At 67.0% G+C, this 56,294-nt stretch carries 50 protein-coding genes (2 of these 50 running past the window's edge); 14 read left to right on the top strand and 36 right to left on the bottom strand.

Annotated elements, in window-relative coordinates:
* Positions 1–1,108, top strand: the 3' portion of a protein-coding gene (locus I7X43_RS04630; RefSeq protein ID WP_198099704.1) for a GGDEF domain-containing protein. The gene continues 434 nt to the left of window position 1, outside the view; the window shows 1,108 of its 1,542 coding nt (coding positions 435–1,542); its start codon lies beyond the left edge, outside the window; it ends in the stop codon at positions 1,106–1,108.
* 16 nt (positions 1,109–1,124) lie between these two features.
* Here the strand turns inward: I7X43_RS04630 and I7X43_RS04625 are convergent, their stop codons facing one another.
* Positions 1,125–1,388 (bottom strand): hypothetical protein, encoded by a 264-nt coding sequence (locus I7X43_RS04625; RefSeq protein WP_198099703.1) that lies wholly within the window; start codon positions 1,386–1,388, stop codon positions 1,125–1,127.
* Between the two features lie 10 nt (positions 1,389–1,398).
* Here I7X43_RS04625 and I7X43_RS04620 point away from each other — a divergent pair, with 10 nt between their 5' ends.
* From I7X43_RS04620 to I7X43_RS04610, 3 genes are all read left to right on the top strand, one after another.
* A complete protein-coding gene (locus tag I7X43_RS04620; protein WP_198099702.1) occupies positions 1,399–2,118 on the top strand; it encodes a GGDEF domain-containing protein in 720 nt (239 codons plus the stop codon).
* A 331-nt stretch (positions 2,119–2,449) separates the two neighbouring features.
* The gene (locus tag I7X43_RS04615; protein ID WP_198099701.1) at positions 2,450–4,465 is read left to right on the top strand and encodes a S8 family peptidase; all 2,016 of its coding nucleotides are present in this window, start codon (positions 2,450–2,452) and stop codon (positions 4,463–4,465) included.
* A 54-nt stretch (positions 4,466–4,519) separates the two neighbouring features.
* Positions 4,520–4,924 carry a hypothetical protein gene (locus I7X43_RS04610; RefSeq protein WP_198099700.1) on the top strand — a complete coding sequence of 135 codons (405 nt, stop codon included), beginning with the start codon at positions 4,520–4,522 and terminating at the stop codon, positions 4,922–4,924.
* Positions 4,925–4,962: 38 nt separating this feature from the next.
* Here I7X43_RS04610 and I7X43_RS04605 read toward each other — a convergent pair whose 3' ends face one another.
* Complete coding sequence (locus I7X43_RS04605) at positions 4,963–6,873, bottom strand: acetyl-CoA hydrolase/transferase C-terminal domain-containing protein (protein WP_198099699.1); 1,911 nt, start codon at positions 6,871–6,873, stop codon at positions 4,963–4,965.
* Between the two features lie 58 nt (positions 6,874–6,931).
* Positions 6,932–7,858 carry a DMT family transporter gene (locus I7X43_RS04600; RefSeq protein ID WP_198099698.1) on the bottom strand — a complete coding sequence of 309 codons (927 nt, stop codon included), beginning with the start codon at positions 7,856–7,858 and terminating at the stop codon, positions 6,932–6,934.
* 89 nt (positions 7,859–7,947) lie between these two features.
* Here I7X43_RS04600 and I7X43_RS04595 point away from each other — a divergent pair, with 89 nt between their 5' ends.
* Complete coding sequence (locus tag I7X43_RS04595; protein WP_198099697.1) at positions 7,948–8,235, top strand: YkgJ family cysteine cluster protein; 288 nt, start codon at positions 7,948–7,950, stop codon at positions 8,233–8,235.
* 63 nt (positions 8,236–8,298) lie between these two features.
* Entirely contained in the window at positions 8,299–8,571 is a 273-nt protein-coding gene (locus I7X43_RS04590; RefSeq protein ID WP_198099696.1) for a hypothetical protein, read from the top strand.
* A 43-nt stretch (positions 8,572–8,614) separates the two neighbouring features.
* Here I7X43_RS04590 and I7X43_RS04585 read toward each other — a convergent pair whose 3' ends face one another.
* The 9 genes from I7X43_RS04585 to I7X43_RS04545 form a co-directional block, all read right to left on the bottom strand.
* The gene (locus I7X43_RS04585) at positions 8,615–13,123 is read right to left on the bottom strand and encodes an Ig-like domain-containing protein (RefSeq protein WP_198099695.1); all 4,509 of its coding nucleotides are present in this window, start codon (positions 13,121–13,123) and stop codon (positions 8,615–8,617) included.
* A gap of 155 nt (positions 13,124–13,278) precedes the next feature.
* Complete coding sequence (locus I7X43_RS04580; RefSeq protein WP_198099694.1) at positions 13,279–14,499, bottom strand: ABC transporter permease; 1,221 nt, start codon at positions 14,497–14,499, stop codon at positions 13,279–13,281.
* The gene (locus tag I7X43_RS04575) at positions 14,496–15,311 is read right to left on the bottom strand and encodes an ABC transporter ATP-binding protein (RefSeq protein WP_198099693.1); all 816 of its coding nucleotides are present in this window, start codon (positions 15,309–15,311) and stop codon (positions 14,496–14,498) included. The genes I7X43_RS04580 and I7X43_RS04575 overlap by 4 nt, the downstream gene beginning before the upstream one ends.
* Positions 15,308–16,786: an alpha/beta fold hydrolase gene (locus I7X43_RS04570; RefSeq protein ID WP_198099692.1), complete on the bottom strand. Its 1,479-nt coding sequence runs from the start codon at positions 16,784–16,786 to the stop codon at positions 15,308–15,310. Before I7X43_RS04570 ends, I7X43_RS04575 begins: the two co-directional genes overlap by 4 nt.
* Positions 16,787–16,925: 139 nt before the next feature.
* Positions 16,926–17,840, bottom strand: coding sequence for a hypothetical protein (locus I7X43_RS04565; protein WP_198099691.1), 915 nt, complete (start codon positions 17,838–17,840; stop codon positions 16,926–16,928).
* 21 nt (positions 17,841–17,861) lie between these two features.
* Positions 17,862–18,797, bottom strand: coding sequence for an NYN domain-containing protein (locus tag I7X43_RS04560; RefSeq protein ID WP_198099690.1), 936 nt, complete (start codon positions 18,795–18,797; stop codon positions 17,862–17,864).
* Between the two features lie 123 nt (positions 18,798–18,920).
* Positions 18,921–19,421: a hemerythrin domain-containing protein gene (locus I7X43_RS04555; protein WP_198099689.1), complete on the bottom strand. Its 501-nt coding sequence runs from the start codon at positions 19,419–19,421 to the stop codon at positions 18,921–18,923.
* The gene (locus I7X43_RS04550; RefSeq protein WP_310737519.1) at positions 19,418–19,801 is read right to left on the bottom strand and encodes a SirB2 family protein; all 384 of its coding nucleotides are present in this window, start codon (positions 19,799–19,801) and stop codon (positions 19,418–19,420) included. Before I7X43_RS04550 ends, I7X43_RS04555 begins: the two co-directional genes overlap by 4 nt.
* Positions 19,798–21,717 (bottom strand): TonB-dependent receptor plug domain-containing protein, encoded by a 1,920-nt coding sequence (locus I7X43_RS04545; RefSeq protein WP_198099688.1) that lies wholly within the window; start codon positions 21,715–21,717, stop codon positions 19,798–19,800. Before I7X43_RS04545 ends, I7X43_RS04550 begins: the two co-directional genes overlap by 4 nt.
* A gap of 182 nt (positions 21,718–21,899) precedes the next feature.
* Here I7X43_RS04545 and I7X43_RS04540 point away from each other — a divergent pair, with 182 nt between their 5' ends.
* A complete protein-coding gene (locus tag I7X43_RS04540) occupies positions 21,900–22,838 on the top strand; it encodes a hypothetical protein (RefSeq protein WP_216860045.1) in 939 nt (312 codons plus the stop codon).
* On the opposite strand, the gene I7X43_RS04535 is transcribed toward I7X43_RS04540, so the two are convergent.
* The 6 genes from I7X43_RS04535 to I7X43_RS04510 all read right to left on the bottom strand — a co-directional run bounded on the left by I7X43_RS04535 (position 22,820) and on the right by I7X43_RS04510 (position 28,134).
* Positions 22,820–23,515, bottom strand: coding sequence for a Crp/Fnr family transcriptional regulator (locus I7X43_RS04535; protein WP_198099686.1), 696 nt, complete (start codon positions 23,513–23,515; stop codon positions 22,820–22,822). The two genes, I7X43_RS04540 and I7X43_RS04535, sit on opposite strands and share 19 nt — an antisense overlap.
* Positions 23,516–23,560: 45 nt before the next feature.
* A complete protein-coding gene (locus tag I7X43_RS04530; protein ID WP_198099685.1) occupies positions 23,561–23,881 on the bottom strand; it encodes an antibiotic biosynthesis monooxygenase family protein in 321 nt (106 codons plus the stop codon).
* A gap of 114 nt (positions 23,882–23,995) precedes the next feature.
* Positions 23,996–24,493 carry a P-loop nucleotide/nucleoside kinase family protein gene (locus I7X43_RS04525; RefSeq protein WP_198099684.1) on the bottom strand — a complete coding sequence of 166 codons (498 nt, stop codon included), beginning with the start codon at positions 24,491–24,493 and terminating at the stop codon, positions 23,996–23,998.
* Positions 24,494–24,550: 57 nt separating this feature from the next.
* Positions 24,551–26,380, bottom strand: coding sequence for a nitric oxide reductase activation protein NorD (locus tag I7X43_RS04520; protein ID WP_198099683.1), 1,830 nt, complete (start codon positions 26,378–26,380; stop codon positions 24,551–24,553).
* A gap of 1 nt (position 26,381) precedes the next feature.
* Complete coding sequence (locus I7X43_RS04515) at positions 26,382–27,344, bottom strand: 4Fe-4S binding protein (protein WP_310737518.1); 963 nt, start codon at positions 27,342–27,344, stop codon at positions 26,382–26,384.
* Positions 27,325–28,134 carry a CbbQ/NirQ/NorQ/GpvN family protein gene (locus I7X43_RS04510; protein WP_198099682.1) on the bottom strand — a complete coding sequence of 270 codons (810 nt, stop codon included), beginning with the start codon at positions 28,132–28,134 and terminating at the stop codon, positions 27,325–27,327. Before I7X43_RS04510 ends, I7X43_RS04515 begins: the two co-directional genes overlap by 20 nt.
* A gap of 170 nt (positions 28,135–28,304) precedes the next feature.
* Here I7X43_RS04510 and I7X43_RS04505 point away from each other — a divergent pair, with 170 nt between their 5' ends.
* From I7X43_RS04505 to I7X43_RS04495, 3 genes are read left to right on the top strand one after another with little or no spacing between them, the layout of a single operon-like run.
* Positions 28,305–30,239 carry a TonB-dependent receptor plug domain-containing protein gene (locus I7X43_RS04505; RefSeq protein ID WP_198099681.1) on the top strand — a complete coding sequence of 645 codons (1,935 nt, stop codon included), beginning with the start codon at positions 28,305–28,307 and terminating at the stop codon, positions 30,237–30,239.
* Positions 30,240–30,242: 3 nt separating this feature from the next.
* The gene (locus I7X43_RS04500) at positions 30,243–30,752 is read left to right on the top strand and encodes a YfiR family protein (protein ID WP_198099680.1); all 510 of its coding nucleotides are present in this window, start codon (positions 30,243–30,245) and stop codon (positions 30,750–30,752) included.
* Entirely contained in the window at positions 30,749–32,593 is a 1,845-nt protein-coding gene (locus tag I7X43_RS04495) for a putative bifunctional diguanylate cyclase/phosphodiesterase (RefSeq protein ID WP_198099679.1), read from the top strand. Before I7X43_RS04500 ends, I7X43_RS04495 begins: the two co-directional genes overlap by 4 nt.
* 235 nt (positions 32,594–32,828) lie before the next feature.
* Here I7X43_RS04495 and I7X43_RS04490 read toward each other — a convergent pair whose 3' ends face one another.
* The 6 genes from I7X43_RS04490 to I7X43_RS04465 all read right to left on the bottom strand — a co-directional run bounded on the left by I7X43_RS04490 (position 32,829) and on the right by I7X43_RS04465 (position 38,392).
* Positions 32,829–34,241 carry a cbb3-type cytochrome c oxidase subunit I gene (locus I7X43_RS04490; protein WP_198099678.1) on the bottom strand — a complete coding sequence of 471 codons (1,413 nt, stop codon included), beginning with the start codon at positions 34,239–34,241 and terminating at the stop codon, positions 32,829–32,831.
* Positions 34,242–34,247: 6 nt separating this feature from the next.
* Complete coding sequence (locus I7X43_RS04485; RefSeq protein WP_198099677.1) at positions 34,248–34,673, bottom strand: c-type cytochrome; 426 nt, start codon at positions 34,671–34,673, stop codon at positions 34,248–34,250.
* A gap of 105 nt (positions 34,674–34,778) precedes the next feature.
* Positions 34,779–35,141, bottom strand: coding sequence for a cupredoxin domain-containing protein (locus tag I7X43_RS16350; RefSeq protein ID WP_198099676.1), 363 nt, complete (start codon positions 35,139–35,141; stop codon positions 34,779–34,781).
* Entirely contained in the window at positions 35,142–36,008 is an 867-nt protein-coding gene (locus tag I7X43_RS04475; RefSeq protein WP_198099675.1) for an ethylbenzene dehydrogenase-related protein, read from the bottom strand.
* A gap of 12 nt (positions 36,009–36,020) precedes the next feature.
* The gene (locus I7X43_RS04470) at positions 36,021–36,620 is read right to left on the bottom strand and encodes a NapC/NirT family cytochrome c (protein WP_310737517.1); all 600 of its coding nucleotides are present in this window, start codon (positions 36,618–36,620) and stop codon (positions 36,021–36,023) included.
* A 119-nt stretch (positions 36,621–36,739) separates the two neighbouring features.
* Positions 36,740–38,392 carry a cytochrome D1 domain-containing protein gene (locus I7X43_RS04465; RefSeq protein WP_246480189.1) on the bottom strand — a complete coding sequence of 551 codons (1,653 nt, stop codon included), beginning with the start codon at positions 38,390–38,392 and terminating at the stop codon, positions 36,740–36,742.
* A gap of 268 nt (positions 38,393–38,660) precedes the next feature.
* On the opposite strand from I7X43_RS04465, the gene I7X43_RS04460 reads away from it, so the two are divergent.
* Both I7X43_RS04460 and I7X43_RS04455 read left to right on the top strand, forming a co-directional pair.
* A complete protein-coding gene (locus I7X43_RS04460) occupies positions 38,661–41,072 on the top strand; it encodes a GspE/PulE family protein (protein ID WP_246480121.1) in 2,412 nt (803 codons plus the stop codon).
* 110 nt (positions 41,073–41,182) lie between these two features.
* The gene (locus I7X43_RS04455) at positions 41,183–42,019 is read left to right on the top strand and encodes a substrate-binding periplasmic protein (RefSeq protein ID WP_198099673.1); all 837 of its coding nucleotides are present in this window, start codon (positions 41,183–41,185) and stop codon (positions 42,017–42,019) included.
* Positions 42,020–42,040: 21 nt separating this feature from the next.
* On the opposite strand, the gene I7X43_RS16545 is transcribed toward I7X43_RS04455, so the two are convergent.
* The 3 genes from I7X43_RS16545 to I7X43_RS04440 form a co-directional block, all read right to left on the bottom strand.
* Positions 42,041–43,612 (bottom strand): methyl-accepting chemotaxis protein, encoded by a 1,572-nt coding sequence (locus tag I7X43_RS16545; RefSeq protein WP_198099672.1) that lies wholly within the window; start codon positions 43,610–43,612, stop codon positions 42,041–42,043.
* Positions 43,613–43,762: 150 nt separating this feature from the next.
* On the bottom strand, positions 43,763–44,626 hold the full coding sequence (locus I7X43_RS04445) for an alpha/beta hydrolase (protein WP_198099671.1): 864 nt from the start codon (positions 44,624–44,626) through the stop codon (positions 43,763–43,765).
* An 85-nt stretch (positions 44,627–44,711) separates the two neighbouring features.
* Positions 44,712–47,594, bottom strand: a complete 2,883-nt coding sequence (locus tag I7X43_RS04440; RefSeq protein ID WP_198099670.1) for an adenosylcobalamin-dependent ribonucleoside-diphosphate reductase — start codon at positions 47,592–47,594, stop codon at positions 44,712–44,714.
* Between the two features lie 182 nt (positions 47,595–47,776).
* On the opposite strand from I7X43_RS04440, the gene I7X43_RS04435 reads away from it, so the two are divergent.
* Positions 47,777–48,757: a diguanylate cyclase domain-containing protein gene (locus I7X43_RS04435; protein WP_198099669.1), complete on the top strand. Its 981-nt coding sequence runs from the start codon at positions 47,777–47,779 to the stop codon at positions 48,755–48,757.
* Positions 48,758–48,772: 15 nt separating this feature from the next.
* Here the strand turns inward: I7X43_RS04435 and ipdC are convergent, their stop codons facing one another.
* The 8 genes from ipdC to I7X43_RS04395 all read right to left on the bottom strand — a co-directional run bounded on the left by ipdC (position 48,773) and on the right by I7X43_RS04395 (position 54,932).
* Positions 48,773–50,428, bottom strand: a complete 1,656-nt coding sequence (ipdC, locus tag I7X43_RS04430; protein WP_198099668.1) for an indolepyruvate/phenylpyruvate decarboxylase — start codon at positions 50,426–50,428, stop codon at positions 48,773–48,775.
* Positions 50,421–51,548, bottom strand: coding sequence for a DUF8744 domain-containing protein (locus I7X43_RS04425; protein WP_198099667.1), 1,128 nt, complete (start codon positions 51,546–51,548; stop codon positions 50,421–50,423). Before I7X43_RS04425 ends, ipdC begins: the two co-directional genes overlap by 8 nt.
* Positions 51,545–51,892, bottom strand: coding sequence for a metal-sulfur cluster assembly factor (locus I7X43_RS04420; RefSeq protein ID WP_246480120.1), 348 nt, complete (start codon positions 51,890–51,892; stop codon positions 51,545–51,547). Before I7X43_RS04420 ends, I7X43_RS04425 begins: the two co-directional genes overlap by 4 nt.
* A complete protein-coding gene (locus I7X43_RS04415; RefSeq protein WP_198099666.1) occupies positions 51,879–52,169 on the bottom strand; it encodes a DUF2249 domain-containing protein in 291 nt (96 codons plus the stop codon). The genes I7X43_RS04420 and I7X43_RS04415 overlap by 14 nt, the downstream gene beginning before the upstream one ends.
* Positions 52,170–52,239: 70 nt before the next feature.
* Entirely contained in the window at positions 52,240–52,692 is a 453-nt protein-coding gene (gene ubiT, locus I7X43_RS04410; protein WP_198099665.1) for a ubiquinone anaerobic biosynthesis accessory factor UbiT, read from the bottom strand.
* Positions 52,689–53,621 carry a U32 family peptidase gene (locus tag I7X43_RS04405; protein WP_246480119.1) on the bottom strand — a complete coding sequence of 311 codons (933 nt, stop codon included), beginning with the start codon at positions 53,619–53,621 and terminating at the stop codon, positions 52,689–52,691. The genes ubiT and I7X43_RS04405 overlap by 4 nt, the downstream gene beginning before the upstream one ends.
* 2 nt (positions 53,622–53,623) lie before the next feature.
* Positions 53,624–54,655, bottom strand: coding sequence for a ubiquinone anaerobic biosynthesis protein UbiU (gene ubiU / locus I7X43_RS04400; protein WP_310737516.1), 1,032 nt, complete (start codon positions 54,653–54,655; stop codon positions 53,624–53,626).
* A complete protein-coding gene (locus I7X43_RS04395) occupies positions 54,648–54,932 on the bottom strand; it encodes a DUF2249 domain-containing protein (RefSeq protein WP_198099663.1) in 285 nt (94 codons plus the stop codon). Before I7X43_RS04395 ends, ubiU begins: the two co-directional genes overlap by 8 nt.
* 122 nt (positions 54,933–55,054) lie before the next feature.
* On the opposite strand from I7X43_RS04395, the gene I7X43_RS04390 reads away from it, so the two are divergent.
* Entirely contained in the window at positions 55,055–56,083 is a 1,029-nt protein-coding gene (locus I7X43_RS04390) for a tellurite resistance/C4-dicarboxylate transporter family protein (RefSeq protein ID WP_198099662.1), read from the top strand.
* Positions 56,084–56,105: 22 nt separating this feature from the next.
* Here I7X43_RS04390 and I7X43_RS04385 read toward each other — a convergent pair whose 3' ends face one another.
* Positions 56,106–56,294, bottom strand: the end of a protein-coding gene (locus I7X43_RS04385) for an NnrS family protein (RefSeq protein WP_198099661.1). 1,104 nt of this gene lie beyond the right edge of the window; only the last 189 of its 1,293 coding nucleotides appear in the window; the start codon falls outside the window, past its right edge — the gene reads right to left on this strand; it ends in the stop codon at positions 56,106–56,108.

The following is a 56,294-nucleotide window of genomic DNA, read 5'->3' as shown; positions in this document are numbered from 1 at the left end:
CTGGTTTTTGGGCCCCGTCACCGGCCAGCCCACTGTGGCCATGGGCGTTCCGGTGCGGGCTGCGGGGGAGGTTCGCTACGCCCTGAACGTGGGCCTGCCCGCCGCACGGTTGAGTGATTTTTTGACGCGCCAGCCCCTGCCGGACGGCTGGCTCATCGCTTTGATTGATCGATCCGGCCGCATCGTGACCCGCTCCCGCGAGGGGCAACGCTACGCCGGGCAGCCGGTGACCACGGACCTGGCCGCCGCGCTGGCCCAGGGCGCCGAAGGCAAGGTGCTGGCCACCACCAAGGAAGGCATTCCCGTCTACACGGCGTTCACCACCTCAGAGCGCTGGGGATGGCGCGTCGCCGTGGGGGCGCCCGTGCACCTGCTGCAGGCCGAACAACAGCGGGTGCTGCGCGGTCTGGTGCTGGCGGGCGGCTTGGCCCTGGTGGCAGGCATCCTGATGGCGGCTTGGTTGGCCCAACGGGTACTGACCACCGTGCGCGCGCTCAACCAGGCCGCGGCCAACCTACACCGCGGCGGCGCGCTGGAGCTTCCCCCACTGCAGTTGAAGGAAGCCGAGGAGGTCGGCCGGGCGCTGGAGCGGGCGGCGCAGTCCATGGAGCAAGTTCAGTACCTGGCCAATCACGACCCGCTCACGGGCTTGGCCAATCGCGGGCTGTTCTTCGAAGTGGGGCGCCAGCGTCTGGAGCTGGCGCGCCGGCAGCAGCGCCCGTTGGCCCTGCTGGCCCTGGACTTGGACGGGTTCAAACCGGTCAATGATCACCACGGGCACGCCGTGGGCGATGCCTTGCTCAAGGAAGTGGCCGACCGCCTGCTGGAAACCAGCCGATCGGCGGATGTGGTGGCCCGGCTGGGCGGCGACGAGTTTGTGCTGCTGCTCAGCGACACGGACGCAGACCAGGCCCGCCAGACCGGCGAGCGCCTGCTGGCGGCCTTGGCCCCGCCTTGGTCAGCCGCCCCGCAGCCCGTGACGGTCAGCATTGGTCTGGCGCTTTACCCAGCGGACGGCGAGCGACTGGAAGACCTGCTGCTACAGGCCGACCGTGCGCTCTATGCCGCCAAAGCCGCAGGGAAGCAGCGGCTTTCAGCCCGCCCGTGAATCCAGGGCGGGCGCGTCAGAGGTTCCCCGCAAACAACTTGCGAATGAACAGCGCCTTGAAGCCCTTGGCCTCGTCCAGCCCCAAGCGCTCCAGGTAGGCCGGGGGCGCCTCGCGGCCTTCCCAGAAGCTGCGCAGGGCCAGCTTGACCAGGTCCACCGGGTGCTGGGTCGCCTTCTTCAAGCGCCGCAGCGCGCCGACGATCTTGAGCTCGTCCGCGGTGAGGTCCGTGCCAAACGGGAAGCCCGGCAGCAGGCCAGCCTCGGTCCAGGGGTGGAGCAAGCAGTCCAACGTGCTGCGCGGTTTGCTGGGCGCCGGGGTGCTGGCCCTGCTGGCCGGCCTGGGCATGGCCATGTGGGTGGCGCTGCGGGTGCTGGCCACGGTGCATGCCTTGAACACGGCTGCGCTCAACCTGCACCAGGGCGGCGCGTTCCAACTGCCGCCGCTGCAATTGCGCGAGGCCCAAGAAGTAGGGCAAGCCCTGCACCGCGCCGCCCACGCCATCGAACAGGTGCAATACATGGCCAATCACGACTTGCTCACCGGCTTGGCCAACCGGGGCCTGTTCTTTGAAGTAGCCCGCCAGCGACTCGAACTGGCCCGGCGCCAGCAGCGCCCCGTGGCCTTGCTGGCCTTGGATTTGGACGGCTTCAAGGCGGTCAACGACACGGAGGGCCATGCCGCGGGCGACAGCCTCCTCAAGGAGGTGGCGGAACGCTTGCAGGCCAGTTGTCGGCAGGCAGACCTGGTGGCGCGCCTGGGTGGCGACGAGTTTGTGGTGCTGCTCAGCGACAGCGATGCGCACCAGGCCCGCCAAACCGGAGATCGCCTGTTGGCCGCGTTGGCCCCGCCGTGGACTGCTTCGACCCAGGCCGTCACCGCCAGCGTGGGCCTGGCCCTGTTCCCCGACCATGCCCAGGCGCTGGACGACTTGATGCTCGAAGCCGACCGGGCCTTGTACGCGGCCAAGGGCAATGGCAAGAGCCGCCTCGCGGTGGCCGGTTCGGCCTAAACAGCGCCTGAATCAGCCCCGGGATCGAGGGGCGTAATTCCCCCAAACGATGGGCGGCTGCCGCTGCTTATAGTGCCGGCTCAGGGAGGCACGCAAAGACATCTCACCTTCTACAAAGGGATGCGGCGCGCCCGGTTTGGCCCCAGGTCATGCCGACCACGCTGCATCGTCACCGAGGCAACGCCCTGCGACCATACTTTGTTGAGAATGGATTGAGGAGGTCTATGTCTTTGCATGCCAAAACAAGCCCGCTGCACGCGGCCCTGCTGGCCCTTGTGGCCGCACTTACCCCCCCCCCCCCGCTCTAGCCGCAACGGCCAGTGCGCCTGACTTGCAGGCGCTCCAAGCCACGGCCCGCGAGCACGGTGCAGCGCCCGTCATGGTGCACCTCTTGCCCACCTCGTTGGAGGAGCTGAGGCGCGATCGGGCCAAGGTCAAAGCCGATGCCGCTCAGCGCGAGGCGGCACTGCTGGCCGAGCTGGGTGCCGAAGCCTGGCGCAGCGGGCGTTGGCGCAACGAGGCCGGTCAGGTTGAGCTTTACCTGACCGAAGCGGGCCTGCGCATCCTGTCCAACAGCAACCGGGCCTTGCACTTTTGGCCAGGGCGGCATTGGAGCGCCAAGCTGAGCCTGGACCCGAGCGATTACCGGGTCGTCGCCATCGAGAAGGCCCTGAAGCAAAGTGGCCAGGTCTCAATTGCGGCGTTGCCGCATCTGGATCAGGACGCCGACTACGAGCTGGCACCCGGCAACAAATGGAAGCTGGCGGACGCCACGCTGAGCGCTGCACAGCAAAAGCTGGCCGCCGTGGCCGGGGAGCAGGTGCTGGCGGACGGACAGGCCAGCATTGCGGCCAGCAGCGACCTGCGCAAGGTCGGCATTCCGATGCGGCTGAACCGCCAGGCTCGGCTGAAGATCCTCGAAGAGGCCCCGCTGCGAGGCCTGTGGGTGGATGGCAGCGCTGACCCACGCCCGCTGCACATCGACCCCGAGGCCCTCACGCAAGCCGATCAGCAGGGCCTAGCCGAGGTGGTGGTGACGCTGCGCAACCCCATGCTGGGGGCGCTGACCCGCAAGAGTTCGGCGGAGGCCCAACGGCGTGCCCACCGTCAGGCCTTTCAAGCCCTGCGAGCGGCGGCCAAGATTCCAGACACGGTGGGTTTGGAGCACACCAACCTGGGCGTCTTCACGGCGCGCTTGACCGGCACCCAGTTGCGGGCCCTGGCCAACAGCCAGGACGGCCGGATGCTCAGCATTGCGCTCAACCGGCCACGAGCCAAGCCGATGTTGGCAACCAGCACCGCCACCCTGAACATGCCGGTCGCCTGGAATCTGGGCTACACGGCCTCCGGGCAGGCAATCGTTGTTATGGATACCGGCGTGCAGAGGGACCATGCCTTCTTCCGCGACGGCAGTGGGAACTCGCGCATAACCCTTGAGGCCTGCTACGGCTCCAGTGCTCAGATCGGATCAACGCTTTATGAAAGCCGTTGCCCCAGTGCAGGCCCTAACGGCGACAGCCCACTCGGCTTGGTCGGCTCCGCTGCGCCGGTACTCAATTGCTCGACGGAAGCCCCGGATGCGTGCTCCCATGGAACTCACGTGACGGGAATCGCTGCGGGCCGCAATGAACCCTTGGCGGGTGCCGGCACCCAGGGTGTCGCGCCTAGCGGGAACATCGTCGCGGTTCAAGTGTTTTCGTTCGATGTGGCGCGTAAGAAAGAACCGGGGACCTTCGACGCTGATCTGTTGGCGGCGATGGACGCTGTGATCAACGCCGCGGTTGTGGGCAACGTCAACCCCATCACGGTAAATCTAAGCCTGGGTGGGGGATATTTCAGTTCGGCCTGCCCTGGCGATCTGCCCGCCATGACGACAGCATTCGGTGCGATGCGTGATCTTGGTGTACCCGTGGTAGCGGCCACTGGCAACGCCTTTGCCAATGGGTTGATCGCTTGGCCGGCCTGTGTGCCGCACGCTATCAAGGTGAGTTCGACCGTCAATGATGGAGTGGGCAACACCCGCTCCGCGTTTGCCAACGTTCCATTCCCAGACAACTTTCCAGGTGAAGCGATTTGGATGGCGCCAGGAGGCGGTGGGAGCACCAGCATCCGCTCTTCGATTGCGGGGCCTGGTGTCAACGGCTACGACTCGATCTCTGGTACGTCAATGGCCAGCCCTCACATCGCCGGCCTCTACGCGGCTGCAAAGGACGCGTTGCCAGGGCAGGGCGTGGACGCCATCACAGCCTTCTTTCGGGCCAATTTCAGTCAACCCGTGAGCATCAACGTCTGTCCGGTAGGCCCCTGTGGCGTGTATACGGTGACGTTGCCGCGCATCCGGTTGTAAACGGCCCGGCTTCCTCGGCCCAGCCGGGGAAGCCTATCCAAGATAGGAGTTTCAATGACGTACAAAATTGCATTGATTACCCGCTATGGGGCCCTCTGCCTTTGGGCCCTGCTGGCCGCCTGCGGCGGCGGCGATGAACCTCGAGTGACCGTCCTGACCACGCTGCCCAAGGGTGCGGACTACCTGATCGTTCCCGGCAGCGCCAGCGCACTGCAAGCGCAACTCAGTCTTGACCGAGTACCGTTCGAGAACCCACGGTGTGCGGATTGGCAACGCGATCCGCGCCCCGGAAAGGGCGTGAGCTGGGTTGAGGGCGTGAGTCCGGTTTACCTGCTTCTCGACGTGCCCGAGTCCAGCGCTCCAGCGCTCAAGCAAAAGTACGGCTTGGAGGTTTACGACCCCGCCGAACACCTGTCGGTTGTGCTGCCATTCTTCGACTGCAAAGCCCGCGGCTACTAAGGACGCGGGGCGGCGAGGGCCAGGGGCCCGGCCGCCCCTTACAAATTCCCCGCAAACAGCTTGCGGATGAACAGGGCCTTGAAGCCCTTGGCCTCGTCCAGCCCCAAGCGCTCCAGGTAGGCCGGGGGCGCCTCGCGGCCTTCCCAGAAGCTGCGCAGGGCCAGCTTGACCAGGTCCACCGGGTGCTGGGTCGCCTTCTTGAGCCGCCGCAGCGCGCCGACGATCTTGAGCTCGTCCGCGGTGAGGTCCGTGCCAAAGGGGAAGCCCGGCAGCAGGCCAGCCTCGGTCCAGGGGTGGAGCAAGCGGTCCACGTTCTGCGGCGTGTTGTGGCGGTAGCGCTCGGGCAGGGTCCAGTCGGTTTCCAGCTTGCCCGAGGCCTGGGCCTGAGCGATCAGCTCGTCTTGGAAGCGCGAGTCGGCGATCGCGATCAGGCGCTTGACCACTTCAGCATCGCTTTGGCCACGCAGGTCCGCGACGCCGTACTCGGTGATCACCACGTCCCGCAGGTGGCGCGGAATGGTGCAATGCCCGTAGTGGTGAACGATGTTGCTGACCGGCCCATCTGCCGTCTCTTTGGTGGCCCGCAGCATCAGGATGGATCGGGCATCGGGCAGGGCGTGGCCCATGGCCACAAAGTTGTACTGCCCGCCCACGCCGCTGACCACGGCTCCACTCTCGAGCCCGTCCGACGCCGCCGCACCCAGCAACGAGACTTTCATGGTCGTGTTCATCAGCCGGGCGTGCACGCGCTGGGCGCGCTTGAGCTCCATCTCGGTGCCGCAGGGGCTGTCGAGCTGGTTGATGAAATCGATGCGCGTCATGTCGATCTGCGCCCGCTGAGCGGGCTCCAGGGCGCGCAGCGCGGCATAGAAGTCGGTCGGCCCGAGGAAGAAGCCGCCCGTCATGCACACGCCGCCGGGCAAGGTGTCGGGGTCGAGTTGACCGGCGTTGACCGCCTTTTGCGTGGCCAAGTCGGCAAATACGCGACGGCGCACGATGCCGGCCTGCATCAGCTTCAGGAAGCCGTTGACGAACATCTCCGAGCAGCCGTACAGCCCCTGCTCAAAGCGACCCAGCTCCCGGCCCGCCAGCCCATCGGGGCAGAGGCTGGTGAGCATGCTGCGGTAGCTTTCGGGTTGCCGGTCGCGCAGGATAAGCGCGTGGGCAATCGCATCGCCCAGTGAGCCAATGCCGATCTGCAGCGTGCCGCCATCGCGCACCCAACTGCTGGCATGCAGGCCAATGGCGTAATCCGTCGTGCTGACCTTGGCGTTGGGCGGTGCGAACAGGGTGTGCGTGGCGGCCGGGTCGGTCACCACCCAGTCGAAAAAGTCGGGGCTCACGCAGGCGCCGCCTTCCATGAAGGGCATGGCCTCGTTGATCACCGCCACTTTGAGCAGGGGCTGACCGGTGGCGGCGCAGCGCTCCACAATCTCGGCCGTCAAATCGGGGTTGCTGGAGAGGCTCAGCTCCCAGCCGGCCGGCCCCTGGCGCTGCCCCACCGCTTGAGCCACCACGTTGATGCCCTGCAGCACCAAGTCTCGCGCGGCAAAGGTGTAGTTGGTGCTGATGTAGTGCTGCTGGGCGCTGGCGTTGTGCAAATAGTCGCCCGTCTTGAAGAAGAACTCCCGCACCTCGATGTTGGGCGGCAGGCCCGGCCCGCGGGAGTCCTTCACGTAATCGAAGTCGGGATAGTCCTTGAACACCCGATCCACGAGCGGCTGCAAGAAGTGCTGCTCCAGCTCGCTCTTGCCGCTGGGCACCTCCAGCGACAGCGCGGTCACGATGGTCAGCTTGCGCGAGGGGTCGGCCTTGATGCGGCGATACAGCGCATTGACCAGCGGGTTGGGCTTGCCAATCCCCAAGGGCAGGCCCAGAACAATGGGCCCGGGAATCTGTTTCAGCAGCGCCTCAACGGCCGCGTCCAGCGTCGCAATCACATTCGGCATGACGGTCTCCTTCAGCCGCCATGCTGCCACCCCGCGCGAGACGAGAGATTGACCTGCGTTAACGCCGCGCTCGGTTCATCACCGCCATCCCGGCCAGCACCACCGCGCCCCCAAGGATCAAGGAGGCATCCAGGGCCTCGCCCAACCACACCGTGGCCACCGCCACGCCGAACACCGGCACCAGGCTGATGTAGGCCGAGGCCGCACCGGCCCCCAGCGCCGCCACCCCTTCAAAGTACCAGGCGTAAGCCAGCACGGTGGAGCCCACCACCATGAAGAGCAGCGCCGCCCACCACTCCGTGCCCCGCGTCAGCGGCTGGGCCAGCGCCGCGCCGTCCACACCCCACGCAGCCAAGATCAACAGGGCCAGTCCGAAGCCGGCCGTCACAGCCGTGGTGGTCAGGGCGTCAATGCCCCCCAGCAATTTCTTGCCCAGCAGCGTGTAACCGCTCCAGCACACCACGCAACCCAGCAGCAACAGCTCGCCCACCCCGGCGCCGCCCGTGAACAGCGTCCAAGGCGCGCCATGGGTCAGCACCACCACGGCCCCCAGCACCGCCAAGCCCATGCCCAGGGCCAGACGCGCCGTCAAACGCTCGCCAAACCACCACGCGGCCAGCAACAGGGTCAGCACCGGGTTGGTCGTCACCACCAGCGCCGCACGCCCGGCCGGCAGGTGCTGCAAGCCCATCAAGAAGAAGGCCGCATAGCCAAACACGCCCAGCGCCCCTCCCAACGCCAGCCCGGCCCATTGACGCCGACTCAAGACCTGCAAGGTCCGGGTGCCGGACCGCGCCAGCAGCCACGCCATCAAGAGCAGCAGCGAAAACGCGAACCGCCACACCGACGCCGTCAGCGCCGGCACCTGCGAAGCCACCACCTTGCCCGCCGGCCAGGCTGCCCCCCACAGGGCCGCCATGCCCAACAGCTTCAGATGCACCATCAAGGTGCGGGCGGGGGCAGCGGGGGGCGAGGCGAGCGTCATGGGGTGGCAGTGTCGCGGGTTTTCCCTGATCGGCAGGCGGCCGCGTTCAATGGCCCTGCACCGCGCTGGGATCTGGCAGCATGCCAGCCATGAAGTGCCGCCCCCACTGCGCCGCCTGCTGCATCGCCCCGTCCATCAGCAGCCCCATTCCCGGTCATCCGACCGGCAAGCCCGCCGGGGTGCGCTGTGCCCAACTGGACGAGCAAGACGGCTGCCGACTCTTTGGCCGCCCCGAACGGCCGGCCGTGTGCAGCTCGCTTCAACCCAGCGCGGAAATGTGCGGCGACAGCCGCGAGCAGGCCCTGCGCTGGCTCGGGTGGATGGAGCAGGCCACCGAACCCCCCGGTGTGGCAAGGGTCACGAACGATAGGGGTTAGAACCACTGCCGCGCAGCCGAGCGGCCTTCAGAATGTACCGTTCCATCTCTCGAGGAGAGCCCTATGGTGGATCCACGCGCTCCATCCCCGCCTGCCGCCGAGCCTGAGCGCGAGCGGCGCAGCGGCCGGGACCGCCGCCAGATCGAACTCGGGCCGCCGCACGGCGTGGAGCGGCGCAAATCCATTGAAGCCCGCAAGCCCCAGATCGAGGAAGTCGAAATGACCGCCGAGGAGTGGGAAGCCCTGATGGCCGGTGCCCCAACCCCCACGCTCAAGCCCAAGACGGATGAAGTGGCCGACGCCACGCTGGAGGCGGTGGCGCGGCTGCGGAATTGAGGAGGCAGGTTGAGATAAAGCTGCAGTGTCCACCGCCACCAAGTCACCCGCCGAGCAGACTCCAAAAACACGCTTGCGAACCCCAGGTTAGCGTGGCCTCAAGTCCGTTCTGCGCAACTCCTGCCAGCTCGATTTGTTGCGTGGTCGCGGCGTCCAGCGCCATGGCCTCAATCGCTGCTGCCCAACCCGTTTGGCTGCTCTGTCCCCCATTGGCGTCCATGATGGCGTAGAGCTGCGCTGCGGTCTGGGTTGTCCCCGGTGTGTTGGCCAGCAGCGTGGCCACCAGCTCTTGCGCGGTCTTCTCGGGCCGGAAAATCAGCGCCACTTTGCAAAGCTCGTTCAAGTTGTAGCCATACTCGTTCAGGTAAAAGCTCAACCCCGCAGCGAACAGCTCCGGCACGTGGATGATGGCCGGGTTCCACAGCACAAACGCAACCCGCGCGACGTCCTCGGCGCGGGAGCCGAACGCCACCACCCGGTCAGTGAACACCAGAAGTTCGATGCTGTTCAACCGGTCGAGGCCATCAATGGGCCAAGACGGAAATTCCGGCGTGCTCATGAGCCCTTGGTGCTGCACGGTGACCGCCATCGTGCCAGGGATGCGAACGATCTTGTATTCCGCACGGGCACCACGGTACTCGGCGCGGTCCAGGCCCGTGCCCCCCACCAGGATGTCATCACCCCCACCCCCCAAGAAGACTTCGCCCGGTAAGTTGTCAGGGCCATTCAACCCCGTCAGCACATCTGGCCCGTTGCTACCACGAATCGCCTCAAAGCCACTGAGGGTCAGGAAGGACTCTCCCGGCTGCCCCTCGTAGCCCACATGGCCCAGGCCAAGCTGCAGGTTGATTTCAGACGCGCCCCACCCACCGATCCACAGAACATCCAGCGCCCCCGCGCCACCGTCCAATACATCCCGCCCGGCACTGACATGGAGCACGTCGTTTCCGCCCAGACCTTGCAGCACGTCATCGCCCGCGGTGCCCCACAACTCGTCGGGCCCAGAGCCGCCCGTGATCCCATCCGGCACCTCGATGACCGTGATGTTTTGCGTGTAGGTGTTGATGCCCCCTTGATCAGTTCGGACAGTAAAGGTGAAGGAATCAGTCCCGAAGTAGTCTTGGGCAGGGGTGTAGGTGAAGCGCCCATCGGTCTGCACCACCACCTGACCATGCTGGGGCGGGCGATTCAGGCCGTACAGCACAGTCCGTCCTGCAGGATCGGCAGCGGCCGGCAGTTGACCGGTCAGAACCTGGTCTTCCAGGCCGCTCACTTGGCCCGAAGCACCAACCGGAGGATTGCTGCGGTAGGGCAAATCACTCAGCACATCAGCCAGTCGGACGGCCGGCACGCTGCCCAGCACCACCCGCCCATCCACCACGTTTGCGGAGCCTTGCGCCATGCTGCCCCAAGTCACCAAGGAGCCATCAGCGCGCAGCACGGCAAAGCCATGGTCGCTGGCCACTCCCTGCAGAACCGGCACACGACCATCCAGGTCGGTGGCGACGGCGAGGCTGTCCCCCCCGTCGAGCGCACGGCCCCATGTCACCACCGAGCCATCGGCTCGCAGCGCCGCGAAGGCCCCGTTGCTGGACCAAAGCTGCAGGACCGGCGTCTGTCCGTTGATCTGCCCAGCCACTGCGGACGAATCGCCCCCGGCCTCGGCCGAACCCCAGGTGACCACGGAGCCATCGGCCCGCAAAGCCGCCGCCGCAGCGCCCGAATAGACAACACGCAGAACATCCACCGTGCCATCCAACTGCGCCGCCACGGCCGTGGAATTGCCGCCGGCGTCGCTGCTACCCCAGGTCACCAAGGACCCGTCGGCTCGCAAAGCGGCAAACGCCGAGTCGCCCGCAAACAATGAAACCGCGGGGTTAAAGCGCTGGCCGGCCTGCAGTACGGCCAGCGCTGCCAGGGTGCTGGTCTGAGTAGCCCCCAGCCCCCACCCCACGACCAAGCCATCCGCGCGCAGGGCGGCGAAGTCACTGGACGTGGCGGCAATCTGCGTAACAGCCACAGAGCCGTTCAGGAGCGCTGCCACCGCGGTGTGATCCCCCCCTGAACTGGGAGCGCCCCATGCCACAACTGAGCCATCGTTCCGGAGCGCAGCAAACGCCCCGCTCGTGGCCACAATGTTTTGGATAGGGATAGAGCCATCGAGCTGACGGGCCACCGTCGCACTGTCGCCGCCCCCCCAACCCTGGCCCCAGCTCACGACCGAACCGTCGCTCCGCAGGGCAGCGAAGGCTCCATCTGCGGCGAACAACTGACTCACAGGTATGAGGCCATTCAGCTTCGCTGCCACAGCCTGGCTGTCTCCACCGTCGGCCGGGCTACCCCAAGTGACCACCGACCCATTGGCCCGCAGGGCGGCAAAGGCGAAACGGGTCGAGGCCACACGCACCACGTCCACCTCGCCATCGAGCTGCGGCGCCACCGTCGTGCTGTCACCGCCGGAGTAGGCGTTGCCCCAGGTCACCAGGGAGCCATCTGCACGCAAGGCGGCAAACGCGTTCGTGTTGCTGTACAGCTGCACCACATCCACGCTGCCATCAATTTTTTCGGCTTGGGCTTCCGGCAGCCCACTCCACGCGATCTCGCCCCAGATCACCACAGATCCATCCGCCAGCACGGCCGCCATCGACGCGCTGTTGCGCGCTTCGCCGGGCCGGCTGGCTGCGGACCCTGCCCCACTCACTGCCACGATCTGGGTGTAGGTGTTGCTGCTGCCGTTCGGGTCGCGTACGGTGTAGGAAAAGTGGTCGAACCCCAGGAACCCGGACGTCGGCGTGTAGGCGTAGCGCCCATCAGGCTGGACCGTCACCGCGCCATGCGCTGGGTCGGTGGCCTTTGCGTACGTCACGGCCTCGCCGTCTGCCTCCACCGCGAGGGGCAACCGACCCGCATGGGGCACGTCCGGCGCCACATCATCCCGGGCACTGCGGGCGAATGGGGCGTCATCCACCGGCTTCAGCTCAAGCTGAACACGGTAAACGTGTCCACCGCCCTTGCCATCCCCAACCCGGTATTCGAACGAATCTGGCCCCCAGTAATGGGCATCCGGTGTGTAGCTGTAGTGGCCATTTGCTTCCACCGTCACCTGGCCGTGTATGGGGGCCACCACCAGGCCATATGTAATGGCATCTCCATCGGCATCCGTGGCGCCGGGCAAAACCGCTCGCAACGCGACATCTTCAAACAGCGCAGCCGCAGCATCTGCGGCAATCGGGGCCTGGTTGGGAGCCATCGAGGCGGCGTAGGGCTCATCGGTCCAGGGGTCCGCGAGGCTCACACCATCGACTACGACACCGTCCAACTCCAAAGCTTTCAGGACGGTCGTGCCGCCGGCCGTTGGGTCTCCCCAAGCCACGACGGAGCCGTCCGAGCGCAAGGCCGCGAAAGCCTTGCCAGTTGCCACGAGCTGAACAACGTCCGAGCGGCCCGCAAGAACCTTGGCCGCCGCTGCGGCCGAGCCGCCGGCCTCCACATCACCCCAGACCACTACCGAGCCATCGGCTCGCAAGGCGGCGAACGCCGACGTGGTGGCCACCACCTGAATGACATCAAGAGTTCCATCCAGCAACGGGGCGGCGGCTCCGAGCTCTCCCCCCGAGCGCTCCTCGCCCCAGACAACAACCGAGCCATCGCTTCGCAGCATCGCCAATGCACGCTCATTGGCAACGACCTGCACCACCTGCGTAGGGCCAGGCACGGGCTGACCCATGAGGCGCCCCGTTCCCGGGAGATAGATCACCGCACCGTCCGCCCGCACCACGGCAATCATGGTCTCGATCACATGGACCTGCGCAATGTCGGTCACACCGACCAGTCGGCCGGCCTCATCCCCGACGCCGGCCCACACCACCAACTCCCCGTCGGCCCGAAGTGCAGCAAACCGACCGGGCCCGGAAAACAGGCGAACCACAGGCACTGTCCCGCTCAGCTCCTCCTGCAAGTAATCCGTTTTTCCACCCGCCCAGTCCGCTCCCCAAGTCACCACCGAACCGTCAGATCGCAAAGCAGCAAAGGCGGAACCAGAGGAGGCAATCTGGACCACGTCCACCTGTCCGCTCAGTGCCCAAGCCACGGCTGAGCTATCGCCCCCATTCCCACTCAACCCCCAGGTCACGACCGATCCATCGGCTCGCAGGGCTGCGAAGGCAAACAGGCCCGAGACGATTTGCACCACGTCTACATGACCATTCAGCTGCGCCGCCACGCCTCCTGAGTCCCCTCCCGCCTGAGCCGCGCCCCAGGTCAACACCGAGCCATCCTCACGCAAAGCCGCAAAGGCCTGGCCCGTCGAAAACACCTGTCGCACCGGAATTGCGCCCTGCTGCAGGGCTGCCGGGAGGGCCACAACGCGTTCCTCGCCCCAATGTCCCCAGCTCACCACCGATCCGTCCGACCGCAATGCGGCAAACGCTGTGGCTGCAGAAAACACCTGAACCACGTCCACTCGACCGTCCAACAACGGCGCAACGGCTGCACTGTCTCCACCCGTTTTCGCGTCGCCCCAGCTCACGACCGAGCCATCGGCACGCAACAAGGCGAACGCACCCGCATTACGCCACTCACCAGCCGACTTGACGGAATACCCTTTTGGGAGAAGCGTTCGTGTCAGAGTCGCTCTCACCCCCGACTCCGCAAGCCCCCACGCCGGGTCGATCTCGACGGCTAAGGCCTGTGATGGAGCACGCGTATTCACCGGCTCACCGCCTCCCGCATATGCCGCGCCACGTAGACCAGGCACACGGCGCTCATCACCACCGCCGTCACCACGGTGGGCAGCCATTGCATCAGCTGCATCGGCTCGCCCTTGAGCACCAGCATCATGAGTTGGTTCTGGCCCAGGCCGGGCACCCAGAAGTACCAGGGGGCGTCACCGCCGGGGTTCATCAGGCTGACCATGGGCGCCAGGCTCACCATCGTCATCACCAGGGTGGCACTGGCCTGGGCTTCTTTGAAAGTCTTGGTGCGGATGGCCACGGCCATGAGCAGGGCCCCGAGCGCCGCGCACAGCGGCAGCAAGACAGCGATGAAGTCCGTGACCTCGCCCCAGCCGAAGCGGAACATGGCCTGCAGGCTGTCGCTCTTGAGCAGCAGCTGCGCCGGCATGAAGCTGGTGGCACACAGCGCTGCCACCACCCCGCCCAGCAAGGCCACGGCCGCCCACTTGCCGATCACCAGGCTGAGGTGGGGCACGGGGTTCATCAAGAGGGGTTCGAGCGAACCGCGCTCGCGCTCGCCGGAGGTGCTGTCCAGCGCCGCCGTGAGGCAGCCATAGAGCACGGCCATGATGACGAACATGGGGATCATGCTGGTCAAACGCGAGGCACGGGCGCCGGGGCTGGCGAGGTCGCGCTCGTTGAGCTGCACGGCTTGCATCAAGTCGGCGGGCACCCCGCGCAGCATCAGTTGCAGCGCCCCACGCTCGCGGCCAAAGCCGTTGATCAGACCGGCCACCGCGCCGGCGCCGGCGCTGGCCCGCGTGTTGGCGCTGTCGGTCACCACTTCCAGGTGCACCGCCTCGCCCTGAGCCAAGTCGTCCTCAAAGGACTTCGGCACCACCAACACGGGCTGGCTGAGTTGGCTGTCGCGCAGCTTGCGCTCATAGTCGGCCGGCGCGTCCTTGACGGTGTAGCCCTGGCGCTCCACATAGTTGCGCAGGGTGGGCGCATGCTCCAGGCCCACAGCCATCAACTCGCGCTTGGCGGCCTGGCTTTCAAACTGGGCGATCAGGCCGCTGAGCAACATGAGCATCAGCGGGCCCATCAGGAGCGCAGGCACGGCCAGGCGCATCAGCGTGCGGCGGTCGCGCAGGGCGTCCCGCCACTCCTTGAAGAAGACGACGGCGGTTTGCGCCCAGCGGCTCAGGGGGCGGGTCACAGAGTGATTCAAGGTGGGGGATGCAGCGGCGCTCATGCGGCCTCCGGGGTCGATTCAGGAAAAGCCAGGGCCACGAAGGCATCCTCAAAGCGCTCACAGCCGGCCTGCTGCTTGAGCTCGGGCACGCTGCCGCGCGCCACCGAGGTGCCCCGGGCCACCACCACCACCTCGTCGCAGAGGTACTCGACCTCTTGCATGATGTGTGTGGAGAAGACGATGCACTTGCCCTGCTCGCGGGCCAGCACGCGCAGGGCCTCGCGCAGGGCGCGGGTGGCCAGCACATCCAGGCCATTGGTGGGCTCGTCCAGCACGATGTTGGCCGGGTCGTGCACCAGGGCGCGGGCCAGGGCGGTCTTCATGCGCTCGCCCTGGCTGAAGCCGTCGGCGCGGCGGTCGATGACCTTTTTCAGGTCCAGCAACTCGGACAGCACTTCGGCGCGGTCCTCGGCCTCTTCGCGGGCCATGCCTTGCAGGCGGCCGAAGTAAATGATGTTTTCGCGCGCCGTCAGGCGAGGGTAGAGGCCGTGCGCATCGCCCAGGATGCCCATGCGCGAGAGCGCCGCCGGGTTCTGCCCGGTGACCGGCAGGCCATCCACGCTGATGCGGCCGTGGTCGGGCTCGAACAAGCCGGCCAGCATGCGCAGCGTCGTGGTCTTGCCCGCGCCGTTGGGACCGAGCAGGCCGGTGATGCGGCCGTCGGCGGCGGTCAGGCTGACGTTGCGCACGGCCTCCACCCAGGAGGCTTCGCGTTTGCGCAGCAGGGCGGAGACCCCCGCGAGGCCCGAAAGGCCGCTCGCTTTGGGGGCCGGCGCTTTGAAGCGCTTGGAAACAGCGTCGATCAGAATCATTTGGCGTCGCTCGCTTTCGAGGAAACAGGCAGGGTCAGCGGCGGGATGAAGGCCAGCGGTCGCGGCATGGTGCTGGCGCACTCGGCGCTGGCCTTCAAGGCGTCCGCATCGGTCTTGGCTTCGATGAACTTGGTCAGGGCGTCGCGCACGCAGCCCAGGGCCAGCACCCCGTGGCCAGCGGCGGGCACCACCTCGTGCTTGGCCAGCGCGCCGAGGGCCTTGGCCACACGGTCGCCGTGGCGCGGCGGGGTCACCGGGTCGGCCCCGCCGGAGAGCACCCAAACCGGACTCTTGGCGGGCGGCACGGTGTAGAAGGCTTCGGGCACGGCGCCGCGTGGCCAGTCGGTGCAGACAGCGCCATAAAAGGCCTTGTCCATGCCCTGGTAGTCGCGCCCCGGGGCATCGGTGGCAGCGCTCAGGCGCGGAGCGTCCTCGGCGCAGACGACCGAGAAGTGCATGCCGGTGGCCAGCTTCATCGCGCCGCGCCCACCGCCCAGGCCCGAAGCCAGGCCGCCCAGCCCGTCGAAATCGCCCTTCGCCGCAGCGTGAATGGCCGCCGGCAGCGCGCTGGCCAGGGTCGGGGCGTACAGCGGTGAGCGCACGGCCCGCAGCACGTCGTCACGGCGCAGGGTGATGGTTTCGAGCGCGCCGCTGACCGGGTGGCGCAAGGTCACGCTCCGCGGCAGGCCGTTCAACACCTGCTGCCATTCGGCTTGCAACTGGGGGTAGGCCTGCTGACACTGCGGCTGGGCGGCGCAGGACGCGAAGAGCGCATCCAGCGCCGTCTGGGTGTCCGTGCTGAAGCTGGCCGGCAGCACCATGTCCGGGGGCGCCACCCCGTCGATCACCGTGCGGCGCACCGCCTGCGGGAACAGCCGCAGGTACTCCAAGGCCGCGCGCGTGCCGTAACTGGCGCCGATCAGGTTCCACTGCTGAATGCCCAACGCTTGGCGGACGGCGTCCAGATCCTGCATGGCGATCGTGGTGGTGAACTGGCGCAGATCCCCGTACGGCAGCTTCTTGAGCGCCTCGCGGCACTCGGCCAAGCGCTTGAGGGCGCGCTCGGGCTGAAAGGCTTCGGCCAGGCTGATGGTGCGCTCGTCGGGGCAGTCCAGCGGGGCGGACTCGCCCGTGCCGCGCTGGTCCACCAGGATCAGGTCACGGCGGTTGTTGAGCTTGCGGTAGCGCGGCACGATCAAATCGGCCAGGCCCACCGCAGCCTGGCCCGGCCCCCCGGCCAGCAGCACCACCGGGTCGGGCAGCTTATTGCGGGCCAGCGCCGGCACCACGGCCACGCGCAGCTTGATCGAGGCGCCTGCGGGCTCGGCCGGGTTCAGCGGACGAACCAGGTCACCGCACTGGACTTCGGTGGGCACACCGCGCAGGCGGCAGGGTTTGAGCGCCAACTCGGCCGCAGAGCTCATCTGCGGCACGGCCGCCGCCAAGGCGGTCAGCAAGAGGGGGGTGAAGCGCATGGAAGGACGGCGTTGTTTGCGACGCCGCGCATTGTGGTGGCTTCCATGCCCTGAGCACCCCCTGGGCGGGTGAATGGCCCCCCGGATGGGGTGAATGGCAGGCAGCGCGTGTGAACGGCGGGTCGGGCGAGTTCAGGGCTTAGCCGGGCTTCTTCTTCCAGTTGACACAGCACTGCACATACAGCCTGTCCGCCAACTGCTTGGCTTGGCTCATTTGCTGCGGAGTCAGCTCAATGGCGTAGGCCTCGCCCTGGGACTCGATGTGAAGCGACGACCAATTCCCTAAGGCCCGCCAACCTTCGGCAAGCAATTGCTGGTACAGCAAGCGATAGGCCATGCGTTCGATGTCACCCAGTGAAACGCTCCGCTGTCCAAACGCAAGCAACTCCAGTGCAGAGTCATCCATGCGCTGCGCGGCCTCTCTCAATTGCGCCAACACGCCTGGCCACCCGGCCATCTCTCTGGCGTCCATCAGCACCTCAGCCAAGGCCGCAGCGCCGCCAGGCACTCGTTCCTGTGCGGCGCGACGGGCCAAAGCCATTGCCAGTGCCTGGTGGGACGAGGTCACGGTCTGACACAGGCTGCGCTCCACCTGGAAATGCGCCCACTCCTGATCCATGAGGGCGGCTTCTTCAGGGAGCGCGCCTTCTCGCTTGCTCCGGTTGAAGGCTTCGAGCTCGTCCATGAAGGCGCACTTCCTCACCCGGCCAACAGCCGCCAAGGCCTCAGAGGCCGAACCCTTTGCCGCGATTTCGGCGATGTGCGGCCCATAGCCTTCCGATCCAATGTGCCGCCCCAGCCACACGGTGGGCGGTGGGCCCAACAGTGGATGCGATGCAGACGCTGGCGTGCTGCCGGTCGACGCGACCGTCACGGAGGTTTGCAAGCCGTCCAGAACTTGTGCCTTGATCGGCGATGCCTTGATGGGATGCGGCTCGCCGGCCCCGTTCGAGATGGGCGGCGACTCGAATAGCGTGCTGCCCACCAACCATGCTGCCGCTGTCGCCATGACAACGCCGAGGGCGCGCCACAGTGCCTTGGGCTGAATGGGCATGGTGGGCGGGCAGCGTTGCGGTTAGGCGCGCAGCAAGCGCACCTGTTTGGCCACCGGCCCGCGGTCGCCCTGCACCATGTGATAGCTCACGGCGCTCTGGGGTTGCAGGTCCAGGGCGTCGCCTTCCACCAATTCGGAGACGTGGAAGAACAGGTTGTCGCCGCCCAGGGTGGGGCGGATGAAGCCGTAGCCCTTGTCGGCAAACCAGTTGGCGAGCACACCCGGGCGCTCGTCGGCGTCCAACTCTTCGGGCGTGGGGGCGGGGGCAGCGGTCAGGGCGGCCTGCGGCGCGGCCGGTCGTGGGCTGAACTCGGGGGCGCGGGCAAAGAACAGGCCGTTGATCAAGGCCTCGTCGCGGCGCTGCTCAATCACTTCGCCCATCATGACCGGGTAGGTGGCCCGCTCCAGCAGGGCGTGGCTGACCTGCGTGCGGTGCAACTTGCCCTCGCGCTCGAAACTGAAGTCCCAGCCCAGCAGCATCACCCGCGTGCCCAGGCCGGTGAGCTTGCGCACAAGGGGCACGAAATCACCGTCCCCCGTGAGCAGCACCACCACGTCGTAGCGCTTGAGCACGGCCGCCTCGTAGGCTTCGAGCGCCATCCAGACATCGACCCGGCGTTCTTCAAAGCTGCCATCGGCCAGCACCGTGACATGCTGCTGGTACAGGTTCACATCGGCGCGCACCAGCATGTCTTCAAACATGCGCTCGCCATACAGGCGGTCGCGCTCTTGGGCCATGGGGGCGGTCAGGCGGGCGCGGAAATAGCTGGCGTCGACCACCTGGCAGCGGCTCAGGTGCGCGCCTTCCAGGCGGGCCACCTCGGCGCAGACGAAGTCGTGAATCCCTTTGAGCGACAGACGGGCGCGGCGTTCGTGTTGATAGAGGTAGTAGTTGCTGACCTTGTTGAAATAGGTGCCGTCGTAGAAAACGGCAATACGGCAAACAGAAGCGGACATATTTCGGCTTTGAACAGGATGAAAAGGCGCCCGATGGGAGGAAAAGGGGCGAAAAAAAGGAGTCGCCCAGTGAGGCGACCCCGCATTGTCTCTGGCGCGCAGGGCTTCAGGCGCCCCTTGGGCCTAGCCGCGCCGGCGACTTTCCATTTCCTGACCCATGTGGGCCAGGTCGGCCGCGTTCAAACCTTGGGCCCCCAGCACAAAGGCCTCGCCTTCTTCCAGGGCAATGTGGGCGCGGTACAGCGCCACGAAGGCCGGCCACGTGTCGGTCGCCGGCTTGATGCCCGCCTGCAGGTCCACGAGCTGCACGCGCAGCGCCGCCCACGCGGTGGTCATGCGCTGGTGGTCCTGCGCCAGCCGGTCTGCCAACGCGGCGTGGCCGGTTTGCCGCAATCGCGGCAGGACATGCCGCTCCTCATCCTCGTGGTGGTGCGGGGCCGCCATATCGAAGTACCGCATCACATCGTGGGCCGCCTGCTGGGCAGTGGGGTCGGCCAGGTGGTCCGCCAAATAGGCGGCGAGACGCTCCAGCAAGGCCAGCATGCGCTCCACCCGCTCATGGCAGGCCTGGAGCATGTCAAACGGGGCTTCAAAGCCCACACTCGGCGAATTGAACAGATTCATGCAAACCACCCCAGCGGATGATGGGCGCGCGCCACCCCCACCAGCATCGTCACACAGCCCAAGGCCAGCACAAAGGCCAGGGCCTTGGCCGCGCGGGTGGGCGCCCGCTTGAGCGCCAGACTGCCCAGCCCAATGTAAGCCACCAGCCATCCCAGTTTGACCGGGAGCCAAGCCTGGCTGACCTGGAGCCCGACGGCCAGGCTGACGCCCGTGAGCAGCAGCACGACGTCGATGGCGACACTCAGCCCTCGCGCCGCGGGCCGCAGGGGCCAGGCGGCCCCGCTCAAGGCCCCCAAGCCGCGCAGCGCGAACAAGGCCACACTCAGACTAACCAGGCCCAGGTGGCTGTGGCGCAGCGCGACGTAGAGCTCTGGGCTCACCAGCGCGCCTCAACCCCCAGGCGGAAGCTGCGCGGCAACTCCTCATAGCTGAAGAGCGGGCTCTTTTCAGCCAGGCGCAGGTTGCCCAGGTTGTCCACGCCCGCCCGCAGCCGAATCTGGGGACTCAGACGCAGGGTCGCGTACAGGTTGATCTGGTTCAGACGCGGCACCGCCTGCGGCGGCTGGCCGGCGGTGCTGCTGGCCAGGTACAGGCGCGCTTGGCGCTCCCAAGCCAGGCCGGCGCTCCAGGCGTCGGCGCGGTAGTCCAGGCGCACGCCGCTGACTTCACGGGCGCGCTTGTCCAGCGGCCAGCCCTTGTCGTCCTTGGCATTCAGCAGCGTGGTGTGCGCTTGCACATGCCACGGGCCTTGGCGCCAGGCCAGGGCCAGTTCCACCCCTTGGATCACGGCGGCGTCCAGGTTCTCGAACTGGTAGGTGCCGCGCGCTGCGTTGCCGCTGATGAGACGCGGGAGGATCAGGTCGCGGATGCGGTTGCGAAAGGCCATGCCGGAGGCCGCCCAGGCGCCGCCCTCCCAGCTGGCACCCAACTCCACGTTGTCGTTGGTTTCAGGGCTCAGGTCCGCACGGCCGATGTAGGTGTTGGGGCCTTCATCCTCGCGGTAGCTGGGGTCGATCTGCTTCAGGTTGGGGGCTTTGAAGCCGTGGCCGTACCCGCCCTTGACGACCCACTGCGGCGCCACTTTCCAGACCCCATAGACGCGCGGGCTGAGTTCACGCCCGAAACGGTCGGTGTCGTCGCTGCGCAGACCGGCCGTCAACGTGAAGCCCTTGCTCAGACGGCTCTCCATCTGACCGTACACCGAGCGGTGATCGGCCTCGGCGTGACCACCGGGCAAGCCGCTGTTGTCGAGCTGCTCGTTGCGCAACTCAAAGCCCGCAGTCAGGCGGTGGTCGCGCCCAAGATCACCCCCCACCTGCCCTTCCAGCACCCGGTCGTTCAGCGTGTTGGGGCGCAGCGAAGCCACGCCATTGGTTTTGAGGTTGCTCACGGCCAACTCCGTGCCGTAGGTGCGCAGCTGGCTCTCCCAGCCACTGGCCCATTGCGCCTCCCAGGCCAGCGCGGCGTGGCGGCGCTCCAGCGTGTGAAAGCTCTCGTGATAGCGACGCAGGCCACTGCGCTCACGCGCTTCGAGCCAGCGGTCCTCGTCGCTGCCGCGCACGTCGAGGTTCAGACGATGGCCCTTGGCGGGCTCAGCCTCCAGCCGCAGCGCGACTTCTGTGGGGTGGCGCCCCTCCACGGCACTGATGCGGGCGTCGCTGCCCGATGGGGTGCTGGCGCGGTAGCTGTCGCTCAGCGACAAGGCCGCCTTCAGCCCCGCGCCCAGCGGCATGCGCAGCGATGCGCCCGCCCGGTGCCCCGTGCCGCCTCCGTCGCCATCACGACCTTCCAAGAAAACCGTGGCACCCCAGCGGTCGGGCAGGGGGCGGGTGATGACGTTGATCACGCCGCCCAGGGCCTCGGCGCCGTACAGCACGGACATGGGCCCGCGCACCACTTCGACGCGCTCAATGTCCACACCGCCGGTCCAATCCAGTTGGAAGTCGGACGCCCCCACCAGCCCATCGCTGGCGGCGATGCGCTTGCCGTCCACGAGGATGAGCGTGTGGCGCGGGTCCATGCCGCGCAGGGCCAGCGCCTTGCGGCCGCCAATCGGACGGCCGAAGCTGGTCACACCCGGCTCGGCGCGCAGCGCTTGCAGCAGGTTGTCGGTGCCCCGTTCGGCCAGTTGTTCGGCCGTCACCACCGTCATCGCTGCCGGGGCGTCAATGAGGGGCAAGGCGTGGCGCGTGGCGCTCACCACCACGGCCGGCAGCGTGGCACTCAAGGCCTGGGCCTGGGCACCCAGGGGAGCCAGCAGCAGCATCGCGCCAGCCAAAGGAGTCAGTCGGAGCATGGTTCTTTTTGAAGAGTCGGAACAGGCGTAAGCGTGCCGGCTCGGCGGCCAACGCACTTTGATGCACTTCAAGCTCACGGTCAGCGAAGTTTGCGTCAGTGCAAACCCCGAGGCCCCGACGCGCCCCACTTGAAGTGGGTCAAGGCCCGCCTCACCGGCAACCCGCACCATCGCCCCCCATCATGGGAAGCGTTTGCGCAGGCCTCGGACAGGCCCTTCAACACGGGTGGCAAGAGGGGTTCCCCCTTCAAGCCTCCCCCTTTCAGGTTTTGGCCCGCCAAACCGGCGCCAGCCTGCGCGAATTGCTGACCCAGTGCCAAACGCTGCAGCGTCAGGGCACCTTGCAGGGCCCTCGCGTGCAGTGGGGTGCACGCGTCAGCGCTTGGCGCCTGCGCGGCCACTTGCAGGGCCCCCCCGAAGCCGAGCAAGCGGGGCTGCAACGCCTGGTGGCCTTGCCCGGCACCGCATGGGTGGAATGGTGCGAGGGTGACATCCAAGGCGTGGTGTTTGAGCTGCAGGCCCGCAGCAGCAGCGCGCTGCGTCAGCAACAGGCGTCGCTGAGCACCTGGGCACAGCAGGACGCCCAAGTCGACCTGCTGTGGATCGGCCTGCCCGAACCCGCCTGCCGGCACTGCACCTGCGGCGAGCACGGGGGCCCGTGCACCGACCCGGAATTGGCTCGACGTTTGGAAGGTGGTTTGCCCCTGTGCGCCCACCCGTTCCAGGCCGTGGCCAGCGAGCTGGGCCGCAGCGAACGCGAGGTGTTGGCGCAGTTGCGCCGCTGGCAAGACGCGGGGGACCTGCACGGGCTGAGCCTGGCTCCGCCGCACCGAGCCCAGCAGCAGGCGGTGGCCTCCGTGCTGTTGCAAGGCCCGTTTGCACCGGATCTGCCCCAGCGCTTGGCCGCCCACACGGGGGTGGTCGACGTGCAGCCGGTAGCGGACACCGCCGATCAGCCGGTGTTGTGGGTCAGCCTGTCAGCGCTTCGCGACTTGGCCCTGCCGCAGCTCGACCAGATGCTGGCCGCCGAAGGGCTCAAAGCCCAGGTGCGACAACGGTGGCTGGGCCTGCGCAGCGCCCCGCGGGCGCAGCCGCTGTTCTTTCAGGCCCCGGTGGTTTGATACGTGGCCAGCCGGTGGGCGTCCTTGATGTGGATGTCGCGCCGGTCCACCTCAATCAAGCCGGCGTACTCCAACTCGCGGAGCACGCGTGAAAAGTACTCGGGCGTCAGCGACAGGCGCGAGGCCAGCGTGGCCTTGCTGACCGGCAGCGACACCACCAGCTCGCTCTCCTCGTCCCCGGCACCGCGCAGCAAGTAGCCGATGACCCGCTGCACGCCCGACTGCAAGGCATAGGCCTGCACATCCCCCACCAGTCCGTGCAGGCGGCGGCTCAAACCGGCCAGCATGCGCATGGCGAACTTCGGGTCGGCCTCCAACTCATTGACCAGCGCCTGACGCGGCACGAAGAGCAGCGTCGTGTCGGCCAGGGCCTGCGCGTTCACCAAGTACGGCCGGCCCAGGAACATCAGCGCCTCGCCAAAGCTGCCGCCCGGCCCGATCAGCTCGATCACCTTTTCGTTGCCGTTGGGGGCAATCACATAGAGCTTGACCTGCCCCACCACGGTGATGCAAAACGCCTCGCAGGGATCCCCCACATGGAACACCATCTCACCCCGCTCCAGGCGGCGCAATTGGCAAGCCTCGGCCAAACGGTGCAGCGCGTGCTCTTCCACATCGCTGAACAACGGCTGGCGACTCAGAAATCGAGGGGTATCGAAGGGGCGGTTTTCAAGCATGGCGCACAGTGTGCGGGCCCCCTGGGCCTCAGAGCTTGATGCGCATCAAGGCCCAGTGGGAGCGGACACCTGCTGCACCTCGAGCACGGCCTCGCCCGACACCGGATCGGTGACCCCCAGCCCGCCGCCCAAGTCCTCCAGCAGCGCGCGAAAGCGGTCCAACTGGGCCCCCATCGCGGGGCGCGCGGCGGCAATACTGGCCATGTCCTGCCACTCCCCGATCAGGCAAAAACTGGAAGCCCCTGTTTGCACCAGGGCGAACCGGCGCAGGCCCGGCCAAGCCGGCGCGAGGTCCCGGTGGGCGTCCACAAACGCCGCCTCTTGCCCGGGCTTGACCCGAAACCGAACCACGTTGAAGGCACTCATGACGCCCTCCTCTTGACGGTGCGGCCCCTCCGGCCGCGAGAGCGGGCGGCGCACCGCCTGCGGGGTCGATGCTCCCATGTTTGGCCCCGGCTGGCGACCGGCTCCTCGCGGGGTTCAACTCCGAGGCCAGTGCACGACATGAAACCCCTCGTCCGCCGTTGGGGCTTGGAAGAAGGCCGTGACGGCATCGAACTCCGCCTCTGTGGTCCAGGGCGATCCGGGCGGCAAATGGGCGCTGCGCTGCCGCAGTTGCCGCTTGCACCGCGCATCCGAGGCATCGACCCAGTGCAGTTCGTGCGCCGCACCGGCGCCCTCGAACAGCGCCCGAAACCACTGCCGCTGACGGACCGTGTTGCCTGGGAAATCCAGCACCACATCGATCCCTCTGTGCAACACAGCCTGGACCCCAGGGCCAAGGGCGGCGCGCAACCGCGCGGAGCAGCGCTCAAAGTCCCCCAGGTTCAAGATCTCGCCGGGGTACAGCGTCTCCAGCAGCTCATCCTGGACCCAAAGCACCGCCTGATGCTGCTGCGCCAGTGCCTGCGCGTGGGTGGACTTGCCGGCGGCCATCTTGCCGCAGAGGAAGTACAGCGTGGCGGGGGGTGGGGGCATTGGTAGCGGCGAAAGGCCGGGTAGAGACCTACACCTTAGGCGCGACCCCCGCCCCTGTCAACGCGTCAACTGACCATAGAGCGCCGCCAAGCGCAGCGGCAGGTCTTCGGGACGGCGTACCCAGGCCCAGGCCTTGTCGCCGAAGAGGGCGGGCAGCACCTCGGGGGCGGTTTCGTCGATGGAGACGGCAAAGGGCAGCAGGCCCGCAGCCCGCGCTTCCTGCACGGCTTGGCGGGTGTCGTCTTGGCCCCAGCGGCCCTCGTAGCCGTCCAGGTCGTGCGGCTTGCCGTCGGTGAGCAATATCAGCAAGCGCTGGCGCTCAGGCCGAGCCTCCAGGCGGCGGGTGGCGGCGCGCAGCGCAGCGCCCATGCGGGTGTAGTAGCCGGGCTTCAGCGCCCCGAGGCGCGCCCGCACCGGGTCGCTCCAGCGCTCGTCAAAGCCCTTGAGCTCGTGCAGACGCAGCTGGCGCCGCACCGAACTGAAGCCCAGCATGGCGAAGGCGTCACCGCTGCCCGCCAGGGCCTCGCCGAAGGTGTAGAGCGCGTCGCGGATGACCTCGATCACCCGCTGCTCGTTGTTGGCGTGGGCGTCGGTGGACAGCGACAGATCGGCCAGCAAGAGGCTGGCCAGCTCGCGCTGGGCGCGCACCCGGCGTTCGTACACCGCCGCCGTGCCCACCGGGTGAGCGCGGTGCCGCACCCAAGCATCCAGGTCGATCTGCTCGCCCTCGCGCTGGGCGCGCAACCAGCGCGGCGCCGCCTGCTGCAACTCCATGCGCCGGCGCACCTGGGCCGCCTGCACGCGCAAGGCAGCGTCGGGTGTCCACAGGCTGGGGTTGCGCGGCATGTAGCACTGGGCCAGCACGCGGCGCGGCTGCAAGCGCTGCTGCTTGGCATCCCACTCGGGCAGCCACTCGCCCTCGCCCACGAGCTCGTCGTCGGCCGACGCCGCCGGCAGGTCCAGGTCGAAGCGCACCTGGGCCGCTCGGCGCTGGCCTTCCGGTCGCTGCAGGGTCAGGGTTTCCAGTTCTTCGGCGGCCACATCGGCGTCGCCGTCGTCCTCGTCATCCTGGGCGCGGTCGATCTGAAAGGGGTCGGCAAAGGTCTTGATCCACTCGGTTTTTGCGCCGAGCAAAAAAGGGTTGCGTGACGCCTCTTGACCATCTTGTCGCTGCACGCGCCGACGCTGCGGCAGGTGCTGCAGTTTGGTGCGCGGCCCTTCGCCTTCGCCATGACCCGGCAGGGCCTCGCCACCGGCCCCCGCCAGAGCGGGGCGCAGCCACACCCACACGGGGGCCACAGTGAGCGGGTCCACCTCGCCGGTCCCTCCCGCCCCGTCCTCCCCTTCTTCCGTGCCGTCGACCCCTGCTGCCGCAGCTTTTAGGGCGTGCTGCACCACCCGCTCGGCGCCTTCGACCGGCTGCTGCGCACGCAGCTGAAGTTCCGCCGCCACGAGGCGCCGAAACACCGCTCGCAAACCTGGAAACGCCGCCAGCGCCGCGCGTGTGGCGACTTGGTTGCCGGCCAGCCAACCCAGACCGGCCGCCAGCTCGTAATGCGCCGCCAGCGCGGCCAGCCACAGGTAGAGGTCGCGGTTCAGCGCCGGGTCGGCATGCACGGCCAGCTGCTCGGGCAAGGCCAGCACCTCGGGGTCCAATTGGGCCAGCGGCGCCCGCTGCCCCGCGCCGGCCACCCGCTGCCAAAAGCCGCGCTGGCCACCGACCCGGACCGGGGTGGCGGCAGCCAGACGCGCATGCCCGCCGCCCGCGTGCAGCACCAGTTCAATGCTGCGCTGCACGGACGCCAAGCTCACGGCCGCAGCCGCCGACTCGGTAGAGGCCTGTCGGGTGACGAAGCGGTCCCACTTGGCGCCGATCCACTCTTCCATGTCAGTCCCCCGCCTTTCGCTGCTTCAGCGTTTCGCGCAGGGCGTCCACGCCGACGGTCCACACCAGGTTGGGGTCCTGGCCCCGCTGGGCGTGCGAGTGCTCGCAGGCGCTGAGGCATTGCCCGCACTGGACGCAACTGAACATCAGCCGCTTGATGTTGCGCGGGCGCAGCCGCATGGGGCAGGCGTTCTCGCACGAGTCGGGGCCCGGCTCGCAGCCCCGGCATTCGGTTGCCCGCGGCCGCGCAAAGCTGACCACCAGGGCCTTGGGGTTGGCCATCCAGGCCAAACTTTGGAAGAACCCGACTGCGCAGCCAAAGCGGCAGAAGAGGTGCCGCGCCAACAGCAACTCCAGCGCAAACACCGCCCAGGCGATGAACAAAAACCGCGCCTGGTTGGGCGTCAGGCTGGCGCTCAAGAGCCGGCCCCAAATTTCGGCCGGGGGCAGCAGGTAAGTCAGCAAGGTGATGGACCACACAAAGCCGAAGAGCAGCGCCGTGCCACCGTATAGCGCCCAGTACACCGAACGGGCAGGGGGGCCTGGCACGCGCTCACGGTCCCACAGGCTGAGCTTGCCGCTGGCGCGGGCTAGCAGGCGGTTCAGCAACTCCACCAGGCTGAAATGTGGGCACAACCAACCGCAGTAGAGCCGTCCCCAGCGGTAGGCCACGGTGAGAAACGCCGCCACGAAGAGCACGCCCGGCACGATGGCGCGCAATAAGATATTCATCGCCACCTGGTTGGCGCTGATCTCACCGGCCCGGAAGGCGTCAATGCCCAGGCTCCACCGCTGACCAAGAAACCACAACTGCGCTTCGTGCAAATCAAAGCGCAGCAGATCCAGCGCCGGGGCCAGCAGGAACAGGGCAAAGAACCCGATTTGCAGCACCCGTCGCGTGCGCTGCAGGCGGGCAAGGCGCGAGGCCTCGGCCGCCGGCGGGGTTTCAGTCACCGAGCACGGCACGCTGCACCTCCACCAACGCGGCCACCGTGGCCGTGTCGTCGCTCAGCGCCTCGATCACGGCCGCCCGCACGGCCAGCGCCAGCGGCATGCCCCCCTGTTGCAGGCGCGCGGCCATCACCAAAAGGCGCGTGCTGGCGGTTTCTTCCAGGTCGTGATCGGTCAGGCGCCGCAAGGCTTGCGCCAGCTGCACGAGCTGCTGGGCCACGGCCTCGCTGCAGCCTGACTCCTGCTGCACGATACGCGCTTCCAGCGCCGGCACGGGGTAGTCCATCGAGAGCGCCACAAAGCGCTGGCGCGTGCTGGGCTTGAGGCCCTTGAGCAGATGCTGATAGCCCGGGTTGTAGGAGAGCACCAGCATGAAGCCCGGCGCAGCGTGCAGCAGCTCGTTGGTGCGGTCCACGGGGAGCACCCGGCGGTCATCCGCCAGCGGGTGCAGCACCACGGTGATGTCCTTGCGCGCCTCGACCACCTCGTCCAAATAAAAGATGGCGCCTTCGCGCACGGCGCGGGTCAAGGGCCCGTCGACCCAGCGGGTGTCGCCGCCTTCAATGAGGTAGCGGCCCGTGAGGTCGGCGGCGCCCAGATCATCGTGCCCGCTGACCGTGATCAGCGGCCGCCCCAGGCGCGCCGCCATGTGCTCCACCAGGCGCGTCTTGCCGCATCCGGTCGGCCCCTTGAGGAGCAGCGGCAGGCGGGCTTGGAAGGCCTGTTCGAACAGCTCGCACTCCAGCCCTTGCGCCAAGTAGTGGGGGGCTTCAACCGCAGGGGCGACAGTCTTGGGGGACAACATGGGGCATCCAGGGGGCGCGGCCCCGTTTCATGGGTGATGGGCCATAGCGTACGGGGACACGGGCCGGCGTGCCTTAAGCAGGATCAATCCGGATTCAGACCCCGGCAATCCACCGCAGAATGGGGCATCCCCTCCATCGAGCAGCCTGTGGCAGGCTGGAAGCCTTTGTCATGGCCCTTTTCAAGCCCTTGATCCTTGCTTGCCTCGCTGCCTGGGCCCCGACCGGATCGGCCGCCGAGGCCGAGACGGACGAACTGGAAGCCCTGCTACAGCGCGAAGTCGAAGGACCCTCGCGCTACGCGCAGAGCCTGTTGGATGCGCCGGCGCCAGTGGCCGTGATCGGCCGCCAAGAGGTGGAGCTGCTGGGGCTGCGTCAGGTGTCCGAAATGCTGGCCCGCTTACCCGGTATCCATTTGAGCCATTCGCGCCAATACGTGGGCGTGGGCCTGCGGGGCTTCAACCGGCCAGGGGATTACAACGCCCGGCTGCTGATGGCCATCGATGGTTTTCGCAGCAATGACGCCTTGTACGACCAAGCCCTACCCGACACGGAGTTCCCGCTGGCCGCCGAATGGGTCAAACGCCTGGAGCTGATTTACGGGCCCAGCTCCTCCATCTACGGCAGCAACGCCCTGCTGGGGGCCGTCAATTTGGTGACCCTTGACGGGGCTGATGCCCCGGGGGTCCGGGTGAAGGGCTCGGTGGGCCAGTTTGGAGGCCGCCGCGCGCTGCTGCAGTACGGTCAGGGCGGAGCGGTGGACGTCTTCATCGGGGCCCAGTTTCAGCGCAGCCGCGGGGAAACACTGGAGCTGCCCGAATTGGGGCTGCCCAGCGGTGCGTTGCGCGGCCTGGATGCCCTGGATCAACGGTCGCTCTTTGCCAAGTTGCGCGCCGGAGCTTGGCGACTGAGCCTTTCTGCGCTGGAGCGCGACAAAGCCCTGGCCACGGCCCCCTACGGCACCGTGCCCGGCGCGGCCGGCACCCGCTATGTGGACCGCTCCTGGCACGCCGAGTTGGCCTACGAAGAGGACTGGACCGACGCCCTGCGGCGCAGCCTGCGTGTGGGCGTGGGGGGCACGGGGTTTGACGGGCACTACGTTTACCCGGACGCGTTGATCAACCGCGACTTGGCCCGCAGTCGGTGGATCAATGTGGACGGCCGGGTGCAGTGGCGGGGGTGGCTCAATCACGAGTGGCTGCTGGGGGTGGAGGTTCGCTCCGTGCCCCGGGGTTTGCAGCGCAACTTTGACCTGAGCCCCGCCACCACCTACCTGGACAGCCAGGAGCGCAGCCACAGCGCGGGCTTGTACCTGCAGGATCAGTGGCGACTCTCGCCCCGGTTGCAACTCACCACGGGAGCCCGGGTGGATCACATCCGCGGCTTCGCGGCCCACGCGTCACCGCGCCTGGCCCTGGTGTTTCGCGCCCAGCCGGGCGAGGCCTACAAGCTGATGCTCGGCCAAGCCTTTCGCACCCCCAACCTGGCCGAGCGTTTCTACGACGACGGGGGCGTCTCGCAACAAGCCAACCCCAACCTGGGGCCCGAACGGCTGCGCAGCGCAGAGTTGGCCTGGGAGCGCGAACTGGATGCGCACAGCGCCTTGGGGCTGAGCGTCTACCAGACCCGACTGCGCGACTTGATCGAACCGGCCCCCACCGACACGCCCGGTGTGATTCGCTATTTGAACCACGACCACGTGCACAGCCAGGGCTTGCAGCTGAGTTGGCAACAGCGCGTACGCGCCGATCACCAGTGGCGGCTGGACCTGACCTTGATGCAGGCCCATAAGGGCGGGGAGCGGCTGAGCAATGCCCCCCGCTGGGTGCTCAAGGGGCATTGGATGGCCTCGCTCGCTCCGCACTGGGGTGTGGCGCTGGAGGCGCAGGGGCAGGGCGCCCGCACCGGGCGCGTCGACGCGCCCGCCCAGTGGCTCGCCCACGCCGCCCTGCGCTACACCGGCTGGACCGGGCAGCACTGGATGCTGCGGGTTCAAAACTTGACCGATGCCCGCAGCTTTGATCCGGCGGGCCCCGAGAACGAGGCCTTGCTGCGTGTCCCCCACCCCCGGCGCACCCTGCGTCTGGATTGGCAACTGAGCTGGTAGGGCATGCGGCGCCTGATCCCCCTGCTGCTGGCGCTCTGGACGGGGCCTTGGGCACTCGCGCATGCCCAAGCTCAGGCCACGGCCGCTCCCCAGCTCAAGGCTCAGGTGCTGCTCAAGATCCTGAAGTTTGTGGAGTGGCCACCAGCCGCCCTTGGGGACTTGCAAGCCCTGCAAATTTGCTTGACGGATGACTCCGCGCTCGCGCAGCACGTCAGCCCGTTTGCCGGCCAAACCCTCAACCAACACGCCCTCAAGATCCGCAGCGCGACGCGCCACCAACTCCTGGGCTGCCATGTGGTGCTGGTCAGTGGGGAACCTGGGTGGAGCGCACCCAGCGGCGCGTTGGTGGTGACAGACACCCCAGGCCTGATGGATCATGGTGCCATGTTGAACCTGCACACCGAGGAGGGCCGGGTGGTTTTTGACATCGAGTTGGATGCCACGCGACGGGCGGGCCTGGACGTCAGCGCCCGGCTCCTGCGCCTGACTCGGTTTGTCAAGAAAAGCGGGTGAGCGCCTCAGCCCCATTCCCCCGCCGCCTGCCCTCGGTGCGCAGGAGCTTGGTGCTGGGCATCGCCATGCTGCTGCCCATCCTGCCGCTGTTGGCCTTTGTGCAGTTTGTGGAGTTGCAGCGGCGCTTTGAAGAGGACCTCAAAGTCCAGGCGCAAATCGTGGCGGACAACGCCTCGGCCACCGTGGTCTTTGAGAACCGCAGCGAGGCCCTGGAAATCCTCAAGGCCCTGCGCAGCGCCCCCGCCATTGAGCAGGCGCAATTGCTCAAACCCAATGGCCAGGTGCTGGCGAACTATCAGCGGGGTGAGGGCCCCATGGGCGCACTGGACGACTGGGCCGGGCAGCAGACCTTGGAGGTGCCGGTGCGGGCCCAGCGCGAGTCCGTGGGCCTGCTGCGGGTGCAGGCCAGCCGGTCTGGCGTGTGGATGGACTTGCTGCGCTTCGTCCTCACGGCGTCGGGCATGGTGGCGGCCGGCTTGCTGCTGGCCCTGCTGGCCACGCGACGCTTGCGGGCCGAGGTCCGGGCGGCCGCCAAGCGCACGGCATTCCTGGCGCATTTCGACAGCCTGACCCAATTGCCCAACCGGGAATCGTTTCGCCAGTCGTTGGAGGAGGCGGCGGCGTCAGGGCAAGAAGCGGCGGTGCTGGTCATCAACATCGACAACTTCAAACAAATCAATGAAACGCACAGCCACGAGATTGGCGATCAATTGCTGTGCGAGGTGGCGCAGCGCCTGAGCGCCCTGGTTCGCAGCACCGACTTGTGCGCCCGTTTGGCCGGCGACGAATTTGCCATTCTGCTGCGCGCACCGGCCGACGAAGGCCACGTGCGCAACGTCGCCGCCCAGGTGGTGGCCCTGTTGCCCGTGCCCGTGGGGGAATGGCTGCCCACCCACGTCTCCGTGGGCATTGCGCTGTTGCCCGCGCACGCCGACAACGCCAGTGCCGCCCTGCGCTGCGCCGATGTGGCCCTGGCGCTGGCCAAGCAAACGGGCAAAGACGGCTTTCAGGTGTACTCCCCCGGCCTCGGTGCGGCCCAAGAAGCGCGGGCACGCTTGGAGCAAGACCTGCGCGCGGCGCTTTCCGATCAGCATCTGCGCTTGGTCTACCAACCGCTGTTCGATGCCAGCGGGCGCATGGTGTCGGTCGAAGCCCTGGCGCGCTGGGCCCACCCGCAGCGGGGTGCCGTTTCACCCGCCGAGTTCATTCCCCTGGCCGAGGCCTCGGGGCTGATCGTGGAGCTGGGCTTGCACACCCTGGAGTTGCTGGCCCGGGACCTGGAGCAGTGGCGTCAACTCGGCCTCGCGCCGGTTCCGGTGGCCTTCAACCTGTCGTCCCGACAGTGCCGCCAGCCTCGCCAGCGTCAGCGCCTGCTGGACACCCTCACCCGCTTGGGGTTGCAGCCCGAGGTGCTGGAGTTCGAACTCACCGAGGGCACGTTGTTTGAGGACCTGGAAGCACCAGACTCCATGGTGACCTTGCTGCAGCAGCACGGCTACACCCTGTCCATCGACGACTTCGGAACGGGCTACAGCTCCTTGTCTTACCTGCGCCGCCTGCGTTGCCGCAAGCTCAAGATCGACCGGGTCTTTATTCACGGCCTGGCCCGCAGCCCCGACGCCCGCGTGCTCGTGGAGGCCATTGTTCGGGTGGCCCATGCGCTGGAGATGCAGGTGGTGGCCGAAGGGGTAGAAGCCCGGGCTGATTGGGATTGCCTGAATGCCCTGCACTGCGATCTCTACCAAGGCTTTGGGCTGTCCCGACCCTTGGAGCCCAGCGCGCTGGCAACCCTGCTGCAAGCCCAGGCCGAAGGCGCGCGCGCGCAGATTCCACCGCGCTGAGCATCGCCCCGAGCCGTCTGGGCCCCGGGGGTTGCCCCGTCCAGGCCTTGCACCCAAGCGTTCAAGCCCCGCTCCGGACCCACACGCTCGGCCCCCACGACGACGACGCGGTGCGCCCTGCGGCACGCCGAGCCGTTGTCGCAAGGTAACGCCACAGTGCGACTGGCACCCACCAAGAACAACGCCCGGCAAGCCGGGCGTTGGGAGGTTGTCAGAACGACAGTGTCGTCAGCAATCAGGCTTGAGCCAGACGGCCCGCCGGTTCATCCTCTCCGGGATCCATAAAGAAGCTGGACAGGTACATCAGCAGACCGAGCAGGAAGCCCACGCCACCGCCCAGGCGCACCCAGTAGAAGAAGCGCAGTTGGTCCTGGGTTTGCATGAAGCCCATCGCGCCCTCGGTCGGGATGCGCTGCAGCCAGACTTGCAGGATGCCCGCGCCGGTCAGGGCCAGCACCATCACGCCCATGCTGAGTGTCATCACCCAGAAGCTCCACATTTCCATGTTCTGGGCGCGCTGCGGGTTGCACTCGCGGCCGCGCAGGATGGGCATGGCGTAGCTGATCATCGCGATCACCACCATCACATAAGCCCCATAGAAAGCCAGGTGGCCGTGAGCCGCAGTGATTTGGCTGCCGTGGGTGTAGTAGTTCACCGGGCTCAGCGTGTGGATGAAGCCCCACAGGCCCGCGCCCAGGAAGCCCATCACCGCGCAGCCCACCGTCCAGAGCACCGCCGCTTGGTTCGGGTGTTCACGCTTGCGGCGCTGCACCATGTTGAAGGCAAACAGCGTCATCATGAAGAACGGGATCGGTTCCAGCGCGCTGAAGACCGAGCCAATCCACTGCCAATAACCCGGCAGCCCGATGAAGTAGAAGTGGTGACCCGTGCCCAAGATGCCAGTGACCAGCGCAAAGGTAATGATCAGGTACAGCCACTTGTCGATGATTTCGCGGTCCACGCCCGTGGTTTTCACCAGCAAGTAGGCCAGCATGGCGCCCAGAATCAACTCCCACGTGCCCTCCACCCAGAGGTGGACGACGAACCACCAGTACATCTTGTCGCGCACCAGGTTGCTGGGGTTGACGAAGCTGAACAGGAACATCAGCGCCAAGCCCCACAGCCCCATCAGCAGCACCAAGGAAATCGCGGTCTTGCGTCCCTTGAGCACGGTCATGCTGATGTTGAAGAGGAAGCCAAGCGCCACGACCACAATGCCCAGCTTGGTGGGCAGCGGCTGCTCCAGGAACTCCCGACCCATGGTGGCCAGCAGGTCATTGCCGGTGGCCGCCGCCAGCGTGGCGTAGGGCACGAGCAGGTAGCCGAGGATGGTCAGCGCGCCTGCCACCAGGAAGATCCAAAAGAGCGCGATGCCCAGTTTGGGGCTGTACAGCTCGGTCTCGGCCTCTTCCGGAATGAGGTAATAGGCCGCGCCCATGAAGCCCATCAACAGCCACACGATCAGCAGGTTCGTGTGAACCATGCGGGCGATGTTGAAGGGGATGGCGGGGAAGAGCAGGTCGCCGATCAGGTACTGCAGACCCAGGGCCACCCCAAAGAGGATCTGCCCCACGAACAGGCCAATGGCGCCCATGAAGTACAGGCGCGACACCGCCTGTGACGAATATTTGATTTGTGCGGTTGCCATGGTTGATCACCCTTCAATGTTCGGCGGCCACTGCTCGGTGTTGATCTTGCTGGTCCACTTGAGGAACTCCGTCAGATCGTCGAGCTGCTGGTCATTGAGGTGGAAATTCGGCATCTGGCGGCGGCCCGGGGCCCCCGTGGGCTGCGCCTTCATCCAGGCCTTGATGAAGTCCGGCCCGCGACGGGTGTAGACGTTGCCCAACTCGGGTGCGAAGTACGCCCCCTCACCCAACAAGGTGTGGCAGCCGATGCAGTTGCGCGTTTCCCAGATGTGTTTGCCGCGCACCACCGCTGGGGTGATCTCGCCGGCATTCGATCGCTGGGGTATGCGCTGCTCGGTGTGAAACACAATCACTGCGAACAGCAGTGCAAAGAAGACCGTCCCGCCGTAGAAGATGTTGCGAGCGGTCTGACTGGTAAGTCCTCGGCTCATAGGGCGCCTTTCGCGCAGGTTTAAAGAATAGGGTTGCAGCCTAGGCCTTGCACCGACTCGATTCCTTGATGCGGCTTAAGGTTCGACGAAAGTCATGGGCTGGGATTAACCTGGAGACGACTCCACCACCACGCGGCCCCGCATCTCGGGGTGGGGCCCGCAGACATAGGGGTAAGCGCCGACTTGGTCGAAGCGACGCTCCCAGTGCTCGTCAGGAAAGAAACGGGGCGATTCCGGAAGGTCCGCAAACAGCACGGAGTGGCTGGTGCGCTTTTCGCGGTTGATCCAGCGCACGGTGGTGCCCACGGGCACCCGAAGCTCCGCCGGTTCGAAGCGCATGTCGCGAATGTGGACCTCCACCGTCGCGGGCTGCGCCCGCGCGGCGGCAAAACCAAACGCCGCGCCGACCCACCCGATCAAACGGGCAAACCCAGCGCGGCGCGACCGCTGCACGGCGGGAACGTTCACTTACTGTTTGGCCGCCGTCACGTCCGCCTTGGCGTCCAGACCCAGCGTGTAGCCCAGCGACACCTGGTGGTAGCGCCCGGCCGTGTGGTCGTCATGAATGGCAAAACCAAAGTTGACGGTCTTGCCGGCAGCGAGTGCCACGTCCCCGTCCCCCCCGGTGAGCTTGCGGGTGAAGACCACGCTCCACTCGTCGCCCTTCTTTTCGCCCTTGGCATCGACCAGGGCCTTGCCACCTTCCATGACGCGCTTGTCCGCCACGTAGCCGTCAAACTTGCCGCCCTTGCTGGTCCATTGGATCAAGTCGTAAAACTTGCCCGAGGCCAGGCTGCCATCAGTCACGTACTTGGTTTTCTTGTCATCCTTGCCCTCGGGCATCGTGCGGGCATCGGCATGGCAGGTCTCCCAGCAGCCGCTGAGGTTGGCGCGGGTGATCTTGTTGTCCTCGAACATCACGGCCAGCTTGACCGCGTTGTCCTTGTCCATCTTGTCAGCACCGCCCGCGGGCTGCTTCCACGTGAAGCGAAGGTACAAATTGGCGCCATCGTGCGAGGCTTGCACGCTGACCGGAATGGCGCCGGCTTTGCCCTTGATCACGTGGGGTTCGTTCTTCTGCCCGGTGACGATCTTCTTGCCCATGTCGGCCACTTCTTCGGCATGACAACTGGTGCAGCTTTCGCCCTTTTTGAGGCCGCGTGCACCGCCGTGCTCGCTGCCCTTGGTGATCCACTCGATCGGCGAAGCCCCGGGATAAAACACGGTGAGCTTGGCGGCCGGGACCTTGCTCCAATCCGGCGCGGCGGCAAACGATCCGGCGCTCAGGGTCAACAAGGCGGTCGTGAGGGCAGTGGTGATGTGGGTGCGTTTCATGGGGAGTTCTCCTTATTCCTCGTCTTCCGGCATGTTCTTGGGCTTGTGGTGCGCAATGCCCTTGTGGCAGTCAATGCAGGTTTCGTTGTTCTTGGCCGCGAGCTCATGGCTCTTCTTGGCGCGGGGCTTTTGCTTTTCTTTGTCCATGCTGCCCAGCGTGTGGCAGTTGCGGCACTCCAGCGAATCATTGGCCTTCATCCGCGCCCACTCGCGCTGGGCCATGGTCAGCCGGTGTTCTTCAAACTTCTCGCGCGTATCCACCGTGCCCATCACCTTGCCATAGAGCTCGCGCGAAGCCTGAATCTTGCGCAGCATCTTGGGGCCCCACTCTTTGGGCACATGGCAGTCCGGGCAGGTCGCGCGCACGCCGGTGCGGTTGGTGTAGTGGATGGTGTTCTCGGAATACTCTTTGTAGACGTTGTCTTTCATCTCGTGGCACGAGATGCAAAAGGACTCTTTGTTGGTCATTTCGACCACGGTGTTGAAGCCGCCCCACAGGATGACCCCGGTCACGATGCCCCCCAACAGCAACGTGCCCAACGACAACCGGCTGGGCGACTTGATGGTGCGCCAACAGCGGGCAAAAAAGCCGGGGGTGGGTGAATCGGCCACGGGGAACTCCTGTTCTGGTTGTTTTTTGGGGGCGCGTCAAAAGCTTGAATGGTTCAAAGGTTTTGAGACGCCTCCGCAGAGGGAAAACCCGGCCACCGGGGTGGCCGGGTTGATGCACATCAATAGATGTCGTGCTGCGTGTTGTAGACGTTGAACTTGCCCGTCGGGGTCACGATGCGCGGATCGGTGATCACCTTCTTGAGCTTCAGCGTCTTGTCGTCATAGATGACGATGGCGCTCTGGTCGGTCTTGCCACCCCACAGCGAGATCCACACCTCGTCGCCCGCCTGGTTGTATTCCGGGTGGGTGGCACGGCGCAGGGCCTTGGTTTCCGGCAAGCCGCTGTCCTTGGCCACGTCCAGCTTCTTGGGCGCCTTGCTCAGGTCCTTCAAGTCGTAGACGTACACGGCCTCGGCGTTCTCCCGCTCGGGGTTCATCGGCATGTCGGCCCAGAGGTTGCTGGACTTCGGGTGCGTCTTCACGAACAGGTTGCCCGCGCCGCCGGTCTTCAGCTCTTGCACCACCTTCCAGTTGTGCTGCTTGAACTTGGCGTGCTCCTTCTTCTCGGACGGCGTGGAGATCAAGGTGATCACCGCGTCGCCCAGGTGGCCCGTCGCCCACACCGGCCCGTACTGCGGGTGGATGAAGTTGGCACCGCGGCCCGGGTGCGGGATCTTCTTGGTGTCCACCAGGGCAGCGAGTTTGCCGGTCTTGGTGTCCACCGCGGCGATCTTGTGCGAGGCATTGGCCGCCACCAGGAAGTAGCGCTTGCTCATGTCCCAGCCGCCGTCGTGCAGGAACTTGGCCGATTCGATCGTGGTGGTCTTCAGGTTCTTGATGTCGCTGTAGTCCACCAGCATGATCTGGCCGGTTTCCTTGACGTTCACCACCCACTCGGGCTTGATCATCGAGGACACGATCGAGGCCACCCGCGGCTCGGGGTGGTACTCGCCATCCACGGTGTTGCCGCGGGTCGAGACGATCTTCATGGGCTTGAGCGTTTCGCCGTCCATGATGGAGTACTGGGGCGGCCAGTAGGTGCCACCGATCAGGTACTTGTCTTCGTAGCCCTTGAACTTCGAGGTGTCGACCGAGCGGGCATCGGCACCCAGCTTGACCGTGGCCACCGTGGTGGGCGTTTCGTACCAGAGGTCGATCAAGGTCACCAAGCCGTCACGGCCCACGGTGTACACGTAGCGACCCGAGGCCGACAAGCGCGAGATGTGCACGGCATAGCCCGTGTCCAGCACCTGCCAGATGTTCTTGGTGTCACCATCCACCAAGGCCAGCTTGCCGGTATCACGCAAGGTGATGGCAAAGACGTTGGCCAGGTTGATCTTGTTCATCTGCTTCTTGGGGCGCTGGTCCACCGGCACCAGCAGCTTCCAGGACGCTTCCATGTCCTTCAGGCTGAACTCGGGCGGCACATCGGGCGTGCGCTGGATGTAGCGCGACATGATGTTGATCTCGTCCTTGGTCAGGATGTCGTCGTAATTGACCATCCCGCCCTCGGTGCCCATGGCGATGATCTTCTCCAGTCGCTGGGTTCCAAGTTTGAGCGTGCCGCCTTCCTGGACCGTGCCGTCTTTGGCCGTTTTCTTCCAGTGCGGTTCAAGGTTCTTGCCCGTCGCGCCCTTGCGCAGCACGCCGTGGCAACCGGCACAGCGCTCAAAGTAGATCTTCTTGCCGATCTCGACTTCCTGCGGGGTCATCTCGGGGGCGCCCGTTTGGGCGAAAGCGCCAGTGGCCAGCACAGCACCCAGGGCCAGCATGGACAGCTTGGGAGACTTCATTTTTTTGACTCCTGTTGTCGGACCGCGGAGGGCTGGCAGTCCATTCAGCGTGTTTCCGTCTCAAGCTCACCCTTGAAGGGGTGGGCCTAGCGTGCCGCCATGCTGTCCTGCTTGGCCTTGCTTTTCCTTGAAGTTTGTCAAGCGTTGCCCTTTTGGTCCGGGTTTACCCGTTGGCGTCCGCCCCCCACAAAACGCGGGAGGCAACGCACGCGCGCCTGCGCTAGGCTCGGGGGACTGAGGTTTGCCCATGCCCGACGAAAAGCCCTACCAAGTCACCCAACCCGCCGCACTCGACGATCCGCCCACGCAGATTTCCGAGCCCGAAGCGTTTTGGCCGCTCCCCAGCGGCTTGATGACCGACGGGGGGGAATGCTTGAGCTTTCCCGAACCCGTGGAGGTGCATGCTGCGGGCGGCAAGCGGTCGGTCGGCCAGCTGCTGGAGTGGAACCCGGGCGCCCGCTACGTGGTGCTGCGCCGGCCCAGCTCGCCAATGCCCTTGCAGGTCGCCTGGTCGGAGCTGGCGTCCCTGCGACTGATGCGACCGGTTCGCCTGGCCCCCCAGGGCGGGCGGCCCGAAGCGCGGCCCTTCCAGGCCGTGCTGAAGATGGGCCGAACCGTGGAGGGGCGCACCCTGGGGCACCTGCACAACCCCGACGGGCTCTTCCTCTATCCCCCGGATGACAAGGGGGGATCCACCGTCACACGCTTGTTCGTGCCCGCCGAACAAATTGACCGCTGGGATCTGCAGTCGGGCACCACCGCCCCGCCCCCACCCGCCAAGCCGCCCCGCAGCCGGCGGGAGCGCGACCCCTTGCTGGACCGGCCCATCGACAGCGCGGACCAGCTCATGGCCGCTTTGGCCGCGCAGTCGCGCATGCCCATCCTGCGCATTGGCGAAGCCCTGGTCGAGCTCAAACTGTTGACGCAAGAGGAGCTGAGCGATGCACTGGCCGAGCAGGCCGGCGATCACACCATGCCCCTGGGCCAGCTGCTGATCGACAGCGGGCGGGTGACGCCCCCCCAGCTGCAATCGGCCCTGGTGCGCAAGATGGGCTACCCCGCCGTGGACGTCACCCGCTTCGCTGCCGAGGTGCTGGCGCTGCAAAAAGTGCCTTACGCCATGGCGCGTCGCTTGCGGGTGCTGCCCCTACTGATTCGCAACGGCCGCCTCATCGTCGCCATGGAAGACCCCACGGCCCGCGATGCGCTGGATGAGCTCGAGTTCTCGGCCCAGTGCAAGGTCGTGCCCGTGGTCGCGCCCGTGGGCACGCTGGCGTTTGGGCAGCGCGAGGCCTACACCCGCATTGGTGATGTCTCCGCCGCACCGGATGTGGAGACCGTGGCCGCCGAGCGCTTGGTTGAGACGCTGGAGCGCGAAAGCCATGGGTACGACGAGCTCGATGACCATGTCATCGAGCAAAGCGACAACTCCCTGGTTCGCTTGATCAACAGCATGATCCTCGAAGCCCACGCCCGGGGTGTTTCGGACATTCACATCGAATGCCAGCCCGGACTCGAAAAGGTGCAGGTTCGTTTCCGGCGCGATGGCGTCATGTCCCCCTACCTGGAGCTGCCTCCCACGTACCGGCATGCCGTGGTGGCGCGCATCAAGGTGATGTGTGATCTGGACATCTCTGAGAAGCGCAAACCGCAAGACGGCAAGATCAATTTCGCGCGCTTCTCGCCCCAGCACCGGTTGGAATTGCGGGTCGCCACCATCCCCACCACGCATGGGCTGGAGGATGTGGTGCTGCGCCTGTTGGCCTCGTCCAAGCCCTTGGAGATGGATCACCTGGGCCTGAGCCCCGCCAACCACCAGGCACTGGACCAAATCATTCATCGGCCCTATGGCATGGTGCTGTGCGTGGGGCCGACGGGTTCGGGCAAGACCACGACGCTGCACTCGGTGCTGGCCCGCATCAACACGCCCGAGCGAAAAATCTGGACCGCCGAAGACCCGGTGGAAATCACCCAGCGGGGCCTGCGCCAGGTGCAGGTCAATCCCCGCATCGACTGGACCTTCGCCAAGGCCCTGCGGGCCTTTCTGCGCGCCGACCCGGATGTCATCATGGTGGGCGAAGTCCGGGACCAAGAAACCGCCGAAATTGCCATTGAGGCCTCCCTCACCGGCCATTTGGTGTTCAGCACATTGCACACCAACAGTGCGGCGGAAACCGTCACCCGGCTCTTGGACATGGGCTGCGACCCGTTTGGCTTTGCCGATTCCCTGCTCGGCATCCTGGCCCAGCGTCTGGTGCGCAGCCTGTGCCCACACTGCCGCACCCAGCGCCCGCTCACCGAAGACGAGCAAGAGGCGCTGTTGGACGAATACTTGCGCCCGCTGCCCACGCGCCAGCGCCCCAACCGGCACGAACTGCTCGCGCAGTGGACCGAGCAGTTTGGCCGCGGCGGCCCCTTGCAGCACTATGAGTCCACCGGTTGCCCGCGCTGCGCCCAGACCGGATTGATGGGCCGCATGGGCGTGCACGAACTGATGATCGTCAGCCCGCAAATTCGCCACCTCGTGCAAACCGGGGCCCGGGCGGACGAATTGCTGCGGCATGCGCTCTCCGAAGGATTGCACACCCTGCGCCAAGACGGGGTGCTTAAGGTACTGCAGGGCCTGACGCCGCTGAGCGAAGTGCGCGCCAACACCTAAGGGGCCGTACCCACACAGCCTAGGACAAACACGCAACCGGCTCGGATTTCCTCCCAAAGGAGGAGATTCCTGCTAAAACGCGCCTTCTCTTTGCGCACTTGGTTGCGGCCATGAATCGTCTACGTTTCGCCCGGCTTTGTCTGGCCCTGAGTTGCGCCCTTGGCACCGCCTGGGCGCAGCCCAACCCCAACGCGCTGACACCACCGAACGTCCCCGCGGCCTGCAAGGCGCTGCAGGCCTCCGGCAACCCACAATACCCGCCCTACCTCTGGCGTGACCCGGCTGACGAATCCCGTCTTGTGGGGGCCAATGCCGAGCTGATGGAGTGGATCGCCCAGGAGATCGGCGTGCCCATCGACTTGCGCTACGTGGGCAACTGGGCCAGGGTGCAAGAAGAAGCGCGCTTGGGGCGGTTGGACGTCATCGCCGGGGCGTTCTTTACGTTGCCGCGAACCGAGTACCTGGACTACAGCTTTCTGCCCTTCCGTGAAACCCGCTCGGTGGTCATTCAGCGCAAGTCCACCCCGTTCCCCTATCAGCGCTGGGCGGATTTGCGCGAGCGCTCGGGGCTGACGGTGATCAACAACAGCTTTGGGCAAGCGTTTGACCGGTACGCCAACGAGTCTCTCAAGCTCACCAAGGTCAGCAGCCTGGAGCAAGCCCTGCAAATGCTGCAACTGGGCCGTGGCGACTACGTGCTGTACGAAGAAAGCCCGGCCGAGGCTTACATGGCGCGAATGGGTCTGGCAGGCCTGAAGATGGTCATGCCGCCCATTGCCCAAGAGCAGCTGTATCTGGCCATTGCGCACCGCTCGCCCTGCAACACGCCGGAGCTGCGCGGGGCCATCAACCGTGCCCTGTACAAATTGCACCAGGGGCGGCTGATGCAGGGGTTCATCGACAAAGCCGTTCAACTGTGGAAGGTGCAGGAGCGCAAGAACCCCTGACCGGCAGCCCGCCTTCGCGCGTCAGGGCAAGCGGAACCCCGCCACCGCACTGACCAGTTGATTGGCTTGGTCGCGCAGGCTGGCGGCCGCGGCGGCACTTTCCTCCACCAGGGCCGCGTTTTGCTGCGTGGCTTGGTCCATCTGGCTGAGCGACTGCCCAACCAGGGCCACACCGCTGCTTTGTTCCGCGCTGGCATTGCTGATTTCGCCCACGATGTGGGTGACGCGTTGAATCGCCGTGACCACCTCGGTCATGGTGGCCCCGGCACGGTCCACCAGCTGCGAGCCCTGCTCGACGTGCTCCACACTGGCGCTGATGAGGCTCTTGATCTCCCGCGCTGCCTCGGCGCTGCGTTGCGCCAAGCTGCGCACCTCGGCCGCCACCACAGCAAAGCCGCGCCCGGCCTCACCCGCTCGGGCCGCTTCCACCGCGGCGTTCAGCGCCAGGATGTTGGTTTGGAAGGCAATGCCGTCAATCACGCCAATGATGTCGGCAATCTTGCGAGAGCTGTCGTTGATGCCCTTCATCGTGGCCACCACGTCGCCCACCACTTGCCCGCCCCGCTCGGCCACTTCCGACGCGCCCTGCGCCAGCGAATTGGCCTGCGCCGCGTTGTCGGCGTTCTGACGCACGGTGGTGCTCAATTCATCCGTGGTGCTGGCGGTCTGCTGCAGGTTGGCCGCCGTCTGCTCGGTACGGGACGACAAGTCCATGTTGCCGTCCGCCACTTCGCTGGCCGCCACCTGCACGCCATCGGCGGCCTGACGCACCTCGCTGATCAGGGCCAGCAGGCGGTTGCGCATGTCCTGCATCTGGCTCAGCAGGTGGCCGATCTCGTCACGGCCATCGGCCTGAATGTCCAGGCGCAAGTCCCCCGCGGCAATGGCACTGGCCAGCTCGTCGGCCTTGGCAAAGCCCGAACGGATGCGCGCCAGCAGGCTCAGGAACATCCAGGTGGCCGGCACGCCCACCAGCACCCCCACAGCCAGGAAGATCCAGAGCAGGCGTTGACTCAGGGCCTTGGCGTCGGTAGCCGCCGACTGCGCCAGCCCCTCCTCGTGCTGACGCAGACCTTCGAGTGCATCGAACAGGGCCTGACCTTCGCGGCGCCCAGCGGCCAAAAATGCGGCCATCGTGGGCGGTGAAAAATCGCCACCGCGAATGGCGTTCACCGTGGCGTCCACCTGGGCAATCCACTCCTTGCGTTTGGCGTCCACCGCCTGGGCCAGGTCGCGCCCCTTGGGCTCATCGCTGACCGCCTTTTGGATCAATGGCCAGGCTTCTTGGTTCTTGGTGCGCCGCTGGTTGAAATTGTCCAGGTGCATCGACAGCTCGTGGCCGTGAATGCTCAGCAAGGGGCTGTCCGGGGCGTGCTGAAACATCAGCAACACTTCGACGCGGTTGCCTTGGTTGGCCTTGATCAGTTCATTGATGCGGTTCACCGTCACCATGCGTCGCTCGGCCACATCGCTCAGTCCATCCGAGGTCTTGAACAAGCCCCACAGCGCCAGGGCCGCCATCAGCATGAAAGCCACCCAAAACAGCGCCATCACCGACATGAAGCGCTTGGATATCCGAACGTCATTGAACATGGTTGACCTCAGCGATTGGCAGAGCCCCACTCCTGCAACAGGTCACGGGGGCTCCATCCCGTCGAAAAGGCCATTCTCCGCAGCCCCCGCCCGCCGCGCGGGTCCCATCATGCGCGCAGTGGGTTTGGCGCAACAGCTTGGCGTGCCGCCTCAGGACGGTTGGGCCGCCGTGCTGGCCTGTGCCACCCATTCCTTGATGGCGGTCAAGCCCTCGCCGCTGGACAAGGGCAAGTTGCCGTGCCCGCGACCCGTCAAGCGCGCATAGCGTTTCCAGGACGCCGCGCTGTGCTGCGCCAGGGAGTCGCCACACTGCACGGGCAAGGTTTCGTCGGCGTCACCGTGCATCACCAGGGTGGGTGCCTTCACGGTGGCAATTTGGTCCACCGGCTGGGGCCGCTGCTGGAACACCGGGGCGAACTCCAAACCCACAAAGGGCTTGGCGTACCAGGGCACCAGCTTGTCGAAATGGCCCTTGGCCTCGTCAAAACTGGAGATGCCCGCCGCGACGAACAGGCCTTGAACCGGGCGGTTCGCGGCCAGGTGCACCGCCGGAATGCTGCCCAGCGAATAGCCCATCACCAGGGTCGGCAGACCGGCCTTGGCCTGTTGGTCGTAAATGCGCAGCGCATCGGCGCGCAGGGTCTCGAAACGGGTCTTGCCGCCGCTGGCACCCGTGCCGCGCACGTCATAGGCGACCACGTCCACCTCCAGCCGGTGCGAGAGCTCGTGCAGCAGGCGCAGGTTCTCCCACAGCGTGTTGCCCCCACCATAGAAAAACACCAGAGCCGCCTTGGGCGACGGGTGGTTCAGGCGCCAGCCCTTCAGGCTCTGGCCCGGCAGGTCGGGCAGGGGCAACTCCAGGTTGGTGCGCGTGATGCGGTCGCTCAGCCAGTCCGTCTTGCGCTGCGGCAGGAACTGCTCTTCGGTGACGTGAATGGTTTTGAGCGCGCAGCCGCTGAGCAGCGCCAGCGCCGCCAGGCCCAAACCCGCGCGAACCCCCATCGATTGCTTCATGTCTTGATCCACCCGATTGAATGAAGCGGCGGATTTTGGGGGCTGCGCTCGGGGCTCGCCCTCCTCCAATGGAGGGGTGGTGGGCTCAGCCACACGCCCCGACGTGGCCGCAGGCGGTGCAGAAGTCGCAGCCGTCTTTGTCAATAAGCGCGGCGTTGCCGCACTCCGGGCAAGGGCGGCCGGCTTGGATTTGCAGTCCGGTCGGCGTGCCGGCCTGCGGGGCGGGGGCCTGCATGACGCCCATGTCACGCACGGGGTAGCCCTGTTCGTCCAGGATGCCCAGCATCGCGTAGCGGTGGAGGACCAGGCGCGCCAGGTAGGCCACGGTGCTGGGCCAGGTGCGCTGCTTGCGGGTGCCGGGCTGCAGGCTGGGCTCGAAGGCCATGAAGTCCCCGAGCGGCTCGGCGTAGTTCAGCAGCTTGCGCAACTTCATGCCGATCCAGGCCGGGTCCACCACCCGCATGTCCAGACTCAAGAGGCGCGCCAGCCCGTCCAGCGCCCGCGGGTAGCGGCCCGAGAGCGCCATGGCGCAGGGCCGGGTGTGTACTTGCCCATCCGCGCTGGGCACCGTGACCTCTTTGAGCGTCAGCGTGAAATCTTCGTGCGTGGCGGGGTTGACCACGTCCACGGCCCAGGCCAGCGTGCCATCGGCCCCGGTCTGGGGTTCGCTGCGGCTGAAGAGGGCATCGAGCACCGGTGTCGGCGCTTTGTCGGGGCCCGGCAGGGTGCCGAGTTGCTCGCAGCGCCAGCGCAGCAACGCCGCCAGGGCCGCCACCACGCCGGGGAAGCGACGCGGCTGGCCTAGCGGCGGGAAGGGCATGTCAAAGGCATGCTCTTCGGCCACGGTGGCCAGCGTGTCCAGCTTGAGCTGCAGCCAGCCCAGGTCGTTGGCGCGCAAATCCATCGACAAGGTCTTGGCCAGTGCCCCCAAGCCGCGCGGCTGTTCGGCACCGTTGACCCAGACCTCGAAGGGTCGGGCGCCACCGGGCTCATTCAGCTCGCCAATGAAGAGGGCAAAGTCTCCGTGCGGATGGCGCACCATGAAGGTCCAGGCCGGGTTGCCGCCCGCCAGCTCCGGGCGGCCCGGCCAGCGCAAGGAGGCGAGCACCGGCGTGGCCGTGGCCTTGAGCGCCAGGCGCTGGTTGGGGTCGAGCTGCAGGCTCGGCGTGGCCGGCGCCGCTGGGGTGACCGACAACACCGAACCGAGCACGGCATTGGGCCGGTAGGTGGCCAGTCCCTTGAGACCGAGCTTCCAGGCCTGGGTGTAGAGCTCGCGGAAGTCCTCAAACGGGTAGTCCGCCGGCACGTTCACCGTCTTGCTGATGGCCGTGTCGATGAAGGGGGCAACCGCGCCGACCATGGCCGCGTGATCCAGGGCAGAGATTTCCAGCGCGCTGACAAAGGCGGGGGGCAGCGGCGCTGCGCTCCCGTGCAGGTGGCGGAACAGGCGGTAGGCATGGTCCTCGACCGCGTACTCCTTGTGCGAGCCGTCGGCCTGGCGCTTCTTGCGCTGGTAGGTCCAGCTGAAGGCCGGCTCGATGCCGTTGCTGGCGTTGTCGCAGAAAGCCAGGCTGATGGTGCCCGTGGGGGCAATGGCCAGCAAGTGCGAGTTGCGCAAGCCCACCTCGCGGATGCGCTTCTTCAGCTCGGCCGGCAGGCGCGAGGCGAAGCGGCCATTGGCCAGCAGCAGGTCCGCGTTGAAGAGCGGGAAGGCCCCGCGCTCTGCCGCCAGGTTGGCGCTGGCGCGGTAGCTGGCGTCACGCATCACCTCCGCGATGCGCGCGGCCTGGGTGCGCGCGGCCGGGCTGTCGTAGCGCAGGCCCAGCATCACCAGCGCATCCCCCAGGCCCGTGAACCCGAGCCCCACCCGGCGCTTGGCCTGGGCCTCGGCCGCCTGTTGCGGCAGCGGCCACAGCGTCAGGTCCAGCACGTTGTCCAGCATGCGCACCGAAGTCGCCACCAGGGCCGCAAAGCGGTTCTCATCAAACGCTGCGTTGGCGCTGAAGGGGTCCACCACAAACCGCGTCAGGTCGATGGAGCCCAGGCAGCAGCAGCCATAAGGCGGCAGGGGCTCTTCGGCGCAGGGGTTGGTGGCGGTGATGGTCTCGCAATAGCCGAGGTTGTTGTCCTTGTTGATGCTGTCCAGGAACAGCACGCCGGGCTCGGCGTGGTCGTAAGTGCAGTGGATGATCTGGTCCCACAAGTCGCGGGCGCGCACGCGGCGGTAGACCCACTGACCGTCCTCGCGGCGGTAAGCCCCCTCCGCCTTGATCGCGGCGCCGGGCTCAGCCTTGTGGACCAGTTCCACTTCCTGGTCCGCCTGCACGGCCTCCATGAAGGCGTCGGTCACGCCGACCGAGAGGTTGAAGTTGCGCAGCTCACCGCCGTCTTTGGCGTGGACGAAGGTCTCGATGTCCGGGTGGTCGCAGCGCAGCACGCCCATTTGCGCGCCCCGGCGGGCACCGGCGCTTTCCACCGTCTCACAGCTGCGGTCGAAGACCTTGAGGTAGCTGACCGGACCGCTGGCCGAGCTCTGCGTCGAGCCCACCCAGGCACCGGCCGGGCGGATGCGCGAGAAGTCGTAGCCCACGCCGCCACCTCGGCGCATGGTCTCAGCGGCTTCGGCCAGGGCTTGGTAAATGCCGGGGAAACCCTCTTCGGGCGTGCTGATGCTGTCGCCAATGGGCTGCACAAAGCAGTTCACCAGCGTGGCCTGCAGGCCCGACCCCGCGGCGGACTGCACGCGCCCAGCGGGGATGAAACCGTCACGCTGGGCTTGCTCAAAGGCCTCGGCCCAGCGGGCGCGGGCCTCTGGCGCTTCGGCCTGGGCCAAGGCCAGCGCCACGCGGCGCTGCACGGCCTCGATGGAATCCTCATCGCCCTTGGCGTATTTCTCGATCAGCACCTCGCGGCTGATGGGTTGCGGGGCCAGGGTGGCGGCGGTGGGCTGGATGGCTTGCGGGGTCATGACGCTATATCTAGTGTGAAGCCAGCAGCGTAACCACTAGATGTGTGGATTTCTAGCCCCGACAATGCAGGGGTCGTGCTTGCATTGAGCAAAATCAAGCGCTGTTCAAGCGGCTGCCCTGGGGGTAACCTCCCCCTTTCAGCCAACAATTCCGTTCGACCCGTGTTTTGGCGACAAAGTCCATGACCCACCGCCCCTCCTTGCTCTTGGTGGATGACGAGCCCGATGCGCTGCACGTGCTCGCCCATTGCCTCGAAGGCCTGGGGACGCTCCATGTCGCCACGTCCGGCACACAGGCGCTCGCCATGGCGCGCCGCCACCCGCCCTCCGTGGTGCTGCTGGATGCCAACATGCCGGGGCTCAGCGGCTTCGAGACCTGCCAGGCCTTCAAGGCCGACCCCCTGCTGGCCGCCTGCCCCATTCTGTTTGTCACCGCCGAAGACAGCGCCGAGCAGGAAGCCAAGAGCTTTGAGATCGGCGCGGTGGACTACATCACCAAGCCCATCCACCCGGTGGTGGTGCGGGCCCGGGTGCGCACGCAGTTGCGCCTGAAAGAACTGACGGACGAGCTGCGCCGACTTGCCCTGGAAGACCCCCTCACGGGGCTGGCCAGCCGGCGCTGCTTTGAGCCGCAGTTGGTGCGCGAGGTCGCGCTGGCGGCGCGCAGCGGCTTGCCCATCGCCGTGATGATGGTGGACATCGACCACTTCAAACGCTTCAACGACAGCGCCGGGCACGCGGCCGGGGACCACGCCCTTCGGGAAGTGGCCCAAGCACTGTCGCGCGCGGCCCGCCGCCCGGGCGACTTGATCTGCCGACTCGGCGGCGAAGAGTTCGCGTTTTTGCTGCCACAAACCGGACTGGGTGACGCCAGCACCGTGGCAGACCGCGCATTGGAAGAGGTCCGGCGCATGGCCCTACCCCACCCCGGCTTGCCGGAGGGCCAATGCTTGAGCGTCAGCCTCGGCCTGGCCGCGTGGTCGCCCGGGGGACCGGTCCGCGATGCACCCAGCGGCGCCTTGCTGCTGGAAGCCGCCGACCGCGCGCTCTATGCCGCCAAGCAAGGGGGGCGCAACACCGCGTACGCCGTGCAGTTTGGGCCGGAACCCTTTCAGACACGGCCCCTGCACCCCGGTTCGGCAACGGTCTCCGTTGCGCCCTGAGCGGCCTTCGCCCCCTCAACTGCCGCTGGGCATGGACAGCCGCTTCACGGCGGACACAAAACGCTGCAACGTGGGCGAGAGCACGCCGGGCGCCAAACGGATGTCCAAGAGCTGGAAGCGGCCGCGGGTGGCGTGCGCCAGCGCCAGTGCCGCCTGCAGTTCGCCGCAGGTGCGCACCACGTGGCCGTCGCCGCCCATGCCGGCGGCCATGCCGGCGTAGTCCCACTCGCCCAGGTCGTTGAACTTGCCCTCGGGCATGAAGGTGCGCAGCATCTCCCAGCTGGCGTTGTTGAACACCAGCACGATGGGGTCCAGGCCGAAGCGGCGCGCATTGCCCAGCTCCCACCCGGTCATCTGAAACGCCCCGTCGCCCACGAGCACGATGGGGCGCTGTCCCGTCGCGGCTTGCAGGCCCAGTCCGGCCGGTACGCCGTAGCCCATGGTGGCGTAGTAGCCCGGCGCCAGCAGCGGCGTGCGCTCCACATCCATGGCGGTGAACAAGCAGTCGCCCATGTCCGACGCCAACGGAATCGCGCCGTGCAGGCGCATCAATTGGTTCAACGCCGCAGCGATGTCGTGCGGCTTCACCGGGTCCTGGGGCGCGCCCAGCGTCTCGGGCACGGCGGGCGGTGCCGGCGGCGGGTTGACCCGGCGCTCGGCCTGACGCGGCAGGCGGTCCAGCAACGCCTCCACCAAGGCCGCCAAAGGCAGCTCCGGATAGACGGCATGGCCCATGTGAACGGCGCCGTCGTAGGCATGAATGGCACGCCGGAAGTCAATGCGCTGCCCCGACACCGCAAAGTTGGTGTCGCTGACGATGGCACCCAACAGTAAGAGGGCATCGGAGTCTTCCACCCGCGCCGACAGCGCGGGGTCGCCGGCCAAGCCCAAGTAGGTCCCCGCCAGCGGCACGTCTTCTTCGACCAGCAGACCGCGGCTCATGAAGGTGGTGACGACCGGCAGGGCCAAGCGCCGCGCCAGCTCGGCCACTTTTGCCTCCAGCCCATAGCGCCGCACCTCGACGCCCGGCACCAAAAGGGGGTCGCGTGCAGCGCGCAGACGGGCCAACAGTTCGTCTGCGCAGGCGGCCGCGCGGTCCGCATCCCAGGTCTGGGGCTGGAAGGCCGGCACCGGGCCACAGGGACGCGCCGGCATGTCGCGGGGGATCTCCAAATAGACCGGACGCTGATGGTGCAGCGCGGCGTCCAGCACGCGGGCCATCTCTTGCGGTGCGCGGGTCGGGTCATCCAGCCGCGCCTGGGCCACCGTCACCTCTTCAAACAAGCGCCACTGCGTGTCCAGGGTCTTGACCTGGTGGTGCAGCATCAAGCCGCTGCGGGCCTCGTGTGCCGCCGGGGCGCCGGAGAGCACCACGAGCGGGATGCGCTCGGCGAAGGCACAGGCCACCGGGTTCAGCAGGTTGATGGCCCCTGCGCCATAGGTCACCGCCGCCACCCCCAGGCCGCCCCGCGCGCGGGCGGCGGCATCGGCCGCAAAACCCACCGCCGGTTCGTGGGACAGGGTGATCAGCGGCAGGCCCCCGCTGCGTTCCATCTCGCGGAAGAAGGGCAGGGCAAAGTCGCCGGGAATGCCAAAGACTTCGGCGGCGCCGCGCGCCCGCAGGGCGGCCAGCAATTGGGTGGTGAGCGTGGGGTTCAAGGCGTCAGACATGGCGAGGCAAAGAAGAGGAGGAAGAAGCGGCGCGGGCGCGCCAAACGAGCAAACCGATGAACAGCACCAGGGCCAGCGCATGGCCCCAAGCCGCCACGGATCGGCCCCAGGGAATCGATAGCAAGTCGGCCGCAACCCGCCCCGCCACGCTCACATGCAGGACGATCACGGGCAGGTATTGCGCGGGGTGAAACGGCAGTTGAATGCGCAGCAGGGCGGGGCCGATGATGGGCGCGTGGCCCATGACCATCGCGAACACAAAGCCCAGCAACAGGGCGTGTAGCGCGGCATCGGTGCCTGGGGTCCCCAGGGGGAGACCGTGCGTCACCCCCCAGGCCCCGGCCAGCAGCAGCCACCCGTAGCCGCTGAGCAGACAGACCGCGATATAGCCCGTCAGGCCCCGCTGGCGCACCGTGTGGCGCGCCACATCGTGTCGCATCAACCACAGGGCCAGGCCCAGCCAAGCCCCGCCCAAGAAACGGTCTGACCCCGGCAGACCCCACGCCGCCCCCAGGGCGGCGCCAGCGTGCAGCCCCACCCACAGGGCAAAACTCAGGAGCGCACCAGGAGCCCGGGGGCGCAGGCGCGACAGCTCCAAGCGCTCGCCCGCGATGGTCAACACCAGAAAGCCCAGCCACAGCGGCAGCACGGCATTCAAAGCGGCGCCGGCCCAAAACAATCCGCAGCCCACGGCATGGCCGGCCGCGGCCAGCACCAGCACCCCGGCGTGGGGTTCGGGTTGGCGCCGCCACAACTGCAGCGTGGCCGCCAGCAGGATCGTGCTGGACAGCGCAAAACACAGCAGCGCCGGGCCGCCGCGGAGCAGCAGCACCCCACCCAACCCCGCCAAGAGCGGCGCGACATAGGCCCACCGCGAGCCCAGGGCGACCGCACGCTCCAGCGCGATCACCGTGCCGAAGAACGCCAGAATCATCCACAGCGCATGCTGTCCGGCCCCCTGCGCCACGGGGACCGGGGCCGGCAAGCCCAATCGCGCCCACCCGCTCAAGACCCCCAGCAGCAAACTGAGAAGTCCCAGGGCCAGAACGGGCAGCCGGCGCCACGCCAGGCCGGGCGCCATCCGGGCGCGGGCCGCCCCGACCGCCGGCCGACCGCTCATGGCTGGGCGGCGGGCCAGCCCAGTTGCACCCGGGCCAAGACACTCATGCGCTCGGGCGACCACGCGGGTTCCCAGACCAAGGCCACTTCCGCCGGGGGTTCCTCCGGCAGCGCCGCATCCAGGGCCGCCAGGGCTTGGTCAGCAATCAACTCCCCCATGGGGCACGCCGCGCTGGTGAGCGTGAGCCGCAGCAGCAGGCCCTCGGGCCGCCAGTCCAGACCCACCACCAGGCCCAAATCCACGATGTTGACCCCCACCTCGGGGTCCACGACCTGACGCAAGGCACTCAGCGCCCGCGCGTCGCGCGGGTCGCCAGTCTCAGCAGAACGCTCAGAGGGCGGCAAGCCGCGCCCCCTGGCACTGGCACGTGCAGCCCGCGCACCCGGCCTCACCCGGGGTCTTGACGATGCGAGCCCGCCAGAGCCCCGGGCCGCTTTCGAGCTCTTTCCAAGCGAAGCAGGTGGGGCGGGTGGCGTCAAACAGTTCCCGCAGCGATTCGAGTTCGCGGCTGTCCGTCAACTCCAGGGCGCGGCCCAGCGGCATGCCGTCAAAGGCGGCAAATAGGGGCCGGTGGCGGTGCGCCAGCGGGGCTTCGCGCAGGTCCATCAAGTCGGCTTTCATGGGTCCTCCGGGCACGGCGGAACAAAACGCGCAGGCTACGCGCGTTTTCTGCGGTCCGCTTTGCACGAAGTCAAACAGGCGGCGTGACGGGCCCCCGCAGGTGGGGCCACAGGGGGCCGATGGCGTCCAAGGTGTTCTTGAGGATCAAGCCGTACTCGGTATCGCCTTCCATCACCAGCGCCCGCTCGAAAAACAGGCGGTCGGCGTCGTCCTCGCCACGCAGCAAACGCCACAGGGCGTCGGCCCGCGCCCGCAAGCGCAGCGTGGGCGACTCCCCGTCGCCCACCGGGTGGAAACCCCGCGCCCCGAGGCGCAAGCGCACGCGCAGGCCCAGCTCCAGGACCTCCACTTCCACCACCCGGTCGGCCAGTTCTCGACGCTGCCCGCTGTCCAGTCGCGGCAGCAGCCAGCGGTCCAGCGCCCGGGCGGCCAGCCAGGACGGGGGCTGCGGGGGCAGGCGGCGCACCCGGGCGCGCCACACGTCGGGCAGGGCCGGCAGGTTCAAAGGCCCGCGAGGGTTCATGCGACCACCTCCATCAAGCCGGCTTCGTGCCGGGCAAATCCATCCACCAAGGCTCCAGGCAAGGACAGCCCATGCAAGGCCTGCAGCACCGGCCCCGGCGCCGCCCCCTGGTTGAACACCGCGTCAAAGTGACGCACCACGGTGTCAAAGTGCGCCGAGCAGGGCGAGAGCCGCAGCGATTGCACACCGGCGCGGTGCAACAGGGGACCGTGCGTCACCAAACATTGCAGGCTCGCGCTTTGGGTTTGAATGCCATTGAGCGCCAAAAACGGCTGACCCTCGCTGGTCTTGAGCAGCAAGCCATCCGGGTCTTGCAGGCAGCGGAATTCGCACTCATCCTTGTTCAGCCGGTGGTGGCGCGCAGTGAAGCAGCGGGCAGAAAACGCCAGCGGCAATCGACCGAAAGCAAAGACCTCGGTGCGGATCGGCCCGTCAATGCCCAGCACCGGATCGGCCGGCGGGTTGATGGTGGCCACCGCCTCCACCGACAGCTCCACGGGGGCCACCCACTCGCCAGCCCCCAGCGCCGCATGCTCTTGGAGCGCCAGGCGGTTGTAGATGTTGATGTGCGGGCCCAAAACAAAGGCAGGGCGACTGGGCGCCGCCGCAGCCGCCTGGGCCAGCAAGCGCAAGGCCGACGCATCGCCGGCTTCGACGGCGAATTCGTCTTGTTCGCACAAGCGACGCACGCTGCGCAGTTCCGCCTCGCTCATGACCAAGGCTTGGGTCGCCAGCACCACGCGCTTGCCCGCAGCCTGCAGGTCGCGCGCCAGGGCCATCCAGTCTTCGTACTTGAACTCGTTGCGGCGCGAGCACACGGCCTCCCCGAGCACCACGGTGTGGGCCGGGCCCTCGGCCACCTGGGCGTAGAAGTCCATCAAGGCCGCACGCGGCCACCAATACAGCAGGGGGCCAATGGTGAGATTCATCGTCATCTCCAGGGGCGGTCGTACGCGCCCAGCGTGTGCTGCTGGCCTTCGGCCCAGCGCGCCAGCTCCTGGCCCCAGGCGGGCTGCACGCTGTAGCGCCCCTGGCCTTGATCAGCGGCCCAGGCGCTGTCGATGGCGGCACGCCACACTTTGGTCACTTCGGCGACATAGGCGGGGCTTCGTTGTCGCCCTTCGATCTTGATGGCGTCGATGCCCAGCTCCATGAGCTGCGGCACCAGCGCCAGCGTGTTCAAGCTGGTGGGCTCTTCTAGCGCGTAGTCGCGCGGCGTGCCGTCCAGGTCAAACCGCCCTTTGCACAGCGTGGGGTAGGCGCGCGGCTCATCCGGCGCGTAGCGGTCGATCAGCACGCCGTTCAGGCGCGCCTCCACGCCCGTGGGGCGTTCCTCCCAGCGAACGGCCGAGGGCGGCGAGCACACACCCGCCGTGTTGGGCGACTGGCCGGTGGCGTAGCTGGAGAGCGCGCAGCGTCCCTCGACCATCACGCACAGGCTGCCAAAGCCGAACACCTCGATCGGCACCGAGGTGTTCCGAATCACATGCTGCACCTGCTGCAGGGTCAGCACCCGGGGCAACACCGCACGCTGAATGCCGTAGCGCTCGCGGTAGTACTCGATGGCCTCGTAGGTCGTGGCCGAGGCCTGCACGGACAGGTGCAGGCGCAGGCCCGGGTGGTGGTCGCGCGCGTAAGCCAGCACCGCGCTATCCGCCACGATCAGCGCATCCGCCCCCAGCCGCGCCGCCCGGTCGACCGCGCGCTTCCACGGGCTCACGTCCGCCGCGTTGGCGTAGGTGTTGAGCGCCATCAGCACCTGACGCCCCCTGGCATGGGCGTAGCGAACGCCCTCCGCCACCTGGGCGTCGTCGAAGTTCAAGCCCGCGAAGTTGCGCGCGTTGGTGGCGTCCTTGAGGCCCAGATAAACCGCATCGGCCCCAGCATCAATGGCCTGTTGCAGGGCCCGAAGGGACCCCGCCGGACAGACCAGATGCGGCTTGCGGCGCTCGGCGTCACCCACCGCGGCAAGTGCAGACCCCGCAGCACCCCTCGGTGTTGGTCTCACCCGGGCCCAGCTTCACGCGGGTGATGCGGATCTGCCAGCGCTCCGGGCCGGCCTCCACCACCTGCCAATCGAACTGGCCGGGCCGTTTTTGCAGGAACTGTCCCAGCAAGGGCTTGGGCTCGTGATCGTTCACCAAGTCCACGTGACCGCCCTCGGGCAGCGCGTCGAAGGCCGAGAAGATCAAAGGATGGCGATGAACCGGGGGAATGGTGCGAACGTCGATGGCGCTCATGGCAAAAAATCTCCAAGGGTTCGCGAAGCGTAGGCAACACCGCCTCACCTGTCCTTGAACGGGTTCAAGTCTGGGCAAGCCCTGCCCCGCCCACCCCCGCAGGCCCGGGATACTGCGGCGCCATGAACACCGCGACCGAACGCCCCAGCCTGCGCGCCTTGCACCCCGGCAACTTCGCCTTTGTCATGGCCTCCGGTATCTTGGCCTTGGGGTTCAACGGCCTGGGATTTGGCCGCTTGGGCGCGGCCCTGGGCGTCATTGCGGTCGCCGCTTGGGCCGTGCTGCTGGGTCTCAGCGCCTTGCGGCTGGCTCGCCACGCCGCCGCGGTCAAGATTGACCTGCTCAACCCGCGCATGGTGTTCAGCTACTTCACCCTGGTGGCGGCCACCAACATCGTGGGCTTGTTGCTGCACAGCCAAGGCCAAATGCAGGCCGCAATCGCTTGTTGGGTCGTGGCGTTTTTGGCCTGGGCCTCGCTGCTCTATTTGGCCTTCAGTGTGCTGACCATCCTCACGCACGAGCACAACGTCAACATCGTCCACGGCGGCTGGCTGATCGCCATCGTGGGCACGCAGTCCCTGGTGCTGTTGGGTTCGCGCATTGCGCCGGAACTCGGTCCCTTGGCCGGTGCCATGCGGGTGGAGGTGCACATGCTGTGGGGCCTGGGCCTGGCGCTGTACGGCATTTTTGTGACCCTCTTTTGCTACCGCATCTTCTTCCTCACCCTGCGGCCCGAAGACATCTCGCCGCTGCTGTGGGTGGTGATGGGGGCAGCCGCCATTGCCGCCAATGCCGGCACCTCGCTGATCACCGACGACACCGGCATCGCCTTCCTGACCGCCCAGCGCCCCTTCATCGAAGGGGTGACGCTGATGATCTGGACCTGGGCCACCTGGTGGATCCCCATGCTCGCCATCTTCAGCCTGTGGAAGCACGGCGTGCGCAAGCTGCCACTGCGCTACGAACCGGTGCTGTGGAGTGCGGTCTTCCCGCTGGGCATGTACGCCGTGGCCAGCGCCCGCTTGGGTCTGGCCGCCGACTTCCCGCCGCTGCATTGGATCGCCCAGGGCGTGATTTGGGTCGCCTTCCTGGCCTGGTGCGGGGCGGGGGTCGGCCTGTTGAACCGCATGCGCCGCGCCCTGCTGGGTTGATCGAACCCGCGTTCAGCCGGGCTTAGCCGGGCCGTCCGTCGGCCCGGGGTCGCCCAAGCCAGTTGCCGTAGCGCAGCGCCCACGCGCCGCACGCCAGCGCCCAGCCGGTCACCGCCAGCAGCAGCAAGGGGCTGGCCGCCGCCGGCCACAGCACGGCCATCACGCGGGCCAGCACCGCGGCTTGCAGCAGCACATAGAGGCTCCAGGCCAG

The sequence above is a fragment of the Inhella gelatinilytica genome, from assembly GCF_016093295.1.
GTDB classification, from domain to species: Bacteria; Pseudomonadota; Gammaproteobacteria; order Burkholderiales; family Burkholderiaceae_C; genus Inhella; species Inhella gelatinilytica.
This window is presented reverse-complemented; position numbering and strand designations above follow the sequence as displayed.

Bases quoted from the DNA above. Each gene is read 5' to 3' on its own strand.
- I7X43_RS04610 (WP_198099700.1), top strand. From the start codon at position 4,520: ATGACGTACAAAATTGCATTGATTACCCGCTATGGGGCCCTCTGCCTT.
- I7X43_RS04605 (WP_198099699.1), bottom strand. From the start codon at position 6,873: ATGCCGAATGTGATTGCGACGCTGGACGCGGCCGTTGAGGCGCTGCTG.
- I7X43_RS04600 (WP_198099698.1), bottom strand. From the start codon at position 7,858: ATGACGCTCGCCTCGCCCCCCGCTGCCCCCGCCCGCACCTTGATGGTG.
- I7X43_RS04595 (WP_198099697.1), top strand. From the start codon at position 7,948: ATGAAGTGCCGCCCCCACTGCGCCGCCTGCTGCATCGCCCCGTCCATC.
- I7X43_RS04590 (WP_198099696.1), top strand. From the start codon at position 8,299: ATGGTGGATCCACGCGCTCCATCCCCGCCTGCCGCCGAGCCTGAGCGC.
- I7X43_RS04580 (WP_198099694.1), bottom strand. From the start codon at position 14,499: ATGAGCGCCGCTGCATCCCCCACCTTGAATCACTCTGTGACCCGCCCC.
- I7X43_RS04575 (WP_198099693.1), bottom strand. From the start codon at position 15,311: ATGATTCTGATCGACGCTGTTTCCAAGCGCTTCAAAGCGCCGGCCCCC.
- I7X43_RS04570 (WP_198099692.1), bottom strand. From the start codon at position 16,786: ATGCGCTTCACCCCCCTCTTGCTGACCGCCTTGGCGGCGGCCGTGCCG.
- I7X43_RS04565 (WP_198099691.1), bottom strand. From the start codon at position 17,840: ATGCCCATTCAGCCCAAGGCACTGTGGCGCGCCCTCGGCGTTGTCATG.
- I7X43_RS04560 (WP_198099690.1), bottom strand. From the start codon at position 18,797: ATGTCCGCTTCTGTTTGCCGTATTGCCGTTTTCTACGACGGCACCTAT.
- I7X43_RS04555 (WP_198099689.1), bottom strand. From the start codon at position 19,421: ATGAATCTGTTCAATTCGCCGAGTGTGGGCTTTGAAGCCCCGTTTGAC.
- I7X43_RS04545 (WP_198099688.1), bottom strand. From the start codon at position 21,717: ATGCTCCGACTGACTCCTTTGGCTGGCGCGATGCTGCTGCTGGCTCCC.
- I7X43_RS04540 (WP_216860045.1), top strand. From the start codon at position 21,900: ATGGGAAGCGTTTGCGCAGGCCTCGGACAGGCCCTTCAACACGGGTGG.
- I7X43_RS04535 (WP_198099686.1), bottom strand. From the start codon at position 23,515: ATGCTTGAAAACCGCCCCTTCGATACCCCTCGATTTCTGAGTCGCCAG.
- I7X43_RS04530 (WP_198099685.1), bottom strand. From the start codon at position 23,881: ATGAGTGCCTTCAACGTGGTTCGGTTTCGGGTCAAGCCCGGGCAAGAG.
- I7X43_RS04525 (WP_198099684.1), bottom strand. From the start codon at position 24,493: ATGCCCCCACCCCCCGCCACGCTGTACTTCCTCTGCGGCAAGATGGCC.
- I7X43_RS04520 (WP_198099683.1), bottom strand. From the start codon at position 26,380: ATGGAAGAGTGGATCGGCGCCAAGTGGGACCGCTTCGTCACCCGACAG.
- I7X43_RS04510 (WP_198099682.1), bottom strand. From the start codon at position 28,134: ATGTTGTCCCCCAAGACTGTCGCCCCTGCGGTTGAAGCCCCCCACTAC.
- I7X43_RS04505 (WP_198099681.1), top strand. From the start codon at position 28,305: ATGGCCCTTTTCAAGCCCTTGATCCTTGCTTGCCTCGCTGCCTGGGCC.
- I7X43_RS04500 (WP_198099680.1), top strand. From the start codon at position 30,243: ATGCGGCGCCTGATCCCCCTGCTGCTGGCGCTCTGGACGGGGCCTTGG.
- I7X43_RS04490 (WP_198099678.1), bottom strand. From the start codon at position 34,241: ATGGCAACCGCACAAATCAAATATTCGTCACAGGCGGTGTCGCGCCTG.
- I7X43_RS04485 (WP_198099677.1), bottom strand. From the start codon at position 34,673: ATGAGCCGAGGACTTACCAGTCAGACCGCTCGCAACATCTTCTACGGC.
- I7X43_RS04475 (WP_198099675.1), bottom strand. From the start codon at position 36,008: ATGAAACGCACCCACATCACCACTGCCCTCACGACCGCCTTGTTGACC.
- I7X43_RS04465 (WP_246480189.1), bottom strand. From the start codon at position 38,392: ATGCTGGCCCTGGGTGCTGTGCTGGCCACTGGCGCTTTCGCCCAAACG.
- I7X43_RS04460 (WP_246480121.1), top strand. From the start codon at position 38,661: ATGCCCGACGAAAAGCCCTACCAAGTCACCCAACCCGCCGCACTCGAC.
- I7X43_RS04455 (WP_198099673.1), top strand. From the start codon at position 41,183: ATGAATCGTCTACGTTTCGCCCGGCTTTGTCTGGCCCTGAGTTGCGCC.
- I7X43_RS16545 (WP_198099672.1), bottom strand. From the start codon at position 43,612: ATGTTCAATGACGTTCGGATATCCAAGCGCTTCATGTCGGTGATGGCG.
- I7X43_RS04445 (WP_198099671.1), bottom strand. From the start codon at position 44,626: ATGAAGCAATCGATGGGGGTTCGCGCGGGTTTGGGCCTGGCGGCGCTG.
- I7X43_RS04440 (WP_198099670.1), bottom strand. From the start codon at position 47,594: ATGACCCCGCAAGCCATCCAGCCCACCGCCGCCACCCTGGCCCCGCAA.
- I7X43_RS04435 (WP_198099669.1), top strand. From the start codon at position 47,777: ATGACCCACCGCCCCTCCTTGCTCTTGGTGGATGACGAGCCCGATGCG.
- ipdC (WP_198099668.1), bottom strand. From the start codon at position 50,428: ATGTCTGACGCCTTGAACCCCACGCTCACCACCCAATTGCTGGCCGCC.
- I7X43_RS04425 (WP_198099667.1), bottom strand. From the start codon at position 51,548: ATGAGCGGTCGGCCGGCGGTCGGGGCGGCCCGCGCCCGGATGGCGCCC.
- I7X43_RS04415 (WP_198099666.1), bottom strand. From the start codon at position 52,169: ATGAAAGCCGACTTGATGGACCTGCGCGAAGCCCCGCTGGCGCACCGC.
- ubiT (WP_198099665.1), bottom strand. From the start codon at position 52,692: ATGAACCCTCGCGGGCCTTTGAACCTGCCGGCCCTGCCCGACGTGTGG.
- I7X43_RS04405 (WP_246480119.1), bottom strand. From the start codon at position 53,621: ATGAATCTCACCATTGGCCCCCTGCTGTATTGGTGGCCGCGTGCGGCC.
- I7X43_RS04395 (WP_198099663.1), bottom strand. From the start codon at position 54,932: ATGAGCGCCATCGACGTTCGCACCATTCCCCCGGTTCATCGCCATCCT.
- I7X43_RS04390 (WP_198099662.1), top strand. From the start codon at position 55,055: ATGAACACCGCGACCGAACGCCCCAGCCTGCGCGCCTTGCACCCCGGC.